The organism is Pantoea allii, assembly GCF_002307475.1.
Classification (GTDB): Bacteria; Pseudomonadota; Gammaproteobacteria; order Enterobacterales; family Enterobacteriaceae; genus Pantoea; species Pantoea allii.
In genome coordinates, this window is sequence record NZ_NTMH01000054.1 from 115,344 (window position 1) to 173,014 (window position 57,671).

The 57,671-nt window shown below is 55.5% G+C and carries 53 protein-coding genes (2 of these 53 cut by a window edge); 28 read left to right on the plus strand and 25 right to left on the minus strand.

From position 1 onward, the window contains the following. Positions 1–835: the 5' portion of a polyphosphate kinase 1 gene (ppk1, locus tag CMR03_RS23680; RefSeq protein WP_063880546.1), read on the minus strand. 1,226 nt of this gene lie to the left of the window's left edge; 835 of the gene's 2,061 nt are visible here — the first part of the coding sequence; its start codon is at positions 833–835; its stop codon lies beyond the left edge, outside the window. Positions 836–989: 154 nt separating this feature from the next. On the opposite strand from ppk1, the gene CMR03_RS23685 reads away from it, so the two are divergent. Genes CMR03_RS23685 through pstB form a run of 3 tightly spaced genes read left to right on the plus strand, consistent with a single transcriptional unit; the run spans position 990 to position 5,497 of the window. Continuing rightward, positions 990–3,086 (plus strand): ABC transporter permease subunit, encoded by a 2,097-nt coding sequence (locus CMR03_RS23685; RefSeq protein WP_096012828.1) that lies wholly within the window; start codon positions 990–992, stop codon positions 3,084–3,086. Further along, a complete protein-coding gene (gene pstA, locus CMR03_RS23690; protein WP_096012829.1) occupies positions 3,083–4,717 on the plus strand; it encodes a phosphate ABC transporter permease PstA in 1,635 nt (544 codons plus the stop codon). The genes CMR03_RS23685 and pstA overlap by 4 nt, the downstream gene beginning before the upstream one ends. Positions 4,718–4,723: 6 nt before the next feature. Next, the gene (gene pstB / locus CMR03_RS23695; RefSeq protein ID WP_063880543.1) at positions 4,724–5,497 is read left to right on the plus strand and encodes a phosphate ABC transporter ATP-binding protein PstB; all 774 of its coding nucleotides are present in this window, start codon (positions 4,724–4,726) and stop codon (positions 5,495–5,497) included. A 29-nt stretch (positions 5,498–5,526) separates the two neighbouring features. Here pstB and purN read toward each other — a convergent pair whose 3' ends face one another. Together purN and purM are read right to left on the minus strand one after the other, a co-directional pair. Next, positions 5,527–6,165, minus strand: a complete 639-nt coding sequence (purN, locus tag CMR03_RS23700) for a phosphoribosylglycinamide formyltransferase (RefSeq protein ID WP_096012830.1) — start codon at positions 6,163–6,165, stop codon at positions 5,527–5,529. Continuing rightward, positions 6,162–7,202, minus strand: a complete 1,041-nt coding sequence (gene purM, locus CMR03_RS23705; RefSeq protein WP_096012831.1) for a phosphoribosylformylglycinamidine cyclo-ligase — start codon at positions 7,200–7,202, stop codon at positions 6,162–6,164. The genes purN and purM overlap by 4 nt, the downstream gene beginning before the upstream one ends. A 229-nt stretch (positions 7,203–7,431) precedes the next feature. Between purM and upp the strand changes: the two genes are divergently transcribed. The 3 genes from upp to hda all read left to right on the plus strand — a co-directional run bounded on the left by upp (position 7,432) and on the right by hda (position 10,310). After that, positions 7,432–8,058 (plus strand): uracil phosphoribosyltransferase, encoded by a 627-nt coding sequence (gene upp / locus CMR03_RS23710; RefSeq protein WP_013026702.1) that lies wholly within the window; start codon positions 7,432–7,434, stop codon positions 8,056–8,058. 159 nt (positions 8,059–8,217) lie between these two features. Beyond that, entirely contained in the window at positions 8,218–9,513 is a 1,296-nt protein-coding gene (uraA, locus tag CMR03_RS23715) for a uracil permease (RefSeq protein ID WP_096012832.1), read from the plus strand. 95 nt (positions 9,514–9,608) lie between these two features. Next, complete coding sequence (gene hda / locus CMR03_RS23720; RefSeq protein WP_216639872.1) at positions 9,609–10,310, plus strand: DnaA inactivator Hda; 702 nt, start codon at positions 9,609–9,611, stop codon at positions 10,308–10,310. Here the strand turns inward: hda and arsC are convergent. Further along, positions 10,307–10,654, minus strand: coding sequence for an arsenate reductase (glutaredoxin) (arsC, locus tag CMR03_RS23725; protein ID WP_096012833.1), 348 nt, complete (start codon positions 10,652–10,654; stop codon positions 10,307–10,309). The genes hda and arsC overlap by 4 nt on opposite strands. Positions 10,655–10,658: 4 nt before the next feature. Continuing rightward, a complete protein-coding gene (gene bepA / locus CMR03_RS23730) occupies positions 10,659–12,122 on the minus strand; it encodes a beta-barrel assembly-enhancing protease (RefSeq protein ID WP_096012834.1) in 1,464 nt (487 codons plus the stop codon). 114 nt (positions 12,123–12,236) lie between these two features. Here bepA and CMR03_RS25335 point away from each other — a divergent pair, with 114 nt between their 5' ends. From CMR03_RS25335 to CMR03_RS23765, 8 genes are all read left to right on the plus strand, one after another. Further along, entirely contained in the window at positions 12,237–12,389 is a 153-nt protein-coding gene (locus tag CMR03_RS25335) for a hypothetical protein (RefSeq protein ID WP_156506689.1), read from the plus strand. Between the two features lie 283 nt (positions 12,390–12,672). After that, the gene (locus tag CMR03_RS23735) at positions 12,673–13,698 is read left to right on the plus strand and encodes a substrate-binding domain-containing protein (protein WP_096012835.1); all 1,026 of its coding nucleotides are present in this window, start codon (positions 12,673–12,675) and stop codon (positions 13,696–13,698) included. Continuing rightward, positions 13,682–14,704, plus strand: a complete 1,023-nt coding sequence (locus tag CMR03_RS23740; RefSeq protein WP_096012836.1) for an ABC transporter substrate-binding protein — start codon at positions 13,682–13,684, stop codon at positions 14,702–14,704. The genes CMR03_RS23735 and CMR03_RS23740 overlap by 17 nt, the downstream gene beginning before the upstream one ends. Then, positions 14,704–15,585, plus strand: coding sequence for an ABC transporter permease (locus tag CMR03_RS23745; protein WP_096012837.1), 882 nt, complete (start codon positions 14,704–14,706; stop codon positions 15,583–15,585). The genes CMR03_RS23740 and CMR03_RS23745 overlap by 1 nt, the downstream gene beginning before the upstream one ends. Further along, complete coding sequence (locus tag CMR03_RS23750; RefSeq protein WP_096012838.1) at positions 15,582–16,397, plus strand: ABC transporter permease; 816 nt, start codon at positions 15,582–15,584, stop codon at positions 16,395–16,397. The genes CMR03_RS23745 and CMR03_RS23750 overlap by 4 nt, the downstream gene beginning before the upstream one ends. Further along, complete coding sequence (locus CMR03_RS23755) at positions 16,394–17,380, plus strand: ABC transporter ATP-binding protein (RefSeq protein ID WP_096012839.1); 987 nt, start codon at positions 16,394–16,396, stop codon at positions 17,378–17,380. Before CMR03_RS23750 ends, CMR03_RS23755 begins: the two co-directional genes overlap by 4 nt. Positions 17,381–17,391: 11 nt before the next feature. Continuing rightward, the gene (locus CMR03_RS23760) at positions 17,392–18,222 is read left to right on the plus strand and encodes a phosphodiesterase (protein WP_096012840.1); all 831 of its coding nucleotides are present in this window, start codon (positions 17,392–17,394) and stop codon (positions 18,220–18,222) included. A 155-nt stretch (positions 18,223–18,377) separates the two neighbouring features. Continuing rightward, positions 18,378–19,958 carry a sensor domain-containing diguanylate cyclase gene (locus CMR03_RS23765; protein WP_096012841.1) on the plus strand — a complete coding sequence of 527 codons (1,581 nt, stop codon included), beginning with the start codon at positions 18,378–18,380 and terminating at the stop codon, positions 19,956–19,958. 71 nt (positions 19,959–20,029) lie between these two features. On the opposite strand, the gene CMR03_RS23770 is transcribed toward CMR03_RS23765, so the two are convergent. Then, positions 20,030–20,851: an AraC family transcriptional regulator gene (locus CMR03_RS23770; protein ID WP_096012875.1), complete on the minus strand. Its 822-nt coding sequence runs from the start codon at positions 20,849–20,851 to the stop codon at positions 20,030–20,032. A gap of 247 nt (positions 20,852–21,098) precedes the next feature. Here CMR03_RS23770 and CMR03_RS23780 point away from each other — a divergent pair, with 247 nt between their 5' ends. From CMR03_RS23780 to CMR03_RS23790, 3 genes are all read left to right on the plus strand, one after another. After that, positions 21,099–22,499 (plus strand): MFS transporter, encoded by a 1,401-nt coding sequence (locus tag CMR03_RS23780; RefSeq protein WP_096012843.1) that lies wholly within the window; start codon positions 21,099–21,101, stop codon positions 22,497–22,499. A gap of 10 nt (positions 22,500–22,509) precedes the next feature. Beyond that, complete coding sequence (locus CMR03_RS23785) at positions 22,510–24,465, plus strand: glycoside hydrolase family 127 protein (RefSeq protein ID WP_096012844.1); 1,956 nt, start codon at positions 22,510–22,512, stop codon at positions 24,463–24,465. 261 nt (positions 24,466–24,726) lie between these two features. Then, on the plus strand, positions 24,727–25,797 hold the full coding sequence (locus CMR03_RS23790; protein ID WP_063880527.1) for an AI-2E family transporter: 1,071 nt from the start codon (positions 24,727–24,729) through the stop codon (positions 25,795–25,797). 37 nt (positions 25,798–25,834) lie between these two features. Here CMR03_RS23790 and bcp read toward each other — a convergent pair whose 3' ends face one another. Further along, the gene (bcp, locus tag CMR03_RS23795) at positions 25,835–26,302 is read right to left on the minus strand and encodes a thioredoxin-dependent thiol peroxidase (RefSeq protein WP_014605294.1); all 468 of its coding nucleotides are present in this window, start codon (positions 26,300–26,302) and stop codon (positions 25,835–25,837) included. A gap of 142 nt (positions 26,303–26,444) precedes the next feature. Further along, the gene (locus CMR03_RS23800) at positions 26,445–27,026 is read right to left on the minus strand and encodes a glycine cleavage system transcriptional repressor (RefSeq protein ID WP_096012845.1); all 582 of its coding nucleotides are present in this window, start codon (positions 27,024–27,026) and stop codon (positions 26,445–26,447) included. A gap of 143 nt (positions 27,027–27,169) precedes the next feature. Between CMR03_RS23800 and dapA the strand changes: the two genes are divergently transcribed. The 6 genes from dapA (at position 27,170) to ypfH (ending at position 33,663) form a co-directional block, all read left to right on the plus strand. Then, positions 27,170–28,048, plus strand: coding sequence for a 4-hydroxy-tetrahydrodipicolinate synthase (gene dapA, locus CMR03_RS23805; RefSeq protein WP_063880525.1), 879 nt, complete (start codon positions 27,170–27,172; stop codon positions 28,046–28,048). A gap of 14 nt (positions 28,049–28,062) precedes the next feature. Then, complete coding sequence (gene bamC, locus CMR03_RS23810; protein ID WP_063880524.1) at positions 28,063–29,094, plus strand: outer membrane protein assembly factor BamC; 1,032 nt, start codon at positions 28,063–28,065, stop codon at positions 29,092–29,094. Between the two features lie 146 nt (positions 29,095–29,240). Then, complete coding sequence (purC, locus tag CMR03_RS23815) at positions 29,241–29,954, plus strand: phosphoribosylaminoimidazolesuccinocarboxamide synthase (protein WP_063880523.1); 714 nt, start codon at positions 29,241–29,243, stop codon at positions 29,952–29,954. Between the two features lie 130 nt (positions 29,955–30,084). Further along, positions 30,085–30,945, plus strand: a complete 861-nt coding sequence (ypfJ, locus tag CMR03_RS23820) for a KPN_02809 family neutral zinc metallopeptidase (RefSeq protein ID WP_096012846.1) — start codon at positions 30,085–30,087, stop codon at positions 30,943–30,945. Continuing rightward, positions 30,942–32,909 (plus strand): tRNA(Met) cytidine acetyltransferase TmcA, encoded by a 1,968-nt coding sequence (locus CMR03_RS23825; protein WP_096012847.1) that lies wholly within the window; start codon positions 30,942–30,944, stop codon positions 32,907–32,909. The genes ypfJ and CMR03_RS23825 overlap by 4 nt, the downstream gene beginning before the upstream one ends. 73 nt (positions 32,910–32,982) lie before the next feature. Next, complete coding sequence (gene ypfH, locus CMR03_RS23830) at positions 32,983–33,663, plus strand: esterase (RefSeq protein ID WP_096012848.1); 681 nt, start codon at positions 32,983–32,985, stop codon at positions 33,661–33,663. Between the two features lie 35 nt (positions 33,664–33,698). On the opposite strand, the gene CMR03_RS23835 is transcribed toward ypfH, so the two are convergent. From CMR03_RS23835 to CMR03_RS23845, 3 genes are read right to left on the minus strand one after another with little or no spacing between them, the layout of a single operon-like run. Next, complete coding sequence (locus tag CMR03_RS23835) at positions 33,699–33,884, minus strand: YpfN family protein (protein ID WP_047715355.1); 186 nt, start codon at positions 33,882–33,884, stop codon at positions 33,699–33,701. Between the two features lie 22 nt (positions 33,885–33,906). After that, positions 33,907–35,034 (minus strand): succinyl-diaminopimelate desuccinylase, encoded by a 1,128-nt coding sequence (gene dapE, locus CMR03_RS23840; protein WP_063880518.1) that lies wholly within the window; start codon positions 35,032–35,034, stop codon positions 33,907–33,909. A gap of 1 nt (position 35,035) precedes the next feature. Then, positions 35,036–35,404, minus strand: coding sequence for an ArsC family reductase (locus CMR03_RS23845; RefSeq protein ID WP_063880517.1), 369 nt, complete (start codon positions 35,402–35,404; stop codon positions 35,036–35,038). Positions 35,405–35,790: 386 nt separating this feature from the next. On the opposite strand from CMR03_RS23845, the gene ypfM reads away from it, so the two are divergent. After that, the gene (gene ypfM / locus CMR03_RS25955; protein ID WP_139015967.1) at positions 35,791–35,853 is read left to right on the plus strand and encodes a protein YpfM; all 63 of its coding nucleotides are present in this window, start codon (positions 35,791–35,793) and stop codon (positions 35,851–35,853) included. Between the two features lie 125 nt (positions 35,854–35,978). Here the strand turns inward: ypfM and acrD are convergent, their stop codons facing one another. The 3 genes from acrD to narQ form a co-directional block, all read right to left on the minus strand. Further along, positions 35,979–39,095: a multidrug efflux RND transporter permease AcrD gene (acrD, locus tag CMR03_RS23855; RefSeq protein WP_096012849.1), complete on the minus strand. Its 3,117-nt coding sequence runs from the start codon at positions 39,093–39,095 to the stop codon at positions 35,979–35,981. Positions 39,096–39,259: 164 nt separating this feature from the next. Beyond that, positions 39,260–39,892 (minus strand): response regulator, encoded by a 633-nt coding sequence (locus CMR03_RS23860; RefSeq protein WP_063880515.1) that lies wholly within the window; start codon positions 39,890–39,892, stop codon positions 39,260–39,262. A gap of 193 nt (positions 39,893–40,085) precedes the next feature. Beyond that, a complete protein-coding gene (gene narQ / locus CMR03_RS23865; protein WP_063880514.1) occupies positions 40,086–41,774 on the minus strand; it encodes a nitrate/nitrite two-component system sensor histidine kinase NarQ in 1,689 nt (562 codons plus the stop codon). 249 nt (positions 41,775–42,023) lie between these two features. Here narQ and CMR03_RS23870 point away from each other — a divergent pair, with 249 nt between their 5' ends. The 3 genes from CMR03_RS23870 to nudK all read left to right on the plus strand — a co-directional run bounded on the left by CMR03_RS23870 (position 42,024) and on the right by nudK (position 44,803). Beyond that, complete coding sequence (locus tag CMR03_RS23870; RefSeq protein WP_063880513.1) at positions 42,024–42,299, plus strand: YdgH/BhsA/McbA family protein; 276 nt, start codon at positions 42,024–42,026, stop codon at positions 42,297–42,299. 273 nt (positions 42,300–42,572) lie between these two features. After that, positions 42,573–44,045, plus strand: a complete 1,473-nt coding sequence (gene ansP, locus CMR03_RS23875; RefSeq protein WP_028725129.1) for an L-asparagine permease — start codon at positions 42,573–42,575, stop codon at positions 44,043–44,045. 179 nt (positions 44,046–44,224) lie between these two features. Further along, positions 44,225–44,803, plus strand: a complete 579-nt coding sequence (nudK, locus tag CMR03_RS23880) for a GDP-mannose pyrophosphatase NudK (protein ID WP_063880511.1) — start codon at positions 44,225–44,227, stop codon at positions 44,801–44,803. 44 nt (positions 44,804–44,847) lie between these two features. On the opposite strand, the gene CMR03_RS23885 is transcribed toward nudK, so the two are convergent. The 8 genes from CMR03_RS23885 to CMR03_RS23920 are packed head-to-tail and all read right to left on the minus strand — an operon-like array spanning position 44,848 to position 52,768. Beyond that, on the minus strand, positions 44,848–45,807 hold the full coding sequence (locus CMR03_RS23885) for a ribokinase (RefSeq protein WP_096012850.1): 960 nt from the start codon (positions 45,805–45,807) through the stop codon (positions 44,848–44,850). Further along, positions 45,804–46,700: an allose kinase gene (gene alsK / locus CMR03_RS23890; protein WP_096012851.1), complete on the minus strand. Its 897-nt coding sequence runs from the start codon at positions 46,698–46,700 to the stop codon at positions 45,804–45,806. The genes CMR03_RS23885 and alsK overlap by 4 nt, the downstream gene beginning before the upstream one ends. Beyond that, positions 46,697–47,389 (minus strand): D-allulose 6-phosphate 3-epimerase, encoded by a 693-nt coding sequence (alsE, locus tag CMR03_RS23895; RefSeq protein WP_063880508.1) that lies wholly within the window; start codon positions 47,387–47,389, stop codon positions 46,697–46,699. The genes alsK and alsE overlap by 4 nt, the downstream gene beginning before the upstream one ends. After that, the gene (locus CMR03_RS23900) at positions 47,389–48,441 is read right to left on the minus strand and encodes an ABC transporter permease (RefSeq protein ID WP_096012852.1); all 1,053 of its coding nucleotides are present in this window, start codon (positions 48,439–48,441) and stop codon (positions 47,389–47,391) included. The genes alsE and CMR03_RS23900 overlap by 1 nt, the downstream gene beginning before the upstream one ends. Positions 48,442–48,455: 14 nt before the next feature. After that, positions 48,456–49,445 carry an ABC transporter permease gene (locus CMR03_RS23905; protein ID WP_096012853.1) on the minus strand — a complete coding sequence of 330 codons (990 nt, stop codon included), beginning with the start codon at positions 49,443–49,445 and terminating at the stop codon, positions 48,456–48,458. Further along, positions 49,438–50,943 (minus strand): sugar ABC transporter ATP-binding protein, encoded by a 1,506-nt coding sequence (locus CMR03_RS23910; RefSeq protein ID WP_063880505.1) that lies wholly within the window; start codon positions 50,941–50,943, stop codon positions 49,438–49,440. Before CMR03_RS23910 ends, CMR03_RS23905 begins: the two co-directional genes overlap by 8 nt. 2 nt (positions 50,944–50,945) lie before the next feature. Continuing rightward, a complete protein-coding gene (locus tag CMR03_RS23915) occupies positions 50,946–51,926 on the minus strand; it encodes a substrate-binding domain-containing protein (RefSeq protein WP_096012854.1) in 981 nt (326 codons plus the stop codon). An 11-nt stretch (positions 51,927–51,937) separates the two neighbouring features. Further along, on the minus strand, positions 51,938–52,768 hold the full coding sequence (locus tag CMR03_RS23920) for a DeoR/GlpR family DNA-binding transcription regulator (protein WP_096012855.1): 831 nt from the start codon (positions 52,766–52,768) through the stop codon (positions 51,938–51,940). Between the two features lie 489 nt (positions 52,769–53,257). On the opposite strand from CMR03_RS23920, the gene CMR03_RS23925 reads away from it, so the two are divergent. Further along, positions 53,258–54,325: a DUF1176 domain-containing protein gene (locus CMR03_RS23925; protein WP_096012856.1), complete on the plus strand. Its 1,068-nt coding sequence runs from the start codon at positions 53,258–53,260 to the stop codon at positions 54,323–54,325. Here CMR03_RS23925 and ampH read toward each other — a convergent pair. The 3 genes from ampH to CMR03_RS23940 form a co-directional block, all read right to left on the minus strand. Next, positions 54,322–55,485: a D-alanyl-D-alanine-carboxypeptidase/endopeptidase AmpH gene (gene ampH, locus CMR03_RS23930; RefSeq protein ID WP_172823932.1), complete on the minus strand. Its 1,164-nt coding sequence runs from the start codon at positions 55,483–55,485 to the stop codon at positions 54,322–54,324. The two genes, CMR03_RS23925 and ampH, sit on opposite strands and share 4 nt — an antisense overlap. 225 nt (positions 55,486–55,710) lie before the next feature. Continuing rightward, entirely contained in the window at positions 55,711–56,397 is a 687-nt protein-coding gene (locus CMR03_RS23935) for a response regulator (protein WP_096012857.1), read from the minus strand. Continuing rightward, positions 56,387–57,671, minus strand: the 3' portion of a protein-coding gene (locus CMR03_RS23940; RefSeq protein ID WP_096012858.1) for an ATP-binding protein. It continues 353 nt past the right edge of the window; 1,285 of the gene's 1,638 nt are visible here — the last part of the coding sequence; its start codon lies beyond the right edge, outside the window; its stop codon occupies positions 56,387–56,389. Before CMR03_RS23940 ends, CMR03_RS23935 begins: the two co-directional genes overlap by 11 nt.

Below are 57,671 nucleotides of genomic sequence, written 5' to 3' on the forward strand. Positions count from 1 at the left end.
TGTCGCACAGCAGCGCCACCATCGAGTCCGGCATGTCGCGCTGGTAAACAAACCGCACAGGTTCAGCCGTCAGACGTTGTTTCAGACTGGAGGACATCAGTTCCAGCAGGCTGGATTCCATTTCCGTTACCAGATCGTACTCCGCGTCACGCGTCATTTTCATCGAATAAGCGTTGAGCGTGTCGTAGTCATAAAACCCCTTGAAGATATCATCCAGGCAATAGCGCAGGATGTTATCTAGCAGGATCATCGGCTTACGGCGACGTGGCGGTTCAGCTGGCAGATTAATAAAGCGCGGCACCTTGTCAGAGGGGATCTCCAGCAGGGCGTACTGAATATCCTGACCGCGAATAATTTCAACGGCCAGGTACGTGTAATCGTCTTTAAGAAACTCGGTCAGGTCGGTTTCATGGGTAATCAGAATCGGCGTGATGTGCTGACGCAGTTCGTGCTTGAAATAGTGGCGCAGCCAGCTTTGCTGATTGGGGGAAAGCTGACGCTCGTTAATCAGGAAGATTTGATTGCGCGCCATCTCCAGCAGCAGGTCGTTATACAGGGCATCAAACTCCTGATCTGATTTCAGGACGCGCTGTTGAATCTTCTTTAATAAATGACGTGGCGTACTGGCAGAGCCTTGCTCTTCGCCAATCAGGATACGTCGTTTCAAATCGGCAAAACGTACCTTGTAAAATTCGTCGAGGTTGTTCGAGTAAATACCTAAGAAACGCATACGTTCAATCAGCGGATTACTTTTATCTGCCGCTTCCTGCAAAACACGTTCGTTAAAGCACAACCAGCTCATTTCTTTTTCGATATAAAGCTTTACCTGACCCATTCTCACTCCGTATGACGGTTGCAGGACTGACGACGATACAGTATCCAACTGCATTATGGCGAGAGTATGGCAAGGTTGTCCAACGGCAAAAGTTGTCTTATCAACCAGCTACGGGCAACATAGCGACTCATTTCCGCCGGATAATCAGGGCCGCATGAGCGTAAACCATATTCCTGTGCAGTTTAGCGATCGCCGACGACGTGCGATTGACCGCTTTACGCGGCGCCTCGTCACGTCTTGCGGGGTGGCTATTCTGCTACTGATGATGCTGCTGTTCTTCTGGTTGCTTTGGGTGGTCCTGCCGCTGTTCAGCGCGCCGGGCGTGCAAAGCATCAGCAGCCAACGACTGTGGGACTCTGCCCCGGCCCTGGCGATTGGCAACCAGGGAACCCTGGGCTGGCGCATCAGCAGTGATGGCAAGGCGCGATTTATTCCGCTGAATGGCCAACCGGCGGCACCGGCTTTAGCACTGTCATCCGTTCCACAGCAAATCGTGACCAGCGCAGACGACAGGACATTACTGCTTAATGCCCAGGGCAACTTAACGCTGCTGCAACCGGTGATAAGCCAGGGCGAGGGCGAGTGGCATTTTCCGCTAGGCGATAACGTGTTTCGGCTGCCGCAGGGTGGCATAAAAAAGATGGCGCTCGCCACGATAACCCCGGAACAGTGGCGCATTGCCGCCTCAGGTGACGCAGGGTTAAGCATACTGACGCTGGGCACTAACCAGCAGGCATCGCTGATTACGCTGCCTGCCCAGCAGCCCCAACATCTGTTACTGTCGCCAAAAGGTGACCTGCTGTATACCACCGAAGGTCACCTGCTGCGGGTCTGGCAAATTGATGACGGGCGAGCATGGCTGCGCGAAACGCAGACGCTGCCTCAGGTGCCTCAGCAGCTGCAGTTACTGGCTGGAGGGCAAACCCTGCTGATCCAGGATGACAGCGGCATTACCCAGTGGTTTTCCATCGCAGGTGAGCACGGTCTGCGTTTACACCCTGTGCGTACTTTTGAACACAGCGCCGGACAGGCCACGATCATCAGCGAGCCACAGCGACGGGTTTTCGCCACTTTTGATCACGCCGGCATGTTGAAAGTCTTTGCCAGTAAACAGAATGGGCCGATCCTGCAACGTCAGCTGGCCCCCGGCATTCTTCAGGCGCAATTCTCACCCCATGGCGACAGCCTGTTGCTGGAACGGCAGTCAGGCTGGGAAACGCTGAAGCTGACGAATGCCTGGCCGGATGTGACCTGGCGTAATTTCTGGCAAAAAATCTGGTATGAAAACTACCCTAAACCCGACTGGGTCTGGCAATCCACGAATGCTGGCGACAGCTATCAGGCAAAATTCAGCTTAATCCCCATGGTCGTGGGCACCCTAAAAGCGGCCAGCATGGCACTGTTGTTTGCGACACCACTGGCGCTGGCGGCTGCCATGTATACTGCGTGGTTTATGGCGCCGGGCTTGCGCCGTTGGGTTAAGCCCGCGATTGAGATGATGGGCGCACTGCCCAGCGTGGTGATCGGACTGATAGCCGGATTATGGTTAGCGCCCCATGTGGGTCAGGCGTTAATTGGCGTGCTGTTGCTGCCCGTCACACTTGCCGGTAGCCTGCTCGGGTGCGGCGTAGTGAGCCATCGTCTGCCTGAACGCTGGCGGCAGCCGGGGCGCGAGGTGCTGTTATTACTGCCTGTGCTGCTTGTTGTCACTCTGCTAACGTTGTGGCTGCCGACGCTGATCGTACCGGATGCCGGCGACTGGCTACCGCATTACGAGCAACGTAACCTGCTGGTGGCAGCGCTGGCGATGGGGTTTGCGCTGGTGCCCTTAATTTTCACCCTTGCAGAGGATGCGCTGTTTAGCGTACCGGCCTCGCTGGGACAAGGTTCACTGGCGCTGGGTGCCACGCCCTGGCAAACCCTGACGCGCGTGGTGCTGCCGGGCGCCTCGGCGGGCATCTTTGCCGCCCTGATGATTGGCTTTGGCAGGGCGGTCGGCGAAACCATGATTTTACTCATGGCGACCGGTAACACGCCGCAAAGTGAAGGCGGCTTGTTCAGCGGCCTGCGTACGCTTTCCGCCAATATCGCGATTGAGATGCCCGAAGCCGCAGTGGGCAGCGCACATTACCGGATTCTGTTCTTAAGTGCGCTATTGCTGCTGATTTTTACGATGATCATTAATACCTTTGCAGAACTCATCCGCCAGCGCCTGCGCCTGCGCTTCAGTCAGTATAAGGAGCAGGCATGAAGGTGATGCGACAAAACGACCGCTGGCGCTGGTTAACGGCCGGGGCCGTGACGGTGTGTCTGCTGGCGTTTACCTTACTGATTGGGTTGCTGGGATGGCAGGGGCTACGGACGTTTTGGCCCCACAGAGTAGAACTCTATACGTTTACGCAGCCCGACGGCAGTCAAACCCGCCTGCTGGGTGAAACCCTTGAGCGGCAGTCGAAGTATCCGGCACCCGCTGAAGGGACAGACGGCCAGCGAGCCTTTCTGCACCGCTACCTGATCAAAACCGGCAACCGCGACTGGGCCGCGCCCGATTTTCGTATTGCGCTCAGCAAAGCCGCACCGGCGGTCAGTCAGCCGGAGGATATCATGGTGTTACAGCGCCGCAGCCACGGCAATGCTTACGGCTGGCTTGTCGGCTTGCGCGAAGACAATGAGGCGCTGACGGCAAAGAACATCCATGCGCTACTGCAGCAGCGACTCGAACAGGTTCAGCTCACTGTGCGCCAGGCCAGCGAGATCCGTCGTATTGATATGGCCCAGCTGAATCAACAACTGGATCAGTTAGACGATCAGGCTGAACAGCAGCGTGAGGAAAAGCAGTTCGATTTACAGGCGCAGTCAGAATACGACGCCAACCAGGCAGCCCTGGAACGCCGGCTTATCCAGCTCAATGAAAGACTCAACAACCTGCAAGAAGAAAGCGAGCGTGACGTGTTGATTCTGCGTGACGTTAATGGCATTGAGCACAGCATCCCACTGTCGCAGATTGTGGCCGCCTGGCAGCCCAACGCCATGACGCTAACAGAAAAAACAGGGCACTTCTTACAGCAGTTGTGGCGCTTTGTCAGCGATTCACCTGCTGAAGGCGAAAGCGATTTTGGCGTTTTCCCCGCGCTGTTCGGCACGGTGCTGATGGTGCTGCTGATGTCGGTGGTGGTCATGCCGCTGGGGGTCATCGCGGCAGTCTGGCTGCATGAATATGCCGGACGTAATGCGTTGACTCGGCTGGTGCGCATTGCGGTGGTGAATCTGGCGGGCGTGCCCTCTATTGTCTATGGTGTGTTTGGTCTGGGCTTTTTTGTCTGGCTGGTGGGCGGAACGGTCGATCGGCTGTTTTACAGCAGCGCACTGCCAAATCCCACGTTCGGCACGCCAGGCTTACTTTGGGCATCGCTGACGCTGGCCTTGCTGACCCTGCCGGTGGTGATTGTGGCAACGGAAGAGGGGTTATCACGTATTCCGGATAGTCTGAGGCAGGGATCGCTGGCGCTCGGGGCGACCCAGGCCGAAACCTTGTGGAATGTGGTGTTACCGATGGCGGTTCCGGCCATGTTAACCGGGCTGATTCTGGCGGTGGCCCGCGCGGCGGGAGAAACCGCCCCCCTGATGTTGGTTGGCGTGGTAAAAATGGTACCGGAATTGCCCGTTGATGCCGTCTTCCCCTATCTGCACCTTGACAGGAAATTCATGCATCTGGGCTTTCAGATTTATGATTTAGCCTTTCAAAGCCCTAATACAGAGGCCGACCGTCCGTTGGTTTTTGCCACGGCGCTGCTGCTGGTGTTAATTATTCTGTTGCTGAACCTGTTAGCCATGGGCCTGCGTCACCGTCTGCGTGAACGCTATCGCCTGATGACTCAATAACTGACGATGACTACAATGCCCGAAACTGATATTGCGCTAACCGTTGATCATCTTTCACTCTGGTACGGTGAGCGCCAGGTGCTTCATGATATCTCCCTGCAACTGCCTAAAAACCGGATTACCGCATTAATCGGTCCCTCCGGCTGTGGCAAATCAACGCTGCTGCGGTGTTTTAACCGCATGAATGATGTGATCGACAATTGTCGTGTCGACGGGGACATTTTGCTTGAGCAGCAGTCGATTATGCGGCCCACTCAGGATCGTTCCGCGCTACGCCGTCGTGTTGGGATGGTGTTCCAGCGGCCCAATCCTTTTCCGAAGTCGGTTTACGAAAACGTGGTTTATGGGCTGCGCTTACAGGGGGTGCGCGATAAGCGGGTGCTGAACGAGGCCTGTGAACGAGCACTGCGGGCGGCGGCGTTATGGGGTGAAGTGAAAGATCAACTGGCACAGAATGCCCTGACGCTCTCCACCGGTCAGCAGCAAAGGTTAGTGATTGCGCGTGCTATCGCGATTGAGCCGGACGTGCTGTTGCTGGATGAGCCGACATCCGCCCTGGACCCGATTTCAACGCTGGTGATTGAGGAACTGATGAGCACCCTGAAACAGCACTTCACGCTGGTGCTGGTCACCCACAATATGCAGCAGGCTTCACGGGTGTCGGACTACACCGCCTTTATGCACAATGGCGCGTTGGTCGAATTTGATGACACCGACCGCATTTTCACTGCGCCGAAGGTGCGGCGAACGGAAGATTATATTACCGGGCGGTATGGCTGACAGGTGCAGGGAGCCAGGCTCCCTGTGAGTTACTCGTGTGCATAACCCTGAGGGGGCAATGGTTTACCATCCAGCCAGGCCTGACCCTCACGCATGGCCAGACGGCCTTCAACAAACCAGCTAATCACCAGTGGATAAATGGCATGTTCCTGATGTTGTACGCGCTCGGTAATGTCCGCTTCACTGTCTTCCGCAAAAACCGGCACCTTTGCCTGTAGAATCACCGGCCCACCGTCCAGCTCATCCGTCACGAAATGCACAGAGGTTCCGTGTTCAGCATCGCCGTTTTCCAGCGCCTGGCGGTGAGTATGCAGACCGGGATATTTGGGCAGAAGCGACGGGTGAATATTCAGCAGGCGGTCAGCGTAATGCGCCACAAAAGCATGGCTTAAAATGCGCATATAACCGGCCAGCACGACGACGTCCGGGGCATAAGCATCGATCTCAAGCATAAGCTGCCGATCAAAACGTTCACGATCGCTGAAATCACGGGGATTCAGCGCGGTCGCCGGAATCCCGGCGAGCGAGGCGCGGACTAAGCCGTAGGCGGAAGCGTTATTACTGAATACGGCAGCGACGCTGCCGTGAATACGCCCGTTTGCACAGGCGTCAAGGATGGACTGAAGATTGCTTCCGTTGCCGGAAATCAGCACAACCAGCTTTTTCATGACGTGATGACCACACGCTCTTCCGCTTCTGATGCGTTAATCACGCCAATTTTCCAGGCATTTTCACCAGCGGCGCGCATCAGTTCAACGGCGTTATCCGCATCGGCAGGGCTCAGTGCAATCACCATACCGACGCCACAGTTGAACGTGCGGTACATTTCATGACGGCTGACATTACCGGCCTGCTGCATCCAGCTAAACACGGCGGGCCACTGCCAGCTGTTCTCGTCAATCACGGCCTGGGTGTTATCGGGCAGCACGCGTGGGATATTTTCCCAGAAACCGCCACCGGTAAGGTGAGCGATAGCGTGAACATCGACCTGTTCGATCAGGCTCAGGATGTTCTTGACGTAGATACGGGTTGGCTCAAGCAGATGATCGGCAAGCGGTTTGCCTTCCAGCTGTTCCACCAGCGGATCGGTACCGCTGACTTCCAGAATTTTGCGCACCAGTGAATAACCATTGGAGTGCGGGCCGCTGGAACCTAATGCGATCAGGACATCGCCATCCTGCACTTTGCTGCCATCAATGATGTCTGACTTCTCAACCACGCCCACGCAAAAGCCAGCCACGTCGTAGTCTTCGCCATGATACATGCCTGGCATTTCAGCGGTTTCACCGCCCACCAGTGCACAGCCTGACTGCAGGCAACCCTCGGCGATACCGGTGATAACGGCGGAAGCGGTATCCACATCCAGTTTGCCGGTGGCGTAATAATCCAGGAAGAAGAGCGGTTCAGCGCCTTGTACCACCAGGTCGTTGACACACATCGCTACCAGGTCAATGCCGATGGCATCGTGGCGCTTGAGATCCATCGCCAGACGCAGTTTGGTACCTACGCCGTCGGTGCCGGAGACCAGCACGGGTTCACGGTATTTTTGCGGCAGCGCACAAAGCGCACCGAAACCGCCCAGTCCACCCATTACTTCCGGGCGACGCGTCTTTTTCACTACGCCTTTAATACGGTCAACCAGAGCGTTACCAGCATCAATATCAACACCGGCGTCTTTGTAACTGAGAGAGGTCTTATCGGTCACTGCGAGGTCCCCACGCGAGTTGCGGTTGGTGGTTTAATATAAAGCGCGGCAATTCTACCAGCGCAGGCAAACGTTTGCGAGTCTCAGATTGCGTCCCTGGCGATTTTCATTAATCCTTACTTTGTCCTGACAAAATGCATTTGATTGCGCAAGCACATGTGGCGCAGGGGCGAAAAGGCGGTATAATCCGGCGATTTTTTTTAGCTCAACTCACTCCGGGAGAACAACAATGAAGATCGTGGAAGTTAAACACCCGCTGGTCAAACATAAACTGGGACTGATGCGTGAGCATGATATCAGTACAAAGCGTTTCCGCGAGCTGGCCTCTGAAGTCGGCAGTCTGCTGACCTATGAAGCCACCGCCGACCTGGAAACCGAAAAGGTGACGATTGAGGGCTGGAATGGCCCGGTTCAGGTTGATCAAATCAAAGGTAAAAAAATCACCGTGGTGCCTATTCTGCGTGCCGGTCTGGGCATGATGGAAGGGGTGCTTGAACACGTTCCCAGCGCACGCATCAGCGTCGTGGGCGTTTACCGTGACGAAGAAACCCTGGAACCAGTACCTTATTTCCAGAAGCTGGTTTCAAATATTGAAGAGCGCCTGGCGTTAGTGGTTGACCCGATGCTGGCCACAGGCGGCTCGATGATCGCCACGATCGATCTGTTAAAGAAAGCGGGCTGTAGCAGCATAAAAGTGCTGGTGCTGGTCGCTGCGCCTGAAGGCATTGCCGCGCTGGAAAAAGCGCATCCGGATGTTGAGCTTTACACCGCTTCTGTGGATCAGGGACTCAACGACAAAGGCTATATCATCCCGGGTCTGGGTGATGCTGGCGATAAAATCTTTGGCACCAAGTAATGACGAAAATGCGCGGCTCCACGCATCACGGTGTTTTCAGCCTGCAGCAGCAGGCCGGGCCGCTTTTTTCTGTCGTAACAGACCATCAAATGAATTAGCCGACCACAGAGTCGGCTTTTTTTTATCTAAAAACAGACGATTAACTCAAGGGGACTTTTAATGACTCGTCGCGCTATCGGCGTTAGCGAACGGCCGCCATTACTGCAAACCATTCCGCTCAGCCTGCAACATCTGTTTGCCATGTTTGGCGCTACGGTATTAGTACCGATTCTGTTCCACATCAATCCGGCGACGGTATTGCTGTTTAACGGTATCGGCACCTTGTTGTATCTGTTTATTTGTAAAGGAAAAATCCCGGCTTATCTGGGATCGAGCTTTGCCTTTATTTCGCCTGTCTTGCTGCTGCTGCCGCTGGGCTATGAAGTGGCGCTGGGCGGTTTTATTATGTGTGGCGTGTTGTTCTGCCTGGTTGCGCTGATCGTTAAAAAAGCCGGGACAGGCTGGCTGGATGTGATGTTCCCGCCTGCGGCGATGGGTGCCATCGTAGCCGTCATTGGTCTGGAACTGGCTGGCGTAGCCGCGAATATGGCCGGACTGCTTCCTGCCGAAGGCCAGTCGCCGGACGGCACAACCGTCTTGATTTCCGTCGTCACCCTGGCCGTCACCGTGTTTGGTTCGGTCTTGTTCCGTGGTTTTATGGCCATCATTCCGATTCTGATCGGTGTGCTGGTGGGTTACGCGCTTTCCGCATTCATGGGCATCGTGGACTGGAGCGGCGTTGAACATGCGCCCTGGTTTGCCTTACCAACCTTTTATACGCCGCGCTTTGAGTGGATTGCCATGCTGACCATTCTGCCTGCTGCTCTGGTGGTTATCGCCGAGCATGTGGGCCACCTGGTGGTCACGGCGAATATCGTGAAAAGAGATCTGGTGCGCGATCCCGGGCTGCATCGTTCAATGTTCGCCAACGGCTTATCAACGGTCATTTCAGGTTTCTTTGGATCAACGCCCAACACAACCTACGGCGAAAACATCGGCGTGATGGCGATTACCCGTGTTTACAGTACCTGGGTGATTGGCGGTGCGGCCATTTTCGCCATTTTACTTTCCTGCGTGGGCAAACTGGCGGCCGCGATTCAGGCGATTCCGGTGCCCGTTATGGGCGGCGTGTCCTTGCTGCTGTATGGGGTTATCGGTGCGTCCGGTATTCGCGTATTGATTGAATCTAAAGTGGATTACAACAAGGCGCAAAACCTGATCCTGACCTCGGTTATCCTGATTATTGGCGTTAGCGGGGCGAAAGTGCATATCGGTGCTGCCGAGCTAAAAGGCATGGCGCTGGCAACACTCGTCGGCGTTGCGCTGTCCTTAATCTTTCGGGTGATTTCCGTACTGCGTCCGGAAGAAGTGATTCTGGATGCAGAAGATAACCCCGAGTCGTCATCGCGCAGCTAGACGTCAATACGCGGGCAGGGATGCCCGATTCATCTCTGGTTAAAAACTATGATAGACTTGCCCCGATTTTTGCTTGTTCTCTTGCTGAGGTGCTTCTGAACACGCCGGCACAATTGTCATTGCCACTCTATTTACCTGACGACGAAACCTTCGCCAGCTTCTGGCCGGGTGAAAACCCGTCGCTCATTGCCGCGATTAAGGGTGCGCTTAGCCAGCAGCATGGCAGCTATCTCTATTTCTGGTCTCGTGAAGGGGGCGGTCGCAGCCATCTGCTGCACGCCGCCTGCGCTGAAATGTCCGCACGCGGCGAAGCCGTGGGCTATGTGCCGCTTGATAAACGCACCTGGTTTGTCCCGGAAGTGCTGGAAGGCATGGAGCAACTGCCGCTGGTTTGCATCGACAATATTCAATGTATTGCGGGAGACGAAGCATGGGAAATGGCGATTTTCGATCTCTATAACCGCATCCTGGAAACCGGCAATACCCGGTTATTTATTACCGGCGATCGCCCACCGCGTCAGCTTAATTTGCATTTGCCCGACCTGGCATCCCGCCTCGACTGGGGGCAAATTTATCGTCTACAGCCGCTTTCCGATGAAGATAAGTTACAGGCTTTACAGCTGCGTGCCGGATTGCGGGGATTTGAACTGCCCGAAGACGTTGGTCGGTTTTTGCTGAAGCGGCTCGATCGTGAAATGCGTACCCTGTTTGATACGCTGGATCGCCTGGACAGTGCGTCGATCAGCGCCCAGCGTAAGCTGACGATTCCCTTCGTGAAAGAAACCCTCGGTCTCTAAATAATCTCCAGCACCGCTTCGGGCGGACGTCCCAGTCGGGCGCGATCGCCGTTAACCACAATGGGTCGCTCGATCAATTTGGGATGTTCCAGCAGGGCGTCCAGCAACGCGCTTTCCCCGATTTCTGGCCGATCCAGCCCCAGCGCCGCATATAATGGCTCTTTGTGGCGCATCAACTCACGCGCGCTTTGCATACCCAGTTTCTGCAGCAGGATTTGCAGGGTCTGGCGATCGGGCGGTGTGTCCAGATAACGCACGATTGTCGGGTGAATACCCTGTTGCTGCAGTAGCGCCAGGGTTTCCCGGCTCTTGCTGCAGCGCGGATTATGATAAAGCGTCACCATACTATTATCCTTTTTGATACTGCTTAAAGCGTTGCTGAAGCTGACGCAACTGATCGATGCGGGCATCGTATCGGGCCTGTTTCAGACTGCCGAGCGGCACCTGTGCACTGGCACGGCTCAGGGCACTAATGGCCTGATCGAGCTGGCCGTTCAACGCCAGACTTTCGGCGCGGGCAAAGAGTTCTTCATCTGTCTGTCCCTGCTGTGCTGAGGCCTGAGCCAGCAGATCCCATCCGTTGGTATCATCTTTATGTGTCCAGGTATAGCGGTTCAGGATGCGGCTGGCATTCGCGGGCTGTTTCGCTTCCACATAAGCGTTAGCGAGGTTTAGCTGCACGACCGGGCTGGTTTTTGCCGCCTGCGTGGCGGTCAGCATGGCTATTGCCTGCTGCGGCTGGTTCAGGCCGATATCAATGTCCGTCATCAGATCCAGCAGCCAGACATTTTCAGGCTGTTTAGCCAGCAGGGGCGCCACGATCTTTTTCGCCTCGCCATAGCTTTTAGCCTGAAGAAACTGCACGGCTTTACCGTACTGTGAGGCGAGCTGTTCGCGAGAATTACCGTTGGCATATTGCGTGAGCAAATCGTCCGTCAACTGGTTGCGGCCCGTCGAATACATGCCTAATGACCGCACTTTGGCCAGATAGAAGTCTTGTGAGGACTGCACGACCACCGGACGCATCTGGTTAGCACGGTTGCGCGCATCGGCAAGGCGGCTGTCAGGCAGCGGGTGCGTTAACAGTATTTCAGGCGGTTTCGAAGAGAAACGGCTCTGATCAGCCAGTTTTTGCAGGAAGTTAGGCATGGCTTGGGGATCAAACCCCGCGCGCTGCAACACCTGAATACCGATGCGATCCGCTTCCTGCTCATTGTTCTGGGTAAAGCTAATAATTCCCTGCTGCGTGCCTGCCAGCGTGCCGCTGAGTGCCGCCATTCCCATCTGCGGGCTGGCCATTGCCAGTAAAATGGAGCCAAGAGCGCCCACCCAGGTCAGGGGCGCATTGCGTTTTTGATCTTCCATCGCGCGCGCCAGATGGCGTTGAGTGACGTGGGAAATTTCATGGGCCATCACCGATGCCAGCTGGCTCTCATTATCCGTAAAACGGAACAGGGCCGCGTGCAGCACCACATTACCGCCAAAAAAGGCGAACGCGTTGAGCTCATCGTTCTGAATCAGGAAAAAGTGGAAAGGCGTTTTAACCCCGTCCGCATGTGAAACCAGGCGCTGCCCGAGTTGGTTGATGTACTGATTCAGTAAGGGATCGTTAATCAGCGGGGCGCTGGCGCGGAGCTGGCGGACGTAGAAGTCGCCCATCTGCAGTTCCTGATTAATCGACAAGGTCGAGGCTGCCGTTGTCCCCATATCCGGCAATGAGTCACTGATATCTGCGTGCGAGGTTAACGGGCAGGATAATGTCAGTGCAGGGAGCAGCGTCGCAATCAGCGTCTTTTTTAACCGGTTCAACATGCCTTTATCCTGTAATGAATCCCTGATTTGGCCAGGTAAGCAGCGGAAATGTTCTTTTTTTACGTCAATATTGGTGCCTTCTTCGTATCTTAACCACTGGTGGGGAAGAATGAAATGGCGCAGTGGCAGCAGGTGCAGGGGATTGTGCGTAAAACGCGACCTGTCAGGCCACGGTGGGCGACAGAACGTCATACGGATGCACAACGCTGGCCTGTCAGCGGGTTGAGTAAAGACACCGACGTGGCAATGATCATCCCTCTCAGCTGAGGCAACGAAGGGGCAAAGCTCGGGCAGTTTCTCCTTCCGTGACCCGGCAATGACGCACGGTTCTTGCGCGCCGAACGTTTCCCCCCCGGCTTCATGCCGGCTCTCTCCAGCAAGGCCATCGCGGCTCACAGCAAAATCAGAACGCTGCCTTTGGCTGCGACGTGTTGGCGGCATTTTGGGCTGCTGTCACCACAACGTCATCTTGCCGTGATGTTCGTGTCACACAACGCCGTTAGTTTACGCAGCAATGAGATCGATCTCATTACGGATAAACGAGGGTGAGATGAGTGATTTAATCAGTGTGGCGGTACTGGCAGGCGTTTCGCGAGCAACCGCGGCCCGTGCCTTTTCCGATCCCCATCTGCTCAAGCCTGGCACCCTGAAAAAAGTGCTGGATGCGTCGGAACAGCTGGGGTTCAGACCGAACCATATTGCGCGCCAGCTTCGCACGCAACACTCCACCACGCTGGGGGTTTTACTTCCTTCACTCAGTAACCCGGTATTTGCCTTACAGCTTGAGGCCATGGAGCAACAGGCGCGGCTGGCGGGTTATGGCCTGCTGGTGGCAACGACGGATTACCAGCCAGAACGCGAAGCGGCCATTGTCGAACATATGTTGCGTCAGCGCGTCGCGGGCCTGGTGCTGACCGTGTCCGACGCGGACAGCAGCAGCGTATTACCGACGCTGGCAGCGGCGCACATGCCCTTTGTGCTGGCGCATAACGTCCCGCAAAACCAAAACTGGCGCTGTGTGTACGTGGATAACCGCCGCGCGATGGCGGAAGCCACGGCACATCTGATTGCGCTGGGCCATCAGCATATCGCCATGGCGGCAGGGCCAATGTTGCAGTCTGACCGTGCACGCCAGCGTTATCTGGGCTATTGCGATGCCATGCAGCAGGCGGGATTCGCCCCTCGCGGGCTGATTGACATGCCAAGTCATATCCAATCCCGATTCGATCCGCTTTTACCGCTGATCAACGGCCCTGACCCGCTGACCGCCGTGATTTGCAGTAACGATTTGCTGGCGATCAGCCTGATTGGCGCGGCGGCACGTGCAGGCATTCAGGTGCCGCAACAGCTGTCGGTCATGGGGTTTGATGGCATTGCCATTGGCGAACAGCTTTCGCCATCACTCGCCAGCGTAGTGCAGCCCAGCGATCAGTTGGGTGCCTGCGCAATCGATATGCTTCTCCAACCTTCTCACGATGACTCGCGCCTGCTGGACCACCGGCTGCGTACAGGCGAGAGCATCGCAACCGTATTTCACTCGTCAACATCAGGGAACCATCATGTCTACACACAATAAAATCACGCTGCTTGCCAGGGCGGCATTCTTTACCGCCTGCGCATTTTCCAGCCCGCTGGTGCAGGCGGCTGAAAATGCTATCTGCTACAACTGCCCACCCGAATGGGCGGACTGGGCCACTGAGCTGCAGGCCATCAAGAAAGACACCGGTATCGTGGTGCCGCAGGATAACAAGAACTCAGGACAGGCTCTGGCGCAGTTGGTTGCCGAGAAAGGTAATCCGGTTGCTGACGTGGTGTACTACGGCGTCAGCTTCGGTATCCAGGCGGCGCAGGCAGGCGTGATTGCTGACTACAAGCCAGCCAACTGGGATCAGGTGCCGACAGGCATGAAAGATCCGGAGGGGAAATGGGTTGCACTGCACTCCGGCACGATGGGCTTTATGGTGAATGTGGATGCCCTGGGCGGCGCGCCCATTCCCAAATCCTGGGACGATCTGCTGAAGCCAGAATACAAAGGCATGGTGGGCTATCTCGATCCGGCCAGTGCGTTTGTCGGTTATGTTGCCGCCGTGGCGGTAAACCAGGCGAAAGGGGGCAGCATGCAGGATTTCACCCCAGCCCTGACCTGGTTCAAAAAGTTACAGGCGAACAAGCCTATCGTGCCTAAGCAGACCGCCTACGCGCGTCTTATCTCCGGTGAGATCCCGATTCTGCTGGATTACGACTTCAATGCCTATCGCGCCAAATATAAAGACCATGCCAATGTGGCATTTGTGATCCCACAGGAAGGAACGGTCACGGTGCCTTACGTCATCAGCTTGGTGAAAAACGCGCCCCATGCCGCCAACGGCAAAAAAGTCATGGACTATGTGCTGTCTGATAAAGGTCAGGCGATTTGGGCCAATGCCTATCTGCGTCCGGTGCGTCCTTCAGCCATGTCTGCTGAGGCTAAAACGCACTTTCTGCCAGACAGTGATTACGCCCGTGCGCACACTGTGGACTACCAGCAGATGGCCGATGCACAGAAAGCCTTCTCTGCCCGTTACCTGAGTGAGATTCGGTAATGGCACCGTCTGACGCCCGCCGCGATTTACCGGTGGCTTCGCGCCGCCGGTCACGCCGACGCGAGCAGGGGGCTAACTGGCCATGGATGCTGCTGCCTGCGTTACTGTTTTTTGCCGCGTTCTGGCTGTTGCCTTTCGCCCGTTTATTACAGATGGGCATGACGCCAGATCGCAGCACCCAGCACAGTGGTTACTGGACGGTGCTTACCCAGCCGCAATATCTGCAAAGCCTGGTGAATACCGTACTGTTGTCGCTGTCGGTCACGCTATTGACGTTGGTCATTGCCACTGTGGTGGGCTGCTTTCTGGCCCGCCAGCGCTTCACCGGACGCGGAACGTTGCTGGCACTACTGACCTTTCCCCTGGCTTTTCCTGGCGTGGTGGTGGGGTTTTTAGTGGTGATGCTGGCGGGACGGCAGGGCGTTCTGGCCCAGATCAGCCTGCGCCTGTTTGACGAGCGCTGGACGCTGGCCTATTCACTGACCGGGCTGTTCATTGGTTATCTCTACTTTTCACTGCCGCGCGCCATAGTGACGTTAGTGGCCGCCAGCGAAAAACTGGATCGTTCGCTGGAAGAGGCGGCCCGTTCGTTGGGTGCCAGCCAGTGGCGCATTGTCTGGGATGTGATTGTGCCGGGGCTTAAACCGGCACTGCTCTCCAGCGGTGCGCTCTGCTTTGCCACCAGCATGGGCGCATTCGGCACCGCATTTACTCTGGGAACTGACCTGAGTGTCCTTCCGCTCACCATCTATGGCGAATTTACCAACTACGCGAACTTCGCCACTGCTGCGGCGCTGTCGGTGGTCATGGGGGCCGTTGCCTGGGCAGGCTTAATGCTGGCGCGGATGCTCACCCAATCCCGCCAGGAGACGTCGTCATGAAACGTCGTGGTTTATTTTACCTGCAAATCGCCATTACCACGCTGACTGCTCTGTTCATGATTGTTCCGGTCATCCTGTCGATGCTGGCGGGCGTGACGCAGAACTACTTTGTTGGTCTGCGCAGCGGACTGACGCTGAAATGGGTGGAACAGGTTTGGGAGATGTACAGCGACACCTTTTGGCTGTCACTGTTAATCGCCGTCAGCTGTCTGGCGGTCACCCTGGTGATCGGCGTGCCGGCCGCCTGGGGCTTACTGAAATCGCCGTCGCGCTGGTCATCACGCATTGAAGAGTGCCTGATGTTGCCGGTAGCGCTACCGGGCCTGGCCACCGCACTGGGCATTATCCTGCTGTACGGTCAGTTCAGCAGCCTGCGTGACAGCTGGGTTTTTATCTTGATCGGCCACGTCCTTTTTACGCTGCCGTTTATGATTCGACCGGTGCTGGCGGTGATGCAGGCTATTCAGCTACCGCGCCTTGAAGAGGCTGCCGCCAGCCTGGGGGCGGGCTTCTGGCGTCGCTTTTTCACCGTGGTGGTGCCTAACTGCCGCAACGGCATTCTCGCCGGGGCCTTTATGGTGATCACCTTATCGGTAGGCGAATTTAACATTACCTGGATGTTACATACGCCACTCACCAAAACCCTGCCCGTGGGCCTGGCCGACAGCTATGCCTCAATGCGGCTGGAAGTGGGGTCGGCCTATACCTTGATCTTTATTTTAATGATTTTACCGCTGTTGCTAATGCTCAACGCCTGTAATCACTGGCTTGAACGCCAGTCCCGTCAGCAACACAGGGAGGAGAAAGCATGACTCTTGAGGCTGTAAACGTGACGCTGCGCGGCTGCGCACGCCGCTTTAATCATCACCAGGCGCTCCATCCGCTCGATCTGAGCGTGCGGTCAGGCGAAACCCTGGTGTTGCTGGGCCCATCCGGCTGCGGCAAAACGACCACGTTACGCATTATCAGCGGCCTGGAGAGCACCGATGCGCCGGGTGAAGTCTGGTTTGACGATCGCAACGTGACCGACCTGCCTGTCGAGAAACGTAACGTGGGAATGGTCTTTCAAAACTACGCCCTGTTCCCCACGCTGAACGTGGCACAGAACGTGGCTTATGGCTTAAAAGTGCAGGGCATCCCGCGCCACGAGCGTGAGGCACGTGTTGAGGAAATGCTGGAACTGGTCGATCTCACTTCCCTGGCCCAACGTCACATTGACAAGCTCTCCGGCGGACAGAAACAGCGCGTGGCGCTGGCAAGAGCACTGGCGGCGCGGCCTAAAGTGCTGCTGTTTGACGAGCCGCTGGCGGCGCTGGATGCCAAACTGCGCGAGCGGCTGCGTCTGGAAATCGGGAGCCTGTTAAAAAAACTGGCTATCACCGCCGTGTACGTGACCCACGATCAGCAGGAAGCTATGGCGCTGGGCGATCGTATTGCCGTCATGGAACAGGGACGCCTGGTGCAGATCGACACGCCGCAGGCCATCTATCAGCGTCCGGCCTCTCGCTTTGTGGCGGATTTCGTTGGCGCGATTAACTGTATCGCACGTGATGAGCAGGGCCATCCGCTGCGTTTTTGTCGCCCAGAGGATGTGCTGCTGGCAGACGAAGGCCGCTATGCACAGCACGGTTATATCGTTGCCAGCACCTTTCTCGGAGCATCCCAACGTTTGATGATCGATATCGGGCTGGACAAGCCGATTCAGGTAGAGCGACACGCACGGGAAACCTGGCACGCCGGGCAGCGCGTCAGCTGGTCGCTGGCTGAGCAGGCCGCGCTTGAATTTACTGTTTAAGGAGACAACGTTTGTCTGTTGAACCTACGCTGATTGCGCAAATCAGCGACTTGCATATTAAAGCCCACGGTCGTCTGTCGTATAAAAAGGTCGATACCTATAACGCCCTGCTACGGGCGATTAACACCCTGAATGGGCTTAGGCCACGGCCCGATGCCGTGGTGGTAACCGGTGACCTGGTGGATTTTGGCACGGCGGCAGAGTATCAGACGTTACGGCAGGCGCTGGCAACGCTGGATCTGCCGTTTTATCTGATGGCGGGCAATCATGACGATCGCCAGGCATTGAGGGCGGCGTTTCCCGATCACCCCTATTTGCAGCAGGGGCCAACGCTCAACTGGCGGCAGGAGGTGAAGGGCATTCAACTGCTGGCGCTCGACTCCAGCGTGCCGCAGCAGCCGTGGGGCCAGCTTGATGAGCAGCAGCTTAGCTGGCTGGATGCGGCACTGACCGCGTCACCGAGCGTGCCGACGCTGGTAATGCTGCATCATCCGCCGTTTGCCTGCGGGATCGATCATATGGATCGCCAGCGATTACGCGATCCCGACGCACTGGCGGCGATTGTTGCCCGCCATCCGCAGACAGAACGCGTGCTGTGCGGCCATGTGCATCGCGCCATTCAGACGCGCTTTGCCGGTACGCTGGCCTGTATTGCGCCTGGCGTCTCCCATCAGGTTGCGCTGGATTTGCAACCGGATGGGCCCGCAAATTTTGTGCTGGAACCGGCTGGATTTTTGCTCCATCGCTGGCATCCACAGCAGGGAATGACGACGCATCAATGTGCCATTGGTGACTATGACGGGCCATGGCCTTTTTATGACCAAAACGGTTTAATCGATTAAAGGCCGTACAGGCTGACTTTTTGGTGAATGCCGCGCTTAAACCTGCTCAAATTGTCCTACTGCGTGTAGACTTACACGCAGTAGGACCGCTATTACCATAAAAACAACAGAGCCAGGCACAGCAAAATGAATCTTTGCACTGTGGCGTCCACGCCATGCTAATTAATTTCCGTCCCCGGGCGGACTTACGCACGCTTATTGCGCTGCTGGTAATTACCAGTATTGTCATCACGCTTGCCAATAATTTATATGCGACCTGGCGCGTGCAACGCATGGTGCTGATTGACAGCACGCTGGAAGCCAACCGCGCGTATGCGGCCAAGCTGGCCTCCACCAGTGAGGTTTTTTTCCGTCTGGCGCAGTCTCAACTGCACTTTAGTGCCAATGTACTGGGAAAAGATTTCAATAATGCGTCACTGCTCAAAGCGGAAGTTAACCGTTTACGTGAACAGACCGACAGTTTCAACTCTGTCGCCGTGGTGGATGAAAACGGCAACGTTCAGGCGATATCACCTGAATCCCTGACCTTAACGGGGATGCATCTGACCAGCGATGCGGCCCGCGAAGCGCTGCAAACCCGACAGCCGTTAATTAGCAAACCGACGGTTTCCGCTGCGAATAACCTGCTTATTTTTGTCTCATGGCCGATCTGGAATAATCAGGGACGCTATCTGGGTTATATTGGCGGCACGATTTACCTTAAAAAGAAAAGTATTCTGAACGCGCTGCTGGGTGAACAGTTTTATCGTGACGGCACCAGCGTGTTTGTTCTCGACAGTAATAACCAGGTGCTGTATCACCAGAATCGTCAAATGGTCGGCAAAATTATGCCGCCGTTGATGAGCGAACGTGAGCGCCAGGAAAAAGATAACGGCTCGCTGGTCTTAACCGAGACCGACAAACCGACCCGGCTGGCGGGTTACGCCATCGTCCCGACGACCAGCTGGATGGTGGTGGCACTGAAGCCTGTCGACGTCACGCTGCAACCGCTGTCGGGCCTGCTCCTGAAAGTCCTGAAACGTTCTGTGCCCTTTGCGCTGCTGACCTTGCTGGTGGCGGTCATTCTGGCGCGGATGATCGCCATGCCGCTCTGGCAGTTGGCCCGCAAGGCCAGCAAAATTGATGCCTCAAGCGCCACTTATGAAATTGGCGGCATTCGCGCATGGTACTTTGAGGCCGCGCAGGTAAAACGGGCGCTACTCACCGGCATTGGTCTGGTGCAGGATAAAATCGGTCGCCTGAGCTCCGAAGCACAGACCGATTCACTGACCCTGTTACTGAACCGGCGCGGGCTGAATGCGGTACTCGATTATTACCAGAGCATACGCCAGCCTTTCGCCGTCCTGGCTCTGGATATCGACCATTTTAAAAGCGTGAATGATAACTGGGGACACGATGTTGGCGATCGGGTGATTCAGCAGGTGGCGCAGGCGCTACGGCAGAGCGCCCGGCAGTCGGACGTGGTCAGCCGTAACGGTGGCGAAGAGTTTTTAATGCTGCTGCCGAATACCTCTCTAAAAGAAGCAGAGGCCACGGCCGAGCGGATTCGGAACAGCATCGCGGAAAAAGAGATTGAGGAAGTCGGTCATATCACCATATCCATCGGTGTGGCCGAATGGGACGCGCGCCGGTTGCCACTGGAAAGCAGCCTGAAGCGGGCCGATGATGCTCTGTATCAGGCTAAAAACACCGGACGCAACTGCACCGTGGTCGCGAAACGCGTTAAAGCGTCTTAATCGTTAACCGCGTCGGCAGACCTGGCGCTCCGCCCGTGCGGGGAAATCCCGCGGCGGGCCGGGGCGAATCATCAGGAATTGATATGTTCCCGGCAGTAGCGCCGCTTCCAGCTGGCGGGCGTTAAGCCGGTGTGCTTGCGGAATATCTGGCGAAAATAGCCCACATCATTGAACCCACACTGGCGCGCCACCTCGGTTAGCGGCAGCTTGTCGCCGATCAGCAATTTTTCTGCCATTAAGACGCGCTGTCGGTGGATGGCTTCCGTCAGCGTCAGGCGAAATACGCGCCGGTAAACGCGTCCCAGATAATCCGCATTGCAATGCAGCATTTTTGCCAGTGCGGAGGTCGAAAGCGGCAGGTGATACTGGGTACGAATGAGCTGGTTCGCTTTCCAGGCCAGGTCAACGCCGGGGCTGTCAACGACGTCCTCATGCAGGACGGGAGCGGCGAGCTGCTGGAGGATCAGCAGTAAAATACATTCCAGTGCGACGCTCCGGTGAATGTTTTCCTGCTCGCTGAGGAACTGCCTGAACAGGGCGATGATATAGGCCGGATCGCCAACGCGGGTATGCTGGGGAAGATGCAGCAGTGCCTGGTGTAATCCATCTTGAGGCTTCGGCTGTTTCAACCAGTCAAAATGCAGCCAGTAAAATTTCAGATCCGCCGGAAAAATCCCTTCACCCACATGCAAATGCCCGGGCCTGAGCAGCAGGCTTTCGCCCGCCTGCACGCTATACAGCACGTCATCCTCGCGAATGGTTAACTGACCGCGCTCAACGAAGATGATCTCCCACGAGGTCAGCCTGCGTGCCGGATGTGTCCCGACACCGCGTGAAATAAACAGCCCGCCATTTTGCACCCGAACCGGAAACGCTATGGATAATTCGAACATCATTATTCATTTTCCCGCTGCGACAACCCTGATAATCACCTTTGTATCTGATTATTAACAAAAAAACACGAATGTATCTGATCCACTTCACAGTTTGCTTCACAGGTCGGAATTACCCCGTTTTTATACTTTTTTGTGCTCTTGTTGGTTAACGGATTCCTGACAGAATAAATCGGGTAAGGCGCTAAAACACCAATAAGCCCGCCAGAAAGCGGGTCATCCTCTCTGTCCTGCATGAGGCGTTTTTATGACTTCTACCACCATCGCTCAGGCCGATCTTAGCCAGTCGGCGACGCAGAGTGCGCTGTCCCTGCGTGAAAAAATAGGTTACGGGCTGGGAGACGCCGGCGGCACGGTGATCACCTGCCTGATCATGAACTTTCTGACGTTTTTCTACACCGATGTCTTTGGCTTAACACCTGCGCTGGTTGGCACCCTGTTTATGGCGCTGCGCGTGTTTGATGCGATATCCGATCCGGTGATGGGCGTGATTGCCGACCGTACGCATAGCCGATGGGGACGTTTCCGTCCCTGGCAGCTGTGGGTCGCGGTCCCCATTGGCATCATTGGTGTCCTGACGTTCACGGTGCCCGCCGTCAGCATGGACATGAAAATCGTCTGGGCGTTTGCCACCTACCTGCTGCTTTCCGTCAGCTATACCGCCATTAATGTGCCCTATTGCGCGCTGATTAACACCATGACCACCCGCCACACAGAAGTGCTGGCGTGCCAGTCATGGCGGTTTGTGCTGTGCGGCGTGGCCGGATTTCTGGTCTCGGTAGGGCTGCCGTGGCTGGTTTCTGTCTTAGGTAAGGGGAATGCAGCACTCGGCTATCAGTCTGGCGTCGGCATTTTGTGCGCTCTGGCGGTCGTGATGTTCCTGTGCTGCTTCTTCTGGGTTCGCGAGCGCGTACCGCTGGACAGCCTGGGCAAGTTTACCCTGCGCGAACATATGGCCGGGCTGCGTAAAAACGATCAGCTGTTACTGATGCTGGTGATGTCGTTTTTGCTGATTAACGTGTTCAATATCCGTGGCGGCGGCTACATGTACTTCATCACCTATGTGTTACAGGGCAGCACCGCCTACACTTCGCTGTTTTTTACCATGGTGACCTTAGCCTCTATCTTAGGCGCGGTCATCGTTAACCCGCTGGCAAAACACATCGACACCGTCCGGCTCTACTACTGGACCAATTGTGTGCTTGCCGTGCTGGCGGTCGTGATGTGGTTCCTGCCGGTGGGGCCTTCATGGCAGGTATTATGGCTGGTGGTGATCCTCGTCAACGGCGTCATCCTGGGGTTCACGCTCCCGCTGCACTTTGCCCTGATGGCCTTTGCCGATGACTATGGTGAATGGAAAAACGGCGTCCGCTCATCGGGCATGAATTTCGCGTTTAACCTGTTCTTTATTAAGCTTGCCTGGGCCTCCAGCGGCGTCATTATCAGCCTGCTGTTCATCCTGGTGGCTTACAAGCCAGGAATCACGCATCAGACACCGGCATCCTTGCAGGGCATTACCGCAATGGAAACGTTGTTGCCTGCCCTGTTTCATCTGCTGCTGCTATTCGCCATCCGCGCCTGCAAGCTCAATAACCCGATGATGGCGCAGATTTCCAGCGACCTGCGAATTCGCCATGTCCCGTCCTGAGGAGAGTAAAATGTCTGTCAATGAAGTCGATCTGCATAAGCTGACGATTCACGATCCCTTTCTCGGTCAGTATCAACGACTGGTGCGGGAGGTGGTCATTCCTTATCAATGGGAGGCGCTTAACGATCGGATCGACGAAGCCGATCCCAGCCATGCCATCGAAAACTTTCGTATCGCGGCTGGCCAGCAGGAAGGGGAATTTTATGGCATGGTCTTCCAGGACAGCGATGTCGCGAAATGGCTGGAAGCCGTAGCCTGGTCACTTTGCCAGAAGCCTGATGCAGAACTGGAAAAGACGGCGGATGAGGTGATTGAACTGGTGGCGGCGGCGCAGTGCGAGGATGGTTATCTCAATACCTACTTCACGGTGAAAGCGCCGGAAGATCGCTGGACGAATCTTGCCGAATGCCATGAGCTGTATTGCGCCGGACACATGATTGAGGCGGGCGTGGCGTTTTACCAGGCGACAGGTAAACGCCGTTTACTCGAGGTGGTGTGCAAGCTTGCCGATCACATCGACAGCGTGTTTGGCCCCGGCGAAAATCAGCTGCACGGCTACCCAGGCCATCCGGAGATCGAGCTGGCATTGATGCGGCTGTATGAAGTGACCCAGGACCCACGCTATATGGCGCTGGTAGATTATTTTGTCGCGCAGCGGGGAACGCAGCCTCACTTCTATGATATTGAGTACGAGAAGCGCGGGCAGACCTCCTTCTGGAATACCTATGGCCCGGCCTGGATGGTGAAGGACAAGGCTTACAGCCAGGCACATCAACCCCTTGCAGAACAGCAGCACGCGGTGGGACATGCTGTGCGGTTCGTTTATCTGATGACCGGCGTGGCGCACCTTGCGCGCCTGAGCCAGGACGAAGAAAAACGTCAGGACTGCCTGCGACTGTGGCACAACATGGCGCAGCGGCAACTGTATATTACCGGGGGCATCGGCTCCCAGGGCAGCGGTGAAGCATTCAGTAGCGATTACGATTTACCGAATGACACGGTTTATGCCGAAAGCTGCGCGTCCATTGGCCTGATGATGTTTGCCAGACGTATGCTGGAAATGGAAGCCGACAGCCAGTACGCCGACGTGATGGAACGCGCGCTGTATAATACGGTACTGGGCGGCATGGCGCTGGACGGGAAACACTTCTTCTACGTCAATCCGCTGGAGGTGCACCCGAAAACCCTCAGTTTTAATCATATCTACGATCATGTGAAACCTGTGCGTCAGCGCTGGTTCGGTTGTGCCTGCTGTCCACCGAACATTGCCCGTGTGCTGACCTCACTCGGCCACTATATTTATACGCCACGCGAGGATGCGCTTTATATCAATCTCTATGTCGGCAACCGGGTTGAAATACCGGTCGGTGAACATACCCTGGGCGTTAGCATAAGCGGTAATTTCCCCTGGGATGAAAAGGTCACCATCAGCATCGATGTCGCGCAGCCTGTGCAACATACGCTGGCGTTACGTCTGCCTGACTGGTGTGAGGCGCCGCAGGTAAGCTGTAACGGCGACGTTGTGACCGATCGCGCCCGCAAGGGTTACCTCTACATTGAGCGACAGTGGCAAGAGGGCGATACGCTGACCCTGACGCTCCCGATGCCGGTGCGCCGGGTTTATGGTAATCCGTTAGTACGTCACGTGGCGGGCAAGGTGGCGGTTCAGCGCGGCCCGCTGGTGTACTGCCTGGAGCAGGCCGATAACGGCGAGCAGTTACACAATCTGTGGCTGCCCGCGTCGGCATCGTTCACCACCATTCAAGGACGCGGTGTTTTTGCGCATAAGGTGTTAATACAGGCTGAAGGGGTGAAAAAAACCGCCAGCGATCCTGAACGCCAGCCGCTGTGGCACTTCGATCACGCCCCTGCTGCGCAGCAAGCCCAGACGCTGACCTTTATTCCCTGGTTCTGTTGGGCGAACCGGGGAGAAGGGGAGATGCGTATTTGGGTGAATGAAGCCTGACGCCTGAAAACGACCCACAGCAGGCCGGGCGTATTGCTGGCCTGCTGTGAAGATAACGACCCTGTCGGCGAGGATTCGCCTGCCAGCGCGCAACGGCGGGAAGCCTGAGGCCGGGGGGAATGGTGCCGCACGCACCTTCACCGCGTGCCGTTTTTCATCATCCGTTAGCGCCTGTCAGGTCACGGACTGATTTTCACGTCTTTCCAGCACCAGAATATCCGGTACAATCATTGCCCTTTCTGACCTTATGGACCTGACGGCATGCTGGCTTTATTGATTCAATGGTACAAACGCCGTTTTAGCGATCCCCAGGCGATTGGCCTGCTGGTGATTCTGCTGGCGGGGTTCTGCATTCTTTTCTTCCTGAGCGGGTTACTGGCCCCCTTACTGGTGGCGGTGGTACTGGCTTATCTGCTTGAATGGCCAACGGTACGGCTGCAACGCATTGGCTGTACGCGTAGCTGGGCGACCAGCATTGTGTTGGTGCTGTTTGCCGGAATTCTGCTGGTTCTGGTGTTGATCGTCGCGCCCGTGGCCTGGCAACAGGGCATCAACCTGACGCGAGATCTGCCTAACATGCTGAACAAACTCTATCAGTATGCGGCGGGGTTACCGCGACGTTTTCCCGCCCTGGTCGATGCCGGCATCATTGATGTCATCGTCGAGAATCTGCGCGGTCGTCTCAGCGGCGTGGGCGATTCTCTGGTGAAGTATTCCCTGGCATCGCTGGTGGGATTAATGACCCTGATGATTTACCTGGTGCTGGTGCCGCTGATGGTGTTCTTTCTGCTGAAGGATAAAGAGCAGATGCTGAGTGCCGTGCGACGCGTCCTGCCGCGTAACCGTGGGCTGGCGGGTGAAGTATGGCAGGAGATGAATCAGCAAATCACCAACTACATTCGTGGCAAAGTGTTGGAGATGGTGGTGGTGGGCATCGCCAGTTGGCTGGCATTTATGTTCCTCGGCCTCAACTATTCGCTTCTGTTGGCCGTGCTGGTGGGCGTTTCAGTTCTGATTCCTTACATTGGCGCGATGCTGGTGACCATCCCGGTTATTGGCGTGGGCTTATTCCAATGGGGGCTGGATAGCGAGTTCTGGACGCTGCTTACCGTCTATCTGGTGATTCAGGCGCTGGACGGCAATGTGCTGGTGCCCATTTTGTTCTCAGAGGCGGTCAATCTTCATCCGCTGGTTATCATCTTATCGGTGGTGATCTTTGGCGGGATGTGGGGATTCTGGGGCGTGTTTTTTGCGATTCCGCTCGCAACCCTGGTCAAGGCGGTGGTGCACGCCTGGCCTGAGGCCACGCTGGATGAAACGCTGAATCGTTAAACGTTCAGGGCGCGGTAGATGCCGCGCCCTGAAGACATCAGGCTGATTTCAGATAGTCCATCACGATGTCGTGGTGATTTGACGTTTTGAAGTCGTCGAACACCTTTTCGATTTTGCCATTCGCATCCACCAGGAAGCTGATGCGATGGATGCCGTCATAGGTTTTACCCATAAAGGTTTTTTCACCCCAGACGCCAAACTGCTCGCAAACCTGATGCTCCTGGTCCGACAGCAGAGTGAAGTTAAGCAGCTCTTTTTCTGCAAAACGTGACAGCTTTTCAGGTTTATCTGTGCTGATTCCCAGCACCTCGACGCCAGCTTTCTTCAGCTCATCCATGTTGTCACGCAGACCACATGCCTGCACGGTACAACCCGGCGTCATCGCTTTTGGATAGAAATAGACCAGAACGCGCTGCCCCTGGAAGTCGGCTAAATTCACTTGTTCGCCATCCTGATCGGGCAAGCTAAATTTCGGTGCGGTATCACCGGCTTTCAGTGGATTCATCACATCTCTCCATTTTGAGTTCATGCTGTGGTTAATACACCAAGAGGCGAGAAACTGCCAAATGGAAAATAATCAATTTCAGACGATTTCCTCACCTGACCGTACTTTTAACGTAGCAGAACAGTCAAGGGGGCGCTCGTCTTTACCTGCCGGGTATCACCAGTTCGCGGTTATCGGCATCGTTCAGGCTATAAAGGCGTAACGCGCCCTCGGCATTAAGTTCCTGACACAGTTCATTAAATGCCTGTTCAAATGCCGGACCATCGCTACGCGTTGGGCTGTGCGCCGTCATCTGAATATACAGCGTGGCGGGCCGATCCTGCTGGGCGGGCTGGATACGTGACACCAGTTCCGCAATGTTCATTTGGTGCTTATCCGTCAAATCCGTAAAGCGCTCAATGATATGCGGCGAGTCAGCCACTTCGACCTGAATAAACGCGGTATCCGCCATCGGCGGCCGGGCTGTGGCATGGGTGCGTTTCATGACGATCAGCAGCTCCAGCTCAGCGCCTTTCAGCGGCAGCGTCGACTCAATCAGCGTAATCGCGTTCCAGCTACCGGAAAGCAGCATGATGAACGTAAATTCATCCCCAAGCATGGCAAGGCGACTGTCTTCGATGTTGCAACCGCAACTGCTGACGTGGCGGGTGATCGTATTGACGATACCCGGGCGGTCAACACCCAGAGCGGTGATCACCAGGTGGTGGGGTTGAGATTGCGGCAAAATAGGATTCCCTGTGCATTTGCTAATAACTATAAGGTAAACATAAAAAAAACTGCTGACAAGCGCGGGAATGGCGGAGCTTGCTTGCTTTTCCCTAAGTGTAAAACGTACCATGAAGCACTTGTTTGTCGAGGGGATCGCCAATGTTTACGGGAAGTATTGTTGCACTCGTTACGCCAATGGATGACAAAGGTAATGTCTGCCGTGCGAGTTTGAAAAAACTGATTGATTACCATGTCGCCAGCGGTACAGCGGCGATCGTTTCCGTCGGCACCACCGGCGAGTCAGCCACGCTGAGCCATGACGAGCACGGTGATGTGGTGCTGCAAACCCTGGAACTGGCGGATGGGCGTATTCCCGTGATTGCCGGAACCGGTGCTAACGCCACTGCGGAAGGTATCTCTCTGACCAAACGCTTTGAGAATTCGGGTGTTGTTGGTTGCCTCACCGTTACGCCTTATTACAATCGCCCGACGCAGGAAGGCCTGTTTCAGCACTTTAAAGCGATTGCTGACAGTACCAGCCTGCCGCAAATGCTGTATAACGTACCTTCGCGCACCGGCTGTGATATGTTGCCGGAAACCGTTGCCCGCCTCGCTGAAATCAAAAATATTATCGGAATCAAAGAGGCAACGGGGAACTTATCGCGTGTCAGCCAGATCCAAGAGCTGGTTAATGATGAGTTCATCCTGGTGAGCGGCGACGATGCCAGCGCACTGGACTTTATGCAACTGGGCGGCAAGGGCGTCATTTCGGTGACGGCAAACATAGCAGCACGCGAAATGGCCGAGCTGTGCAGGCTCGCACAGCAGGGTAATTTCGTGGAAGCTCGCCGTCTGAATCAGCGTCTGATGCACCTGCACCAGACGCTTTTCTGTGAACCTAATCCAATCCCGGTTAAATGGGCGGCAAAACAGCTAGGATTAATCGCTAATGACACGCTGCGTCTGCCTATGACGCCACTGACTGCGGTTGCACAGCCGAAAGTGGAGCAGGCGCTGGTGAAAGCGGGTTTGCGATAATTTAGGGAGTTTGAATGAATTACTCAGTAAAGCGGTCAACGGTTGCAACGGTGGTGGGGCTTTCCACCCTGATGCTGTTGTCGGCCTGTTCGAACGATCAGCGTTATAAACGTCAGGTCAGCGGTGATGAGTCTTACTTACAGGCCAGCGGGCTGCGCGAACTGAAAGCGCCGTCGGGCATGATTCTGCCTGTCCAGAACGGCGAATACGATATTCCACCGTCAACCAGCAAGGCGCCAGTGGGCAAGCAGCTCGATATTCGCCCACCTGCTCAGCCTCTGGCGCTGATGAACGGCTCACGTGCGCAGTTCAGCAATAACACCGGCGTGCTGATGTTTGATAACAGCCGCGGCTCGATTTGGTCTCAGGTTGTAGGCGTTGTACAGTCGAATAACTTCCCGATCGCTTCCCGTAATGACGCCGGACAGCAGCTGACGACCGACTGGGTACAGTGGAACCGGGCGGACGAAGATAAGCAGTATCGTGGCCGTTACCAAATCAGCGTTCAGTCGCAGAGTTATCAGCAGGTCCTGACCGTGCGTCTGCTTGAACTGCAACAGGAAGGCAATAGCGTGACGTCGCCGGTACAGGTTCAGCGTTATACCGCACAAATGCTGAATGAAATTGCCGCCGGAATGGATAAGATCGCCACCATAAATGAAAACGCCGCAGCGGGCCGCGTCAGCGGTGCGATTGACGTGCAAAGCGGTGCCGATGATACCGGTCTGCCAATGCTGGTGCTGCGTACGCCGTTCAACGTTGCCTGGCAGCGTTTACCAGCAGCCATGAACCGTGTTGGCATGGAAGTGACCGACAGCACGCGTTCGACTGGCAGCATGAAAGTGACCTACAAGTCGCCAGGCAGCAGCACCTGGGACAGCGTAGGTGCCAAAGATCCTGAATTGCCGAACGGCGATTACAAGGTTCAGGTTGGCGACCTCGACAACCGGACCAGCCTGCAATTTATTGATCCTAAAGGCCATGTACTGACACAGGCGCAAAACGATGCGTTAGTGGCGGTGTTCCAGGCCGCACTGAATAAATAAAAAATTACCCCAGGCCGGAGATTCTCCGGCCTTTTTATTTCGTTTTTTGGCATAATAGCGCCAGACGAGGTAATCGATTGCGTCACGGCAATCAACGCAAATAGTCTGCCTCAGAACCGGATCTTTCATGTTTGGAGTTAAATAAGATGCAAAAGCGAGCTGAGTTGTATCGCGGTAAAGCGAAAACCGTATACAGCACCGATAACCCGGATCTGCTGATACTTGAATTCCGCAACGATACATCAGCCGGTGACGGCGCCCGCATTGAGCAGTTTGATCGCAAAGGCATGGTAAACAACAAGTTCAACCATTTCATCATGACGAAGCTGCAGGAAGCGGGCATTCCGACGCAGATGGAAGCCCTGCTGTCAGATAACGAAGCGCTGGTGAAAAAGCTGGACATGGTCCCGGTTGAGTGTGTGGTCCGTAACCGTGCGGCAGGTTCGCTGGTCAAGCGTCTTGGTGTTGAAGAGGGCATGGTGCTGAACCCGCCGCTGTTCGACCTGTTCCTGAAGGACGATGCTAAACACGATCCTATGGTCAACGAATCCTACTGTGAAACCTTTGGCTGGGTGAGCAAAGAGAATCTGGCACGTATGCGTGAGCTGACCTACAAAGCGAACGACGTACTGAGCAAAATGTTTGATGATGCGGGTCTGATCCTGGTGGACTTCAAGTTGGAGTTTGGCCTGTTCAACGGTGAAGTTGTGCTGGGTGACGAATTTTCACCCGATGGCGCGCGTCTGTGGGACAAAGAAACCCTGGATAAAATGGATAAAGACCGCTTCCGTCAGAGCCTGGGTGGCCTGATTGAAGCTTATGAAGCGGTAGCCCGGCGTCTGGGTGTCAAACTCGACTGAATAAAACTCAGTGAATCAATGAAAGGAGAGCCCCGGCTCTCCTTTTTTCATTTTGGCGTAAAGCTGGTGATTGCTCCGTCACGCATCTAAAATCATGCCATCAGAGTTAACCTGCCACAGGGAGCAAAACATGCGCTGGCAAGGACGTCGCGAAAGCGACAATGTAGAAGATCGCCGTAATCAGTCATCGGGCAACCGGGGAGGCCGTATTCCTCTGCCGCGCGGCAAAGCGGGCATTATCATGCTGATTCTGGTCGCGGTGGCGGGGTATTACGGTTATGACCTGACGCCACTGTTCACTGGAGGCGAGGGCGCGTCGGTGAGCCAGCAGCAGCGCACTACTAACCCGAATCAGGACGAGGCAGCGAAGTTCACCTCGGTGATGCTGGCGACGACCGAAGATACCTGGGATAAGTTATTCAAACAGATGAACAAACAGTATACGCCGCCGAAGCTGGTGATGTATCGCGGGGCCACGCGCACCGGCTGTGGGACCGGGCAGTCTGTTATGGGGCCTTTTTATTGCCCGGCAGACCAGACTGTCTATATCGACCTGTCCTTCTATGACGATATGAAAACCAAACTGGGGGCAGGCGGAGACTTTGCGCAGGGCTATGTGATTGCACATGAAGTCGGCCACCACGTGCAGAAGTTACTGGGCATTGAACCCCGGGTCCGTCAGATGCAGCAGGGGGCCAGCCAGACCCAGATAAACCAGCTGTCCGTAAAAATGGAGCTACAGGCCGACTGCTTTGCCGGCGTCTGGGGCCACTATATGGAGCAGGAAAAAATCCTCGACGTCGGGGACTTACAGGAAGCGTTAAACGCCGCCGAAGCCATTGGTGACGATCGCCTGCAGCAGAAAAGTCAGGGTCGGGTCGTCCCGGACAGCTTTACGCACGGCACCTCGGAGCAGCGTTATACCTGGTTCAAACGCGGATTCGACAGCGGTAACCCCGGCCAGTGCGATACCTTTGCTAATAAAGGATGAACCTGAAAGCAGTGACCTGTGCCATGCAGGCCGCCGGTATTCGGCGATTAGCCGTCATCAGCGGGGAAGCCCGCTGGTGCCAGGAGACGGCAATCGCCTGGTGCCAGACGCTGGAAGGCGACATGCTGTGGCTGAGCGATAACGCGCCAGATGTGGGCACGCACTGTCCGACTGCCGCCTTTCGTACGCTGCTGGGGCGCGAGTTCCATCATGCCGTTTTCGATGCCCGATATGGCTTTCATGCCGAGGCGCTGGCGGCGCTGGCAGGAACGCTGACGGCCGGTAGCTGGCTGCTGCTGTTAGTGCCCGAATGGACGCGTTGGGCGCAGCAGCCCGATGCTGACAGCCTGCGTTGGGCGGATGTCAGCGAGCCGATTGCCACGCCAAACTTTGTCCATCATCTGCAATACCTGATTGAAAATGACGAGCAGGTGCTGTTACACCAGCCGCCGCAGCCGCTCCGGTTGCCCAACTGGACGCCACGGCCCGCCTGGCATTGTCAGGCGGCTTTTCAGCAGCAGGCGATTTTGCGCGAGCTGGCTTGTTTCTCTGCGGGCGTGGCGGTGATCACAGCGGCACGTGGCAGAGGAAAGTCGGCGCTGGCAGGCATGCTGGCCCGGCAGAACACGCGTTGCCTGATCACCGCACCCGCAAAAATCACCACGACAGTGTTAGCGTCCTTCGCCGGGGATCATTACCGGTTTATGGCACCTGATGCGATTCTGGCCCTGCCCACATTGCCTGACGTTGACTGGCTCATCGTGGATGAAGCCGCCGCCATTCCGGCACCGCTACTTCATGCGCTGGTGGCGCGGTTTCCGCGCGTGTTGCTGGTAACGACGATTCAGGGTTATGAAGGCAGCGGTCGTGGCTTTATGCTGAAGTTCTGTGCGGAGATTGAGCAGGTACGCCATTTTACCCTGGACGAACCGCTGCGCTGGGCGCGCCATGACCCGCTGGAACACTGGCTTAACCAGGCGCTGCTGTTCGAGGATGCGCCCGAAACAGCGGGAACGGGTGAGCTATCGCCCCGGCGAGTCGAAGGCTCTGATATTGCTGCCCAGCAGGCGGCTTATCAACTGCTCACCCGTGCGCATTACCGCACCTCACCGCTGGATCTGCGTCGCCTGCTGGATGCACCGGGAATGCATCTCTGGCTGGCGGGCGATGTTCCGGCGCTGCAGGGGGCGCTATGGTTGGTGGAAGAGGGCGGACTGACAAATGAATTAGCGCAGGCCGTCTGGGCGGGCCACAGGCGGCCTCGCGGTAACTTAGTTGCGCAGTCGCTGGCGGCGCACGCGGGATTCACCGACGCCGCCACGCTTCGCGCCTTACGCATCAGCCGGATTGCCGTCGCCGCGTCTTCCCGCCGTCAGGGAACCGGAAAGCAACTGGTTGCGTCCGCCAGTGCAGATTCCGCCGGATACGACTACCTCTCCGTCAGCTTTGGCTACACTGACGATCTCTGGGCGTTCTGGCAAGCCTGCGGTTTTACGCTGGCACGCATCGGCAGTCAGCGCGAAGCCAGCAGCGGCTGCTACGCCGCGATGGCCTTACGGGGGCTGACGCCCGCCGGAAAACAGCTGCAGCAGAAGGCGAGCCAGCAACTGGCTCGCGACTGGCCACTGCTGAGATCACATATTCAGTTGGACCTGCCATTACCTGAGGCTTGTGATCAGGATTTTACCCCGCACGATGCCTGGCTGGCAGCCGGTTTTGCCTGGGCGCAGCGCCCACTGGAGGCAAGCCTGGCGGTTCTCCAGCGGCTGGTTGATATCAGCCAGCAGCCTTTGCCGTTACTCCGGCAGGCGGTCAGCGCCAACATCAGTCTGGCTGAACTGGCGCAGGCGGCACGGATCAACGGACGCAAGGCGCTGATTATGGCGTTACGCGCTGAAGCCGCCGGGGCACTGCTGGCGTTACCTGACAGGGATGGCGAAGCCTTGCGCAGGCAATTGCAATAAATCCACCAAGTCGTTCAAATATTCCCAATATCATCCTGCGCCCGGGAGCGTAGAGTAGTAGCAGGAGGTCGATATGACACTGAGATACGTAATTGTTCAGCAGCCTGCAAGGGCTGCCCAGCTGTTTCTGCTTTATCACGGCGTTGGTGATAATCCCGACGCCATGGCCGAAATTGGTAGCTGGTTTGCTAAAACCTTTCCTGCGGCGCTGGTGGTGTCGGTGGGATCGCCAGGCCCTGGCGGTCAGTGGTTTAAGGAAGCCGGACTGCATGATAAAAGCGAGCAGGCCTGTGTTGACACCAGCATGCCGCAATTTGTGGCGTCGGTTCGCCACTGGCAGCAGCAAAGCGGCGTGAATCCCGAAGCCACCGCGCTGGTGGGCTTTTCACAGGGTGCCAGTATGGTGCTGGAAGGCATCAAAGCCCACGACGATCTGGCTGGTCGGGCGATTGTCTTTAGTGGCCGCTTTGTCACGCTACCGGAAAAAGCCAGCACGCGTACGACTGTGCATCTGATTCACGGTGATGAGGATGAGAACATTCCGCTGGCACAGGCGCAGCAGGCTGAACAGCGTTTAAGGCTGCTCGGCGGTGACGTGACGCTAAATATTGTGGAAGATCTGGCGCATGCCATCGATCAGCGCAGTATGCATTTTGCCCTGCATCATCTGCAGTACACGGTGCCGAAACGCTATTTTGATGAGGCGCTGGGCGGCGGAAAACCCGGCAGTGATGATGTCATTATGACGATGTAATCGTGCGCCCTCACACAGGCGAGGGCGCGAAGCGGTTATTTCTTTTTCGGCCAGTCGTCGTCGTCCCACTTATCGTTAAAATCACGGTGTGGCGGGAGATCAGGCTTGTTATCCATAAACTTTTTGTGATCGATGCGTTTCAGATCTTTATAAACGTTCATTAACACACCTACCATCAGCAGGATCACCAGTATCCACCAATAATCTTTAATAAACTCCATAGGCCCGCTCCTTCCCTCGCTGTCAGGCGATCAATTGTTCCATGATGCGTTGGTACATTCGGCTCAGCATTTGTAAATCGGATGCTTTAACGCATTCGTTGATTTTGTGAATTGTGGCATTCACCGGGCCCAGTTCCACCACCTGAGAGCCCATTCGAGCAATAAAACGTCCGTCAGAGGTTCCACCAGAAGTCTGTAACTGCGGCTTAATTTCATTATAGTGCGTTACGGCGTTTATTACGGCATCAACCAGTTTGCCGCGTGATGTCAGGAAGGGCTGACCGGAAAGTTTCCACTCGATGGTATAGCGCAACTGATGGCGATCCAGCAGTTCTGCCACGCGCTGCTGAATCATGCTGTCAGTGAGTTCGGTACTGAAACGGAAGTTGAACTGGACAAACAGCTCGCCGGGAATCACGTTGTTGCTGCCGGTGCCAGCCTGAACGTTGGCGATCTGCATGCTGGTGGCAGGGAAGAAGGCATTGCCCTGATCCCATTCGGTGGCTACCAGCTCATTGAGTGCGGGCAGAGCACGGTGCACCGGGTTATCAGCAAGCTGAGGATAGGCCACATGGCCCTGCACGCCATGCACGGTAAGGTTAGCGGTAATCGAGCCACGACGGCCATTTTTCACGACGTCACCCACGACTTCGCTGCTGGAAGGTTCCCCGACCAGACAGTAATCCAGACGCTCGTTACGTGCCATCAGGCGCTCAACGACTTTTACCGTACCGTTTGCGCCACTGGCTTCTTCGTCAGACGTAATCAAAAAGGCCAGGCGTCCTTTGTGATGAGGATGAACCGCGACGAAGCGCTCGGCGGCAACGACCATGGCGGCCAGCGACCCTTTCATATCGGCGGCACCGCGACCAAACAGCATGCCGTCACGGATGGTGGGCTCAAACGGCGGATTGATCCAGCGGCTGGCATCGCCAGGCGGCACGATATCGGTGTGGCCGGCAAACGCCAGGGTTTCGCCTTCACCGCGCGTGGCCCAGAAATTCAGGGTATCGTTGATGTTCATGGTTTCGATATGGAAACCAATCGCTTCCAGACGCGCAATCAGCAGCGCCTGACATCCGGCGTCATCGGGGCTGAGAGAAGGACGACGAATAAGCTGCTGCGTCAGCTCAATGACCGGACAAAACATATTATGACTTCTCCTGAAGCAGGTTCTGGTAAAGGGATTCACTGAAGCCGAGCAGCAAAGCGCCGTCGGGCGCGCGCAGGACAGGGCGCTTGATGATGGCGGGCTGGTCCAGCATCAGCGCTTTGGCACTCCCGGCATCCGTAATGGCCTCACGCTCTGCCTCGGGTAGCTTACGCCAGGTTGTGCCGCGCGTGTTGAGCAGGTCCTGATAGCCCAGCACGTCGATAAACTGCTGCAACTGGTCACCGGTCAGGCCGTCAGCACGGTAATCGTGGAAACGATAGTCCACGCCCGCCGCCTCTAAAAAGCGACGCGCTTTTTTAATCGTGTCGCAATTCTTAATCCCAAACATGACCCACTGCGCGCTCATCGTCTGCTCCTGTCATTAAAATCAGCTCGGCAGTTTACCATAGTGTGATCTGATGCATCATCCGCCCGATGGCGTCTGGGTGGAATAAATTGCGCCAATACAGAGGTTTCCCGCCTGTAGGTAAACGGTTTCAGTTTTGCCTCTAATAATTACGTGGTTTATCAATTCCGAATTAAGAATTTCCTTAATTACGCTTTTTAGGCTACGTCCTGGTCAAAACCGCATTAAAACCTGTCAGGTTAAGCCTTTGCTGAAATGTGCGTCAGCCAGCAAATCAGAAAAGACTCAGCCTTTTGGCGCCTTTGCCGATAGTAATAACAGGTGTAAACGTATTCACCAGGCGAAAAAAAAGGCGTAATATTGCCACTACAATAAGAGAGGGTTCTATGATTGACACCGAAATGGGGAACTGGAAAGAATTCATCGAAGCGATGTTACGCAATAAGTAACACGCGAGGAGAAAAGCAGGGCAATTTCCCCTCTGCTGTAATTCTTACCACACACAGAAATAAAACGGCCGCTGTTTTCAGAGGCCGTTTTTTTTTGCCTGTTCATTGTGAAAACAGGCGGCAGCTCAGTCCTGATGTTTCTCTTTGAGTGGGAAGCGGCGACGCACCAGAACAAAGAACAGCGGGACGAACAGGATGGCTAACAGGGTGGCGGAAATCATACCGCCCATGACGCCCGTTCCCACCGAGTGCTGGCTGCCCGATCCCGCACCGCTGCTGATCGCCATCGGCATCACACCAAAGATAAAGGCCAGTGAGGTCATCAGGATCGGCCGCAGGCGTTGACGTGAGGCCGCCAGCGTCGATTCAATCAGTTCTCCGCCTTTGCTGTTAAGCTCGTTGGCAAATTCTACGATCAGTATTGCGTTCTTAGCCGATAACCCCACGACGGTCAGCAGACCGACCTGGAAATAGACATCGTTCTCCAGTCCTCGCGTCCAGGTGGCAATCAGAGCACCAAGAACGCCAAGCGGGACGACAAGCATCACCGAGAAGGGAATCGACCAGCTCTCATACAGTGCCGCCAGGCAGAGAAACACGACCAGCAGAGAAACGGCATAGAGTGCGGGAGCCTGAGAGCCGGATAACCGCTCCTGATACGACGCACCCGTCCACTGGAAACCGACGCCCAGCGGCAGGGCGTTGACCAGTTTTTCCATCTCGTCCATCGCGGCACCGCTACTCACGCCCTGCGCGGCTTCCCCGACGATTTCCAGTGAGGAGTAGCCGTTATAACGTTCCAGACGCGGTGAACCCGTTTCCCAGCGGCTGGTGGCAAACGCAGAGAAGGGCACCATCGTGCCGCTGCTGTTGCGCACGTACCATTTATTGACATCATCCGGCAGCATGCGGTACGGGGCTTCCGCCTGAACGTAAACTTTTTTCACCCGGCCGCGATCCAGGAAGTCGTTAACGTAGTTGGAACCCCAGGCGGTGGTCAGCGTGTCGTTAATGGTATCCAGTGACACGCCAAGTGCCTGTGCTTTGCGCTCATCAATATCGATTTGCAACTGCGGGCTGTCGTCCAGACCATTGTGGCGCACGCGAGACAGGAGTTTGTCTTTGCTGGCCCTGTCCAGCAGCGTGTCACGCATCGCCATTAACTTGTCATGACCAATACCGGCATGATCCTGTAATTCCAGGTCAAAGCCGGATGAGCTGCCCAGCCCGGTGATTGCCGGTGGACTGCTGGCAATCACGACGGCTTCATTGATGTGTTTAAACGCTTTACCGGCGCGTTCAATAATGGCAAATGAGGTGCGATCGGCACCAGGCCTGTCATCCCAGTCTTTCAAACGGATAAACAGACGCGCCACGTTCTGCCCGTTACCGCCCGGCCCGGAACCGATGGTTGAGAAGACCGACAGAACATTGTCTTTCTCTTTGGTCAGGTAATATTTTTCAACTTTTGCCACTACCGCTGAGGTTTGATCCATGCTGGAACCGGCAGGAAGCTGTACCTGGGTCATGATCATGCCGCGATCTTCCTGCGGCAAAAAAGAGGAGGGCAGATGAAGAAACAGGTACGCCATGATGCCAATAATCGCCAGATACAGCAGCAGCCAGCGCCCGCCGGTGCGCAGGATACTGGCGACACCGCGTTCATAGCGGTCGGCGTTGCGGTTAAAATGGTAGTTAAACCAACGGAAAAACCCACGCTGACCGTGATGCTCCCCTTTGGCGATGGGCTTGAGCAGCGTGGCACAGAGCGCGGGCGTCAGGATCATCGCCACCAGCACTGACAGGATCATGGCGGAGACGATGGTGATGGAGAACTGACGGTAGATCGCCCCCACGGTGCCGCCAAAAAAGGCCATGGGGATGAACACGGCTGACAGCACCAGCGCAATGCCCACCAGTGCGCCCTGAATCTGACCCATGGATTTGCGGGTGGCCGCGCGGGGCGACAGCCCTTCCTCGCTCATGATTCGCTCAACGTTCTCGACCACCACGATGGCATCATCCACCAGCAAACCGATAGCCAGCACCATGGCAAACATGGTCAGAGTGTTAATACTGTATCCGAAGGCATAGATAACGCAGAAGGTGCCAAACAGCACCACCGGCACGGCGATAGTGGGGATTAACGTGGCACGGAAGTTCTGCATAAACAGGTACATCACGCCAAACACCAGCAGGATGGCCTCCAGCAGTGTTTTCACGACATCCGTAATAGAGGCTTTAACAAAAGGCGTGGTTTCATAGGCGATTTTGGCCTCCAGCCCATGTGGAAAATACTGTGACAGCTCATCCAGACGAGCACGCACCAGTTTATCGGTGTTCATCTCGTTCGCGCCGGACGCCAGTTTTACACCCAGTCCGGACGCGGCCTGGCCGTTGTAGCGGCTGAGATAATCATATTTTTCTGCACCCAGCGCCACATCAGCCACATCACCCAGGGTGACGACCGACCCGTCAGGATTGTTCTTCAGAGTAATCGCCTTAAACTGCTCGGGTGTTTGCAACATCGACTGCGCATTGACCGTGGCGTTTAGCGCCTGTTTTTTGACGGCGGGCAGGCCACCGACCTGGCCGACGGCGACCTGGGCGTTCTGAGATTTAATGGCGTTAACCACATCATCTGTGGTCAGAGAATAGGCGGTCAGTTTGTAGGGATCGAGCCAGATACGCATCGCATATTGCGTGCCGTAGGCGTCCACTTCGCCCACGCCGTCAATACGACTCAGCGGGTCCTGAATATTACTGGCGACGTAATCGGCAATATCCTGCTTGTCCATGCTGCCATCGGTCGAGACAAAGGCCACCATCAGAATATTGCTGTCGCCGGTTTTGTTTACCGTGACGCCTTGCGACTGCACGGCCTGAGGCAGCTTGCGTAGCGCTGCCTGCAACTGATTCTGCACCTGCTGGCGCGCTTCGTCTGGATTGGTCCCGGCGGTAAAAGTCAGGGTAATTTGTGCCTGTCCGGTATTGCTACTGTTGGAGGACATATACATCAGGTTATCGATGCCGGTCATGTTTTGTTCGATAACCTGAGTTACGGTATTCTCCAGCGTTTGTGCCGACGCGCCAGGGTAGGTGGCGGTGATACGCACGTTTGGGGGAGCCAGGTCAGGATACTGTTCAACAGGAAGCGAAATAATGGAAAGCGTGCCGCAAAGGCACAGCAAAATTGCCAAAACCCAGGCAAAAATAGGGCGGTCGATAAAGAAATTCGACATTGAATCGACACTCCTCACTGCTTTTATTATTAATATGAGCGATACAGCGCATGATGCACAAAAAATCCACGCAAACCACGCACGGGTAGGAGTCTACTTTACGTGCGGGGTCGGGTTGAAAAGTGGAGAAATTATAGAGAATGTGTAAATTTGCGCGTTTTTTATCAACTGTTTCGACGTTCAATCCACATAATTGTTGCAGCAACGCGTGAACGCACATCCAGTTTGCGCAGGACGTTACGAATATGCACCTTCACCGTTTCTTCCGAAATATGCAGCGCATTCGCGACTTCTTTATTTGACAGTCCTCGCGCCACTTCCTGCATCACCCCGCGTTCGCGTTCGGTCAGCAAACGGAAAGGATCGTCGCTGTTATGCCGCGTAGCAAGATAGTGCTTCACCGCGTCGCTAAACACCTTCTCACCCTGCGAGGCCTGCATAATCTGGCCGAGCAAGATTTCGGGTTCGCTGTCTTTGAGTAAATATCCGTCTGCGCCCGCATCCACCAGGGCATAAATATCACTGCGCGCATCAGAGACGGTCAGTACCAGAATACGTGAGCTAATGCCTTCGTGGCGCAGTGCTTTCAACGTATCAAGGCCCGACATGCCTTTCATATTCAGATCGAGCAGGATGACATCCGGTGTCAGGCGGCGGGCTTCCGCCAGCGCTTCGGTGCCGTTACTGGCCTCCGCGACGACCTGTAGCTGCGGTTCCAGCGCCAGTAACTGGCGAATGCCACGGCGCATGAGTGGATGGTCATCCACTATCATGATGGTTAAAGCAGGTTGTTCCATGTTATCTCCCTGTCCCCTGGCATTACTGGCTTGCGGTATGGGCAGTACGTATGATCGGTTTTCCAGACTGCGCCTGAACGTTCAGGCGCAGGATGTTCATTGTACGGGGCAATCTCGTCTTCGTCTGTTGATCTGCCACATCCTGCATGATTATTGCGGCGTGGGTAAAATGCAAAACGGTGCGGTTGTGGCGTTATTCAATCTGCTGAGCCAGGCGCGGGGGAAAGCGCAGTGCGACGCGCGTGCCCCGTTGCAGTGCTGTAATCTGCAAAGACCCTGCCAGCCGTTCAGCACGTTCGGTCATCGTGGTTAAACCATAATGGCCGGGCGGCTCTTCCGTGCTGCCGATACCGATGCCGTCATCCGTCACGGTCAGGACATGTTCACCTTTCTCCGTGTGCTGGTAGTCGATAATAATCACCTGAGCACTGGCATGGCGAATCGCATTTAACAGCGCCTCTCGGGCGATCTGTAAGACGTGGACCTGTTGCTGGGCATCCAGGTCCTGAAGGCCTGGCTGGCAGGTGAACTGGATCTCGGCCGCGGACTGTTCCTGTAAGGAGGCGATCATGGCTTGCAGGGCCGCCACCAGATCTGATTTTTCAATGGTTAAGCGGAAGGTGGCAAGCAGCTCGCGCAGCTGGCGGTAAGCCTCTGCCAGCGCCCGATCAAATTCAGCAATGATGTCGTGTGCGGCGCGATCGCCAGCATCGACGGTGCGCCGCAGCAGCGTCAGTTGAATTCGCAGGTAGGTTAACGCCTGGGCCAGCGAATCATGCAGCTCACGTGCAATCGTAGCGCGCTCTTCAAGCAGCAGCATCTGCTGATGCTGTTTTTGGGTCTGCCAGATCCAGAGTGACCGCCCCAGCATGGCGGCCAGGCTTCGCATTAATGCCTCCGGCGGCGTTGTGACGGTCGTTTGCCAGCGCAGCGTGCCAATGGGTTGACCGTCCTGCTGCAAGGGTAAATGATGCCAGGCGTACGAAGCATCGATCTGGCCCGACGCAAACATAAACGACTCGCCTTCCAGCCGGATAAACGCAAGGTTTTCCCTGGCGCGCACGTTGGCTAACACGTTGTCGAAAAGGGCAGGGTGCAACGGGCCGCGGGTCAAAATCTGTGAACTCTCATACAGCAACGACAGCGTATGGTTCGCCTGGGTGAGATCCCGGGTTTTGTCGCGTACCCGCTGCTCCAGTATCTGATAGTGAGACTGTAACTGTGCGGCCATACTGCTGAACGTGTGTGACAGCACCTTGAGCTCATTCTGCTGCTGGACATGCAGTGGCGGAAAGGCAAAATTACCGCTTTCCACATACCGGCTGGCCGTGACCAGCGCATTCAGCGGCTTAACCACCTGCTGGCGGGTAAAGCGGATTGTCATCAGCGCCAGGGCTACAATCGCCACCACGCCTGTCAGACTACTGACCGCCACCACCCGCATTTTCAGTTCTGCATAACGCTGCAGTTCCAGAACAAAGCGGTCAATTTCTCCGACGTAAGCAGGCATTTGTTGCCGCCAGGCCTGCGCTGCGTTGTCATGAAGATGCTGAGCCAAAACGGGCCAGCCCGCACGCAAACGCTGATAGTGGTCAATCACTTTGCGTGGCACCCAGGGACGGTCGAGCTGCTGTAAAACGGAAGCATCAAGGGTTTGCTGGAACTGCACCAGATGATTCGCCAGCAGCTGTGGCTCCAGTCTGGCATCCCAGGCCAGCCGGTAACTCTGCATCCGCAGTGAGCCCGCCAGGTTAATGGCTTCCGCGTCGCGCAGGCTGCTGGACAGCGTGAGCAGCGCCAGACCGGTAGTCAGTAAAGCCAGCAACACAATCAAGGTTAAAGACTGCGCAATACTTCTGGTAACAGAGCGTTTAACAATCACGGCAATAACCCCTTTAATGGCAGGGAATTATAAAAGAAGTGGCGGGATACGCAAGCGGCTTGTCATGGCATCGCCCAACGCGCGCCGTTCAGTCACTCAATAACCGCAGTTGACGTTTCCCAGGAATCCCGACGTCAGAGCGAACATTACTCGCACAGCTTTACACCTCACAAAGGTTGCCTTTCATTATCTCGGCAATAATCACTACCGTGTTTAACCACAGCGACCAACGCGAGTACAGGAGTATTGATGAAACATTTACCTGCTTACCTCACCGCCGCCGCCCTGTTGGCCACTGCGTCATTCCCGACCTTCGCCGCCACGGCGGTGGATCAACGTGAAGCCCAGAACCTGCAAAAGATTGGCAGCGTCTCTGTCTCCAGCGTGAATGGCTCACTTGATGATGTCACCCGCCAGCTTTCGCAGCAGGCGAAAGCCGAAGGCGCCCGCCATTTCCGAGTTATCGGCGTGGACACACCCGGCGATTCCAGTCTTTGGACCGGCACCGCAGAGATTTACCGCTAAACCCTCTCTTTTTCCATCCCTGTAGTGTTTACCGGCCAGCCAAAGGCCGGTTTTTTTGTGATCTCAGAAAAATTTTTTACAAATCGTCCGACTGATCCCCTCGGTATATTTTGCTTCGATGTTACATAACGGTTAGGATTCATCGCCGTAAATTCCCGCGCCGCTTTTAGTCAACTCACAGGCGGGCGCACAGAGGAAGACAACCCATTTCGCACTGCTAAACGCAATCGTTTGGATGCGCTATGACTTATGGTCAGGACAAACAGGAAGGCTATGAAATCTACTAAGAAATCAGCAGCGGACATGCGCGCTGCGAAACGACGCTGGCTCAATTCCCACGACTCCGGCTATAAGAAAGCCATGGGCAATCGTCACGTACAGATGATTGCTATCGGTGGTGCCATTGGTACGGGTCTGTTTCTGGGCGCAGGCGCCCGTTTACAGGCAGCGGGTCCGGCCTTAGCCATCATTTATCTGGTCTGCGGTATCTTCTCTTTCTTCATCCTGCGTGCACTGGGCGAACTGGTTTTACACCGTCCCAGCAGCGGAAGCTTTGTCTCCTATGCTCGTGAGTTCATGGGCGAGAAAGCCTCTTATGTGGCGGGCTGGATGTACTTTGTTAACTGGGCCATGACCGGGATTGTTGATATCACTGCCGTTGCGCTTTATATGCACTACTGGGGCGCGTTTGGCGATGTGCCGCAGTGGGTGTTCGCCCTGGGCGCACTGGCGATTGTCGGCACCATGAACATGATCGGCGTAAAGTGGTTTGCCGAAATGGAGTTTTGGTTCGCCTTAGTGAAAGTGCTGGCGATTGTGGTGTTTCTGGTGGTCGGTGTGGTGTTTCTCGGCACGGGCAAACCACTGGATGGTAATGCAACGGGTTTCCATCTGATCACGGATAACGGCGGCTTATTCCCGCATGGCCTGTTACCGGCGCTGGTGCTGGTGCAAGGCGTCGTGTTTGCCTTCGCCTCGATAGAACTGGTCGGTACGGCCGCCGGCGAGTGTAAAGATCCTGAAACCATGTTGCCGAAAGCGATCAACAGCGTCATCTGGCGTATTGGTTTGTTCTATGTCGGTTCCGTGGTGCTGTTGGTGATGCTGCTGCCGTGGAATGCCTATCAGGCCGGACAAAGTCCGTTTGTGACCTTCTTCTCTAAGTTAGGCGTGCCTTATATTGGCAGCATCATGAATATCGTGGTGCTCAGTGCGGCATTATCCAGCCTGAACTCCGGTCTCTACTCCACCGGTCGTATCCTGCGTTCCATGTCGATGGGCGGATCTGCACCTAAGTTCATGTCAAAAATGAGCAGCCAGCAGGTTCCGTATGCCGGAATTCTGGTCACCGTGGGTGTCTATATCATCGGCGTGGTGCTTAACTACTACGTGCCGTCACAGGTGTTTGAGATCGTATTAAACGTGGCGTCGCTCGGCATTATCTCGTCGTGGGGCTTTATCGTGCTTTGCCAGTTACGCCTGCGTAAAGCGATCAAAGAAGGCAAAGCGGACGATGTCAGCTTCAAGCTGCCGGGTGCACCTTTTACCTCGTGGCTGACGCTGCTGTTCCTGTTTAGCGTGCTGGTCTTGATGGCGTTCGACTATCCAAATGGAACCTACACTATCGCGTCCATTCCGTTGATCGCGGTGATTCTGGTACTGGGCTGGTTTGGCGTGCGCAAGCGTGTTAATGCCATCGCCGCTACCGAACATGACCACCATGAGCACGACGGCAAATCGTCATAAACATGACCCCATTTGCTGCATAAAATGCCAGCCAGCGTGCTGGCATTTTTTTGCGCTGCACCTGCGTTTTCGGCTCGCCGTTATTGATGATGGCGTGCGGGCGGTGCGCAATTCAGATAGTTTTCTTTGGCTGCACGTCCTATTATCTCTGGCTCCCTTCATATGGCTGCGGAGCGTCCATGTCGTTCAAGATCAACATCATCAAAGATAAGCTGCTGTCAGAGAACTGGTTTGTTCTGCGTAATATCACCTATGAGATTACCGACAACCAGGGCGAAATCGTGCGTCACAAACGCGAAGTTTACGATCGCGGCAATGGTGCCACCATTCTGCTGTATAACCGTGAAAAAAACAGTGTGGTGCTGACGCGCCAGTTCCGCATCGCCACCTATGTTAACGGTAATCAGGACGGTATGTTGATTGAGGCCTGCGCGGGCCTGCTGGATGATGATTCCCCTGAAGATTGCATTCGCAAAGAGGCCATCGAAGAGACCGGTTATGCCGTGGGAGAGGTGGAAAAACTCTACGCGGTTTACATGTCGCCGGGTGGCGTGACCGAGCTGGTGCATTTCTTTGCGGCTGAATATCACGAGTCGCTGCGTGAGAATGCGGGCGGCGGTGTCGACGATGAAGCGATCGACGTGCTGGAAATGGCTTTTCCTGATGCCATGCAGTGGGTGAAAGAAGGGCGGATTCGCGACGGCAAAACCATTATGTTGTTGCAGCATGCGCTTATCGCCGGCTGGCTGACGCTCTGATGATGTGCAGAGCAGATGTGCCTGGCGGCACATCTGCTGCCGGGTTACGCGCAGGCCATGACGTTCCCGGCCACGCATTCGGGATGCGCCTGCAGGCGCGCCAGTGCATCGGCGTAGGAGGGCATAGCGTGGGCGGCGCCGGGTTGTTCGACGCACAGAGAGGCAAACGCCGCCGCAAAGAGCGCGGCCTGCTCCAGAGAAACCCCTGCGGCTAACCGGGCAGCCAGCGCACCGTTAAAGGCATCGCCCGCGCCGGTGGTATCCAGTGGTGTGGCGGGAAAAACAGGAATGTGAAGCAGCTGATGCCCGTCAGACAGTAAGGCACCGGCTGTGCCAAGGGTAATAATCACCTGACGTGCGCCTTTACGGTGAAGCGCCTCGGCGGCCTGCCGGGCACTGGCCATGTCCGTGACCTTCACGCCCGTCAGCAGCATGGCTTCGGTGCTGTTTGGCGTCAGCAGATCGACCTTCGCCAGCAGGGCATCACTGATTTTTTGAAACGGGGCCGGATTGAGGATCACAAAGGTATTTGCTGCGCGTGCGTGATCAATCATGCGCTGAATGGCGCTCAGATTATTTTCCAACTGCACCAGCAGAATGTCCGCCGCCGCAACGGTCGGTTTACAGCGCGTAACCTCTGCGGCTGTCACGGTGAGATTGGCACCCGGATAGACGGAAATCATGTTCTCGGCGTCATTACCGGCTTCGTAAATCAACGCATTTCCGGTGGGTTTGTCTTTGCAGGTGAACAGCGTAATCGCATCAAAACCGGTTTTTTCCAGATGTCGCCGGGCAAAGAGACCAAAGTCGTCGTGTCCTACTTTGCCAATATAGTGCACCCGGGCACCGGCGCGTAGCGCGGCGGTGGCCTGATTAGCCCCTTTGCCTCCTGGCCCCATCATGCTGTGCTGTGCAATTAAGGATTCGCCCGGTAACGGAAAGCGCGTCATGCCTGCCACGATATCCAGGTTGAAGGAGCCAAACACACACACTTTGCCTTTCATTTTTCCCCTCCAAAATAGCGCTCAGCGGCCAGACAGGCACCGCGACAGCCGGTATGATCGGTCGCGTGACTGAAGACGATTTTCAAACCCTGGCGCGTCACGGGTGGACGCAGGTATTGCTGTATGGCACTGCGCAGCCGCGCCAGCGGAAAATCAGCCATCGCCAGCACGCCACCGCCCAGAATCAGGTACTCGGGATCGAGAATATTCATTTCGCTGGCGATCAGCTGGGCCAGGCGCTCGACGAACGCCAGCAGATCGGGGTGATCGCCGTGCAGGGTAAAGAGCTGCGAAATGGCGGTATCGGGCTGCTGTGATGCTGCCCAGCCGCTCAGCCAGTGACCGGATATCAGGGTTTCGGCGCAACCCCGGTTTCCGCACGGGCAGGGCAGATCGTTGTCCGCCAGCGGAATATGGCCTAACTCGCCTGAACCCCCATGATGACCATGATAAAACCGGCCTTCCAGCCACAGGCTGTTCCCCAGACCTGTTCCGGGATACAAGCCCACGGCATTCGCGGGTAGCCTCTCAAGCTGCAGCAGATCCCATAACATCAGGTGGTTCACATCTTTATCCATCGCAACCGGCACGCCAAGCCGCGCACTGAGTTGCGCCACCACGGGTTGCTGATCCAGCGCCTGAATAAAGGGCAAAGAGATCACCTGCTGACGGTCACGGCTGAGAATACCGGGCAAGCCGAGCATCACGCCGTTTACCGGCTGTGTCTCCAGAGTTTCGCCGATCACGTCGCCCAGCGCGGTCAGCGCATCCGGTTGTTGTGACCAGCTGGCGGTCGGCACTTTACGAAAGCCACACCAGTTCCGGCCTTCTTCCATCAACTGCAGGCGCGTACTGGTACCGCCAATGTCAATGCCAAGCCAGCGTCGTTTCATGCCGACTCCTGCACCAGTTCCTGCGCCGCATCAATACTGCTGCGCATCATCGTCCAGGCGGTGGTGAGATCCTCATGTATATTGAACAGACCCGAGGTGCCCACAATCAGCACTTCCGCCCCGGCCTCAAGCAGGGTGCGGTAAGTGCGCTGATTACAGGAACCATCAATCTCAATCAGATAGCGGTAGCCGTGAGCCTGTTTTAACGCCTTGAGTGTCTGAATCTTCTCGACCATTTCCGGAATAAACGGCTGCCCGGCATAACCCGGGTCCACCGTCATCACCGTGATCTTCTCCAGCAGATGAATATAGTGGTGAATAAAGGACACCGGCGTGGCAGGGTTTAATACCACGCCCGGTTTTTTCCCCAGGCTGCGGATCTGGTTGATGACCCGGAAGGCATCACGGTTGATCGTCTCTGCGTGCGGGCAAATAAAGTCAGCCCCCGCTTTGGCCACCGCCTCAATAAAATCAGTAGGCTGCTCAACCATCAAATGCACATCGATAGCCACCGGCGTATGCGGACGGATTTGCTCGATAAAGAACGGTGAGAGGGTGATATTTTTGACGTAGTGACCGTCCATGATATCGACATGCAGGAAGTCGGCGCGGGAGTTCAGCACAGCCAACTGCTGTTTGATCTCCATCAGGTTCATACACATCAATGATGGGGAGATTTGAATACGCATCATACTTCCTTTTTCTCAGTCAGAGGATTCAGTGCCGCGCTCAGGCGCTTGCTGCGCTTCACGTCACGGCGTGCATTCAGTCGGGCTTTGCCCTGTTTCACGGCGAGCACCACAATCAGTACCGCGCCCCACATCGCCAGGCTAACGTGCTGGCTGATATTCATCAGGTTGAAGCCGGTGGAGAGGATCTGCAGTGCAATCAGCGCCAGAACGACACCGGTAACGCGGCCAAAGCCGCCGTTGGGATCGGTGCCGCCAAGAATAATGGCCAGCACGGTCAGTAGCAGATAGGCATCGCCATAACCCATGCGCGCAGAGTTAAAGCGCGCCATCATTACCAGCCCCGCCAGGACACACAGCAGGCTGGAGATGACATAGACGAGGATGATCATGCGGTGTGTGTTGATACCGCTAAACCAGGTGGCATTGATGTTACTGCCGCCCATATAGATGCATTTACCGGCGCGGGTTTTTCCCAGGAACAGCGCCAGTAGGGCGGCGGCCAGTAAAAACACCCACAGCGGCAGCGGAACACCCAGCAACGTATCGGAGCCCAGGGCGCGCACGACCGGCGGCATGCCGCTCACCGCCGCCCCTTTTGTCAGCCAGATGCCGATGCCGTTGAGCGTGATCATGGTCGCGAGCGTCACCAGAATAGGATGCGCGCCGATGCGCGTGACCATCACGCCGGTAATCAGACCGATGAGTGCCGCAATGACTATCGCCCCCAGCATCGCCAGCAGTAACCAGCCCAGTTGCTGGCCGGTTCCCGCGCCGTCCGGCAACATGCTCAGTAGCACCCAGGCGATGAATAAGCTGGTCAGGTTGGCGGTCGTAATAATGGCCAGGTTTAATCCCCCGCTCAGAATGGCAATAAACATCGCCAGAGTAAGCAAGCCCAGCTCAGGCAGTTGAAAGGCCATGCTGAGAAAGGTGGAATCGGTAAAGAAACGACCGGGCAACAGGATGCTGAACAGCGCCAGCGCAAACGCGATGAGCAGCAGCAGGCCGGTATTGGTGCCGTCAGGTTTTAACGTCAATAAAGGTTTCATAGGGGGTTCTCCCATCAGACAAAGCTGACGTCAGTCTCTTTGCGTTTTTTATAGTGAGTAACGGCGATGGCGATCATGATGACCCCGCCGACCACGATGTTCATGAAGTAGTTGGAGACACCAAGCAGGTTGAGACCGTTCTTCAAAATGGCGATCAGGAAAACCCCCATTAAGGTGCCGCTGACCGAGCCTTTTCCCCCCATCAGGCTGGCACCACCCAGTACGGTGGCAGCCAGCACATCCAGTTCACCGCCCACCAGCGCGTTCGGCACCACTTCACCCATGCGGTAAACCTGTACCAACCCGCCAATCGCTGCCATCGCACCCAACCAGCCATAGGCAAACAGGTGGATCAGGCCGACGCGAATCCCGATGCGCCGAGCGGACTCTGCGTCACCGCCGACGGCATAAAGCTGGCGGCCTAAGTGGGTTTTATTGAGTAACACGGCGGTCAGGGTGGCGATGATCAGCAGGATGAGCAGCGGCAGGCCAAGCTGAAACGTCTGGCCTTGCCACGTAAACGGCAGCACGTTGCGTAAGGTGATCCACCAGTCGGGTAACTGATAGAGGCTGCGTCCGCCGGTTAACCACATCAGCAGGCCAAACAACAGCGACTGCATACTGATGGTGATAATGATGGAAACGACCCGCAGCCAGGTGATGAGCCAGGCATTGATCACCCCGAACAGGGTGCCGCAGGCAATGGCCAGGATAATGCTCAGCAGTGCGTTATCAAACTGATAGTGCACAAACAGGGCGGCGATAAAGTACTGCACCACCGAGGCGACGGCAGCAAAGGAGATATCAATGCCGCCGGTGACCAGCACCACAAACAGCCCCAGCGCAAAGATGCCGGTTACCGCATAGCTTTCGGCTAAATCCAGCAGGTTTTGCACGCTGAGGAACTGGTCGCTGGTCAGTGAGAAAACCACAATAAACAGCAGTAAAACCCAGGTCAGCCAGCCCTGACTGGAGTGAGGACGTAAGCGGGATAAGTCAGGCATTGATCACCTCTGCAAGTTGCTGTTGCTCAACGCTGTCGGGCTGGTATTCGGCATGGATCGTGCCGTCGCGGAAATGCAAAATGCGGTCACAGTTGTGCCAGACCTCAGGGACCTCGTCGGAAATCAACATAATCGACAAGCCTTCACGCGCCAGCTCGTGGATCAACTGGTAAATACTGGCTTTCGCCCCGACATCCACGCCGACAGTGGGCGAATCAAGAATTAACAGACGAGGCTGAGTGAGCACCCACTTGGCTAAAACGATCTTTTGCTGATTGCCGCCGGAAAGCGTGGCGATCGCCTGCTCAGGGTCGGCAACCCGGACGCCCAGTTGCTGAATCCACTGCAGGATCAGCCTGTTCTTGCGGTATTCATCAATCAGGTGAAAGCGGTTTTGCAGTTTGTCGAGGATGGGTAAAACCATGTTATCGGCCACCGACTGTTGCTGAACCAGCCCCAGCGTCAGGCGGTCCTCTGACACATAGCCAATACCGGCTTTGATCGCGTCTTCATGGCTGCGAAAGCGCACCGGTTTCGTGTCCAGCCAGATCTTGCCGCTGTCAGGCCGGGTCATACCAAACAGCGACAGGGCCAGCTCGGTACGGCCTGAACCCAGCAGGCCACAGAGCCCCAGCACTTCGCCTTCATACAAACGAAAATTCACGTCGTGGTACTGTCCGTTACGGCTGAGATCCTCCACCTCCAGCAGCACCCGATCGCGCTTGCGCGTTGGATTTTTTAACGGATATTCCAGCTTCTGTCCGGTCATCAGCTCCGTCAGGCGGTGCGGCGTCATCTCCTGCGCTGGAAAGCTGCCAATCTTGCGACCATCGCGAATGACCGTGACCCGATCCGAGATCTCCAGCACTTCATCCAGACGATGGCTGACAAACACCACACAGATGTTCTTCTGCTTGAGATAGCGCACCGTGCGCAACAGCTGATTCACTTCCGTGCGGGTAAGTGAGGCGGTAGGTTCATCCATGATCACCAGCCGGGCATCGGCAACCAGGGCACGACAGATAGCCACCTGTTGCCGCTGGGCGATAGAGAGATGCGCCACTTTTTCGTTAAGATCGAGCGTGAATTGCAGCTCCTCGACAACGCGCCGGGCGCTGTCAAACAGCGTCTTACGCTGGTGCCAGCCGAACAGGCCACGCAGGTTGTGTTCAAACGCGATATTTTCAGCCACGCTCAGGTTGGGGAACAGGGACAGGTCCTGATAGATCACCTGTATGCCAAAGTCCCTGGCCTGCTGTGTCGAGAGGCGAGGCACGATTTCCCCGTCGCCCAGGCGGATCTCGCTGCCGCTGTCCGGCGCATGTACGCCGGACATCACCTTGATCAGCGTGCTTTTGCCACAGCCATTCGTCCCGGCAAGGCAGTGCACTTCACCGGCCAGCAGCGTCAGCGACATATCGCTCAACGCGCGATGACCGCCAAAGGTTTTCGACAACCTGTTCAGGGTGACGAGCGTTTGTGGTGCGACAGGTTCCATCACTACAGCCCCAGCTTAATCAGTTTCGGCAGGTTGGCTTTATCCAGGCTTTCGGTGTTGTTGCCCAGAATGGTGTGCGTGGTTTCATCCACCCGCACCTTGCCTAATCCTTCAATGGTCATGCCATCTTTAATTGGCGTGTTCTTCTCCATCATCTCGGCAAGACGGACAAACACTTCTCCGGCGGTATGCGGATTCCAGATATAGCCACCTTTAATGGCCCCCCGGTTGACGAGCTGCGCGCCCTGGCCCGGACTGAATGCGCCAATGACGCAGACCTGGTTACTCTTGTTGCGGTTCATCACCGCCCGGCCTGCGCCGATAGGGCCCTGAGAACCAAAGGCCAGAATCCCTTTGAGATCCGGATACCTGGACATCAGCTCATTGGTTGTACGGATGGAATCATCCAGCGATTCCCCCACGCCAAATTTGTCAGTGACTAATTGCATTTTTGGGTAATGCTGCTTTTGATATTCCAGCGCGGCGTCGGTCCACTGCTGGTGGAGCGGCACCGTCAGGCTGCCAACGTACATCGCGTATTGGCCTTCATCGTGCATACAGGCTGCCAGCGCTTTCATATGGTTGATGCCATGGGTAGTTGCATCCACCAACTCAAAGTCCCAGTTGGCAAACTTCTGGCCCGGCGACTCGTGGGTAATCACTTTGATGCCCGCATTACGGGCGCGCTGCAAAACGGGTTCCAGCACCTTGGGATCGTTCGGCACCACGCCAATGATGTCCACTTTCTGCGCAATCAAATCCTCAATGGCCCGCACCTGTAAGGCGGGGTCGGCTGCGGTGGGCCCGACCATCCACGCATCGATCCCACTTTTCGCCGCTTCACTTTTTATCCCGGCCTCCATGGCGTTAAACCACGGAATGCCGCCAATTTTCACCACGATCCCCATTCGTATTTTTTCTGCTGCCTGGGCCTGGAATGCAAATAACGCGATCAGGGTGCAGGCGATAAGCTGTTTTTTCATAGCGACTCCATTTAATTATTCATAAGCTGTACGGACTGAGGGCGTTGCGAACAGTCGATAATATTTACCCCGTTCCACGCCAGTTCCTGTTCCAGTTCTTTATCTTTTAATTGGTCAGTAATGAGAAAATCCACATCACGGTAATGGCAAACACGCGCGAATGAGGGCCGAAGAAACTTAGAGCTGTCCATTAATAAATGTTTTCGTTCTGCTGCCAGAATGAGCTGTTGTTTTAAATGTGCATTACGTTCATTCCCTTCGCGTAAATAACCGTCATTGCCCAGACTGCTACAGGAAAAAAAGATTTTATTTATTTGAAACTCTTTTAAGGGTTGTTCAGTCACGATGCCGTGAAAATCTTCATAGCGATCGGAATATTCTCCGCCCAGGCAGATCGTGCGAATACTGCTGCGCGCCGCCAGCGTCTGCACAATGCGCAGAGAATTGGTTAATACCGTTAATTCTATATCGGGTAATTGTCGGGCCAGATAAAAACAGGTGGTACTGCTGTCGAGTAATATACAGTCACCCACGCTAATAAATCCCAGTGCCCGTTTGGCAATAGCCATTTTGGCATCAACATGTTCATTAATTCGCTGGCGAAAAGATAATTCATATTCATTAATGCCACGATTATTTATTTGTATAGCCGCATTATATTGTTTAACCGGGACTGCACCGCCATGACTTCGCTGTAATATGCCTTTCTTTTCCAGTTGCGCTAAGTCCCGACGAATCGTTTCCTGCGAAACCTGACACAATGCGGTAAGTTCCGCGACAATGACACGTCCATTACGCATTAATTCATCAATAATTCTCTGCTGGCGTTCAATCGGCAACATGCTGGCCTCCGAGGGTTATAAAGTACTGGAAGGCGCGCGGCAAAAATGTGGCCTGAGCGTGGGTACGCAGGACGCTATTTTCACGGCGCACATAAAGAGATATTTGTTGGGTTTTTATGAAACGGGATGTAATCGTTATTATTAAAAAGTGATGCTGATCACCTTATAAGGGCTTTTTAACCTGAGAAGAATCTGTTGATAACCTTTTATGTTTAATCTTGTGACGACTATATCATGCCTGTTTTTGACCGTTTATGTGTATTTGACCGATTGCGCGGGCGGGAATGTCCGACGAATCCGATTGAGCGACGCGGGGTGAATCAGCATGATAAATATTCTGCAGACTTTATTGCACTTCTCTTGTCATAAAGCGGATGTTTTTTAGACGGTTAGCTGCGCTTGCTGAGCACTTCACAGAATGCGGCCTTCGTGACGTGCGCGATTGCGCTATCATCTTCCACTCAAAGAAGTTGGGGCTGGTTTTTCTTAATGTGGTATGGGATGAAATCGCTGTTTGCGTTGCCTTTTTTTATGGTTGCAGCTGTTCAGGCTGAGCCGGTACAGAAGCTGTTTTCTGACTGGCAATTAACCTGCAATAATGCAGCGCATTGCGTTGCGCGAAGCATACCTGGCGACAAAGGCCTGGTGATGACCCTTTCCCGCCACGCGGGAACGGATGACCAGCCTTTACTGCGCATCGATTACGGCAGCGCCTACAGCGGAGCGCTTCCCGGCCCGGCAATAAAAGATAATCTGTTAGTCGATCAACGCCGACTCCGGCCCGATTTCAAGCACTGGACGGTCGAACCGCACCATCTTGCCACCAGTAATCCCATCGCTATTAATGAGTTCCTTGAACTGACCATGGATGCCAAAAGCCTGCAGCTGACGTTCAATGCCGGACCGCAGATTTCGTTGCGTGGTATGAAGGCGGCGCTGTTATATATGGATGACGTGCAGGGACGGGTTAATGACATCAGTGCCTGGGTCAGGCGCGGAGAACGGAACAGCGTGCCGGCCGCCCCTGCGGTGCCACAGCTGCAGCCCGCCGTAGCTGCGCCTGCGCCACTGACGCGTGAAGAGACCAGTGGCCTTATCGATTACGGCACCTGGCGCGTGAATTCGGACAGCTGTTCGCTCGATCCGCTGCGCCGGGAAGTGAGCGTATCTCCCCTGACCGATAAAAAAGCGCTGCTGCTGGTGAGCTGTGAGATGGGCGCGTACAACGTTATCGATCTGGCCTTTGAAGTGACGCGTGCGCCGCCCTACGTGGCGCGCGGTCTGACCCTGACTCTGCCTTTTACGCCGCCGGGTGACACAGACCGCCAGCTTGAGCTGATTAATGCGGATTATGATGCGGCAACCGGGCAGCTCTATACCTTTGGCAAGGGACGTGGATTGGGCGACTGCGGCACGGCCACCCGTTGGCAGTTTGATGGCGAGCGCTTTGTTTTAGCCGAATACGCGCAGGAGTCGACCTGCGATGCCTGGCACAGCAGTGACGACTGGCCCACGCTCTGGGTGAGCCAGTCAGCCACGGTGGATAGCCGCGGTTAAGGGATCGCCTGCACCATCATCGGTGAGCCGTTCTGATTGCCCACCAGCTCCGCGAGCAGGTTGTTGACGCCGTCGCTCATCGGGGTAAAACGCGTCAGTGGCGAACGGGTGACGACCACGAAAACCCCAACGTTTTGCTGCGGAATCATCGCGATATAGGTGATAAAACCACCGCCACCACCGGTTTTCTGGATAATGCCAGGACGACCGTTTGCCGGGCCCATATAAACCCATCCCATACCCAGCGCGTCGGCTTTGCCCGGCACGTCCATGCCATCGACTTTATGTAGCTGGTCGCGACGGTAGATCAAGGTCTGCAGGCGGTCGATTTGCGGCGTACGATGATTCACCGATGAGTTCAGGAACTGCTGCATCCAGCGCCCCATATCATCAGGTGTCGAATAGACGCCGCCGCTGCCAATCGCTGCCAGTGTGTTGTTACAGGGGCTGGCCCCTTTTTCCGCGACCATCAGACGGGCGCACTGTTCAGGTGACGGCGTAAAGGTGGTGTCTTTCATGCCCAGCGGACGGGTAATCAACTGCTGTAGCAGTGCCGGGTAAGGTTTACCTGCTGCACGTGACAGCGCATCACCGAGCAGATCATAACCAAGGTTGGAATAGGCCGCGTTGGTGCCCGGTGCGGCTTTGAGGTTGGCCTTGTTTAACCAGCTCCAGCGTTCACTCTGCGTGGGCCACACGAACACCGGACGATGCGGTTTGCCGCCGGGCTGTTCACGCGGCAGGCCGCTGGTATGGGTCGACAGGTTAATCAAGCGAATGGGCTGACCGTCAAAACTGGGAACCCGTTTTCCGGGCGGTGCATATTTACTCAGGGGATCGTCAAGACGGATCTCACCGCGCTCGGCCATCTTTACCATCACTTCACTGGTCATCAGCTTGCTGAGTGAGGCGATGCGAATTAATGAATCTTTTTGCGGACGAATATTGCTGCCCGGCCGCGTATCACCAAAACTGGCGAAAACCCGCTGATTACCGTCTATGGCGACCAATGCCATACCGGTGGCACCGCTGGCATAGAAGATGTGCTCGGCATAGCGATCGACAATTTGCGATGCCAGCAACGGATCGGGCGCAACCTGCGCCATGCTTTTAAGGGGAAGCAAAGAAACCATTAAGGCCAGTAAATAAGGAGTGCGCATTTTCAACGGGGACGGCTTCGCTATAGAAATCGGGAGAAAGCCTATAGTAATGCGTTTGCGAATGACGGGAAGAGGGAAGGGCAGTTTTTTTTGTTTCGGATTACAGCACGCTGCCGGGCTGATAGCGCATCCTGGCCCAATGTGGCGGTCACCTGTCGGACAGGTTTCCCTTGTGCCGTGATGCCTGGGCCGCTTAGCGCCGACAGCGTCAATCCCGGGATAACATCATGCGCGTTTATACATTCGTCTGGGATGCCCTACCTTGCCATACAGCATTTCCACCGTCAGAAACCCTGTTTCAACGCAGTGCTCCAGATAGCGGCGGGCGGTCGTCTTACTCACTCCGGTCTCGGCCATCACATCATCCACCGAAAAAAGGCGCGTCGTGGCCGCCGCAAAAAGCGTTTGTACCCGTGCTAAGGTATTTTCTTCAATGCCTTTGCTGCCGTTGTCGTGCGGATAGTTTTTTGCCTGTAACTGATACAGCACGTCCACATTCTTCTGATCGACGATTTTCCATGTGCGTTGCTGTTCCGCAAAGGCGATAAAATTGGCAAGCGAACGGTTAAGCCGCTTCCATGAGACTGGTTTAAGGACGTAATCAAAGGCCCCATTACGAATGGCCTGGCTACAGGTATCCATATCGCTGGCGGCCGTAATAAAAATAATGGAACAGTTAGCGTTTGCCAGGAGAGGATCGCCAATCAGCGTGATGCCTTTGCCATCCGGCAGATAATTGTCCAGCAGCACAAGCTGCGGCAATCTTGTTTCAAGCTGCTGCTTCGCCTCAGACAGTGAGTGCGCTATTCCGACCAGCCGCAGCTGAGGATGGTTGTTAATCAGTTCTGCATGAAGTTGAGCCAGTTCGTGCTCATCCTCAACGATCAGGACATCAATAGGATCATGTTGCATTGCTGACCTTCTCCGTTTCCGTGGTGGGATACTGATTTATTTCCACACAGGGAATAAACAGCGAGAAAATAGCACCGCGCGGCAGGTTATCGCTCACCTCAATCGTTCCGCCGGTGCGGGCAATATAGCTTTCGATTAAATACAGCCCGATGCCGTGATCGCCTCGGGTTTTGGTCGTCACCCCGCGTTCGAACATATGCTCACGGATTTCAGGGCGGATGCCCACACCGCGATCGGCGACTTCAATGATCAGTTCACGTGCGTTGAGCTTAATCAGCACTTCGACAGGATCGTGTGGCAGTGGCGCGCGTTGGGTGGCTTCAATGGCATTGTCCAGAAGATTGCCAATTACCGAGATCAGTTCAGCATCCGTGAGCGGAAGAAAGGGGCGATCCATCAGACATGCGGGATCAAAGTGGATATCTACGCCTTTCTCGCGGGCACGTACCGCTTTGCCCAGCAGCAAACCGCAGAGCAGGGGCGACTGGAAGCGGGTGGAGACAAAGTCCAGCAGCTCCTGTTCGTGCTCTGACTGTGCCTCAATATAATCGATTGCCTCTTCAAAGCGGCCCATGTGCAACAGGCCAGAAAGGGTATTCATGCGGTTAAGCTGTTCATGACGCATAATGCGCAGATTATCGACGTAACGTTTTACCTGGCTGAGTTGGGCGCTGAGTGAGTCGATATCATTGAGGTCGCGAAAGGATATCACCCATCCCATCAGGGACGATTCCAGTATAATACGGACCCGGCTGGCGATAACGGTCAGCGAATTGAAGCGGCTAATCTCATCATGGGTATCTTTTTCCAGCATGACCGGCTGCGACAAAAATGGAACGGGTGAGATCACCTGGCTGACAGATTGCCCGCGCAGTTGTTCGGCGGACTGCGCCAGTCCAAGCAGTTTTCGCGCCGCCTGGTTGATCACTTCGATTCGCAGATGTTCATCGATGACGATAACCCCTTCATAGATGGACTCCATCATCGCTTTTTGCTGACGCACCATCAGGCCAATCTCACGCGGTTCCAGCGAGCAAATCTGCTTTTTAATATTGCAGGTAAAAAACCAGGAGAAGACGAACAGGGCAATAAGCAGCAGGGCAGCCACGATCAGAATATTGACCATATTGCTGAAGGTAATCGCCTCAAGATAGCGGGTGAGATAACCCACGGAGACAATGCCAATGACCTGGCCTTGAGCGTTAACAATCGGTGCTTTGCTTCGCAGCGAAATCCCCAGACCGCCAGTCCGGATGGTGGTGATACTTTGGCCC

What these genes read in the sequence shown, in the direction of transcription:
- uraA (WP_096012832.1), top strand. Translation starts at nt 8,218, where the DNA reads ATGACTCGTCGCGCTATCGGCGTTAGCGAACGGCCGCCATTACTGCAA.
- CMR03_RS23765 (WP_096012841.1), top strand. Translation starts at nt 18,378, where the DNA reads ATGCTAATTAATTTCCGTCCCCGGGCGGACTTACGCACGCTTATTGCG.
- alsK (WP_096012851.1), bottom strand. Translation starts at nt 46,700, where the DNA reads ATGAAACGACGCTGGCTTGGCATTGACATTGGCGGTACCAGTACGCGC.
- CMR03_RS23900 (WP_096012852.1), bottom strand. Translation starts at nt 48,441, where the DNA reads ATGAAACCTTTATTGACGTTAAAACCTGACGGCACCAATACCGGCCTG.
- purC (WP_063880523.1), top strand. Translation starts at nt 29,241, where the DNA reads ATGCAAAAGCGAGCTGAGTTGTATCGCGGTAAAGCGAAAACCGTATAC.
- nudK (WP_063880511.1), top strand. Translation starts at nt 44,225, where the DNA reads ATGTCGTTCAAGATCAACATCATCAAAGATAAGCTGCTGTCAGAGAAC.
- CMR03_RS23785 (WP_096012844.1), top strand. Translation starts at nt 22,510, where the DNA reads ATGTCTGTCAATGAAGTCGATCTGCATAAGCTGACGATTCACGATCCC.
- ypfJ (WP_096012846.1), top strand. Translation starts at nt 30,085, where the DNA reads ATGCGCTGGCAAGGACGTCGCGAAAGCGACAATGTAGAAGATCGCCGT.
- ypfH (WP_096012848.1), top strand. Translation starts at nt 32,983, where the DNA reads ATGACACTGAGATACGTAATTGTTCAGCAGCCTGCAAGGGCTGCCCAG.
- CMR03_RS25335 (WP_156506689.1), top strand. Translation starts at nt 12,237, where the DNA reads ATGGCGCAGTGGCAGCAGGTGCAGGGGATTGTGCGTAAAACGCGACCT.
- CMR03_RS23845 (WP_063880517.1), bottom strand. Translation starts at nt 35,404, where the DNA reads ATGAGCGCGCAGTGGGTCATGTTTGGGATTAAGAATTGCGACACGATT.
- CMR03_RS23780 (WP_096012843.1), top strand. Translation starts at nt 21,099, where the DNA reads ATGACTTCTACCACCATCGCTCAGGCCGATCTTAGCCAGTCGGCGACG.
- pstA (WP_096012829.1), top strand. Translation starts at nt 3,083, where the DNA reads ATGAAGGTGATGCGACAAAACGACCGCTGGCGCTGGTTAACGGCCGGG.
- CMR03_RS23925 (WP_096012856.1), top strand. Translation starts at nt 53,258, where the DNA reads ATGTGGTATGGGATGAAATCGCTGTTTGCGTTGCCTTTTTTTATGGTT.
- alsE (WP_063880508.1), bottom strand. Translation starts at nt 47,389, where the DNA reads ATGCGTATTCAAATCTCCCCATCATTGATGTGTATGAACCTGATGGAG.
- purN (WP_096012830.1), bottom strand. Translation starts at nt 6,165, where the DNA reads ATGAAAAAGCTGGTTGTGCTGATTTCCGGCAACGGAAGCAATCTTCAG.
- acrD (WP_096012849.1), bottom strand. Translation starts at nt 39,095, where the DNA reads ATGTCGAATTTCTTTATCGACCGCCCTATTTTTGCCTGGGTTTTGGCA.
- CMR03_RS23790 (WP_063880527.1), top strand. Translation starts at nt 24,727, where the DNA reads ATGCTGGCTTTATTGATTCAATGGTACAAACGCCGTTTTAGCGATCCC.
- ansP (WP_028725129.1), top strand. Translation starts at nt 42,573, where the DNA reads ATGAAATCTACTAAGAAATCAGCAGCGGACATGCGCGCTGCGAAACGA.
- CMR03_RS23685 (WP_096012828.1), top strand. Translation starts at nt 990, where the DNA reads ATGAGCGTAAACCATATTCCTGTGCAGTTTAGCGATCGCCGACGACGT.
- upp (WP_013026702.1), top strand. Translation starts at nt 7,432, where the DNA reads ATGAAGATCGTGGAAGTTAAACACCCGCTGGTCAAACATAAACTGGGA.
- CMR03_RS23835 (WP_047715355.1), bottom strand. Translation starts at nt 33,884, where the DNA reads ATGGAGTTTATTAAAGATTATTGGTGGATACTGGTGATCCTGCTGATG.
- CMR03_RS23740 (WP_096012836.1), top strand. Translation starts at nt 13,682, where the DNA reads ATGTCTACACACAATAAAATCACGCTGCTTGCCAGGGCGGCATTCTTT.
- CMR03_RS23915 (WP_096012854.1), bottom strand. Translation starts at nt 51,926, where the DNA reads ATGAAAAAACAGCTTATCGCCTGCACCCTGATCGCGTTATTTGCATTC.
- CMR03_RS23755 (WP_096012839.1), top strand. Translation starts at nt 16,394, where the DNA reads ATGACTCTTGAGGCTGTAAACGTGACGCTGCGCGGCTGCGCACGCCGC.
- CMR03_RS23825 (WP_096012847.1), top strand. Translation starts at nt 30,942, where the DNA reads ATGAACCTGAAAGCAGTGACCTGTGCCATGCAGGCCGCCGGTATTCGG.
- CMR03_RS23870 (WP_063880513.1), top strand. Translation starts at nt 42,024, where the DNA reads ATGAAACATTTACCTGCTTACCTCACCGCCGCCGCCCTGTTGGCCACT.
- bcp (WP_014605294.1), bottom strand. Translation starts at nt 26,302, where the DNA reads ATGAATCCACTGAAAGCCGGTGATACCGCACCGAAATTTAGCTTGCCC.
- dapA (WP_063880525.1), top strand. Translation starts at nt 27,170, where the DNA reads ATGTTTACGGGAAGTATTGTTGCACTCGTTACGCCAATGGATGACAAA.
- CMR03_RS23885 (WP_096012850.1), bottom strand. Translation starts at nt 45,807, where the DNA reads ATGAAAGGCAAAGTGTGTGTGTTTGGCTCCTTCAACCTGGATATCGTG.
- CMR03_RS23735 (WP_096012835.1), top strand. Translation starts at nt 12,673, where the DNA reads ATGAGTGATTTAATCAGTGTGGCGGTACTGGCAGGCGTTTCGCGAGCA.
- CMR03_RS23905 (WP_096012853.1), bottom strand. Translation starts at nt 49,445, where the DNA reads ATGCCTGACTTATCCCGCTTACGTCCTCACTCCAGTCAGGGCTGGCTG.
- CMR03_RS23750 (WP_096012838.1), top strand. Translation starts at nt 15,582, where the DNA reads ATGAAACGTCGTGGTTTATTTTACCTGCAAATCGCCATTACCACGCTG.
- CMR03_RS23860 (WP_063880515.1), bottom strand. Translation starts at nt 39,892, where the DNA reads ATGGAACAACCTGCTTTAACCATCATGATAGTGGATGACCATCCACTC.
- pstB (WP_063880543.1), top strand. Translation starts at nt 4,724, where the DNA reads ATGACTACAATGCCCGAAACTGATATTGCGCTAACCGTTGATCATCTT.
- dapE (WP_063880518.1), bottom strand. Translation starts at nt 35,034, where the DNA reads ATGTTTTGTCCGGTCATTGAGCTGACGCAGCAGCTTATTCGTCGTCCT.
- CMR03_RS23910 (WP_063880505.1), bottom strand. Translation starts at nt 50,943, where the DNA reads ATGGAACCTGTCGCACCACAAACGCTCGTCACCCTGAACAGGTTGTCG.
- CMR03_RS23920 (WP_096012855.1), bottom strand. Translation starts at nt 52,768, where the DNA reads ATGTTGCCGATTGAACGCCAGCAGAGAATTATTGATGAATTAATGCGT.
- bamC (WP_063880524.1), top strand. Translation starts at nt 28,063, where the DNA reads ATGAATTACTCAGTAAAGCGGTCAACGGTTGCAACGGTGGTGGGGCTT.
- arsC (WP_096012833.1), bottom strand. Translation starts at nt 10,654, where the DNA reads ATGGTGACGCTTTATCATAATCCGCGCTGCAGCAAGAGCCGGGAAACC.
- CMR03_RS23770 (WP_096012875.1), bottom strand. Translation starts at nt 20,851, where the DNA reads ATGTTCGAATTATCCATAGCGTTTCCGGTTCGGGTGCAAAATGGCGGG.
- ampH (WP_172823932.1), bottom strand. Translation starts at nt 55,485, where the DNA reads ATGCGCACTCCTTATTTACTGGCCTTAATGGTTTCTTTGCTTCCCCTT.
- CMR03_RS23935 (WP_096012857.1), bottom strand. Translation starts at nt 56,397, where the DNA reads ATGCAACATGATCCTATTGATGTCCTGATCGTTGAGGATGAGCACGAA.
- CMR03_RS23745 (WP_096012837.1), top strand. Translation starts at nt 14,704, where the DNA reads ATGGCACCGTCTGACGCCCGCCGCGATTTACCGGTGGCTTCGCGCCGC.
- bepA (WP_096012834.1), bottom strand. Translation starts at nt 12,122, where the DNA reads ATGTTGAACCGGTTAAAAAAGACGCTGATTGCGACGCTGCTCCCTGCA.